Raw genomic sequence first — 57671 nt, 5'->3', positions numbered from 1 at the left:
CCTTCGCAGTGACGAGAAGGATAACGGCTACGCCCGCCCATTGCCGCTTATTCCAATTGTGGATATGAATAAAATGGAAGTTTTGCGGGTGGAAGAATACGAGTATACCCAAATTCCGATGCAAGAAGCCAATTATACGCTGGACCGAGTGGGTCCGCTTCGAACGGGCATCAAACCGGTTGAAATTACGCAACCGGAAGGGCCAAGCTTTACGATAAACGGTCATGAAGTAGAGTGGCAGAACTGGAAGTTCCGCATCGGCTTTAACGCGAGAGAAGGGTTGACGATCCATACGGTCACCTATAAGGATCTAGGCCGCGAGCGTCCGGTCATGTACCGCGGAGCCCTCTCCGAAATGGTCGTTCCTTACGGCGATCCGGGTCCGATCCAGAACCGTAAAAACGCCTTTGACAGCGGTGAATACGGTATCGGCCAGCTTGCCAACAGCTTGGAGTTGGGCTGCGATTGCGTCGGTTATATCAAGTATTTCGATGGCGTCATGTCCAATAGCAAGGGCGAGTTGATGACGATTAAAAATGCAATATGTATGCATGAGGAAGACTTCGGTATTCTCTGGAAACATACCGACTGGCGGACCAACGATGTCGAAGTGAGACGTTCCCGCAGGCTGGTTGTCTCGTCGATCTCCACGGTTGCCAACTATGAGTACGGCTTCTTCTGGTATTTCTATCAGGACGGCAATATTCAATTCGAGGTCAAGCTGACGGGTATTCTATCGACGGCAGGCCTGCATCCGGGAGAAACGCCGAAATACGGAAATCTGGTAGGTCCGGATTTATATGCGCCGAATCATCAGCACTTCTTTAATGTCCGCATGGACATGCAAATCGACGGCAGCGAGAACTCCGTATATGAAGTGAATGTGGTTCCGGAGGAGCTTGGAGAAGACAATCCGCGCGAGAATGCATTTTATGCGAAGTCGACACTGCTGGAAACGGAAAAACAGGCAACGCGGGATCTCAAATTGGAAACGAGCCGTTATTGGAAAGTTGTCAATGACAATGTAAAGAACGATCTGGGTCAATCGGTCGGCTATAAAATCGTGACAGGCGAGAATTGTTTCCCGTTCGCTTCCGAGAACTCGAGCCTGATGAAGCGAGCGGGCTTCATTAAGCATCATCTATGGGTTACGCCGCACAACGAAGATGAGATGTACGCAGCCGGCAACTATCCGAATCAGCATATTGGCGGAGACGGGTTGTCTGCATGGGTAGAACAGGATCGTCCCGTTAAGAACACGGACATCGTTGTATGGTATACGATGGGCCATACTCACGTTCCCCGTCCGGAGGATTGGCCGGTCATGCCTGCTGCCTATATCGGATTCATGCTTAAACCGGTAAGTTTCTTTAATCAAAGTCCGGCGATCAACCTGCCGCCGATGCCCAAGAAAAACCATTGCAGCAGCGCGGTGAAGGAGAACGGCTGCCAAAGTTGAGGAGTGAGACCGATGCTGCACAGAATCCGGTATATGGGCAGGGAAACGAAATATTCAGCTTTGTCTGTGTTATCGCTTCTAGCCGTAATCGCTTTGCATCTTGTTCATTGGCTGTCAGCCCCCATGCTGATGGGGGCGGCCGCGGAAATGCACGCTCATCACCATGAAATGGGTGGAAGCGGCTCAAATCCAATGCAGTGGCTCATGTTGGCGCTATTTATCATCAATTTAATCAGTATGTATTTTGCTGTAAGGCAGCTCGCATTAGCGTGGAAAAAACGAAGAGACAGAACGCATCACACGTATATGTGCAGCGCAGTTTCAATCGGAGTTTTAAGTTTGGGAATCTATACCGCCTTCATTCTATGAATAATCATTCTGTTGAAAAAATGTACATTAACGGATATTGGGTACTCAGTTCCGACGGTCAAACGCGAACGGTACTGAATCCAGCGACAAGCGAAGTCATTGCAATCGTAACCGAGGGGTCGGCGGTAGAAGCGAAACAAGCGATTCGCGCGGCCCGGCACGCTTTCGACCGGGGAGGATGGCCGGAAACTCCGGCAAGGGAACGGGCGAATCTGCTGGGCAAGCTGGCCGACCGATTGGAAGAGCGGGCGGAGGAGTTCGCGCGACTGGAGACGCTTAACAACGGCAAGCCGTTGCGGGAAGCGCAGTACGACATCCAGGATGCAGTTAACCAACTCCGTTATTATGCGGGGCTTGCGACCAAGCCGCACGGACAAACCTACGAAGTTCCCGATTCCATTCAAGCGATGGTCGTCCGGGAGCCGGTCGGGGTCGTCGGGCAAATTATCCCGTGGAACTATCCGCTCGTTATGGCCACCCAGAAGATCGCGCCGGCTATGGCTGCAGGCTGTACGGTGATCATCAAGCCGGCCGAACAGACGCCGCTAACCTTAATCCGCCTATTCGAAATCATTGACGAGATCGGATTTCCACCCGGCGTTCTGAATTTGGTGCTCGGTGCTGGAGACCCGGTCGGCTCGGAATTGGCCGCCAACCCGCTCGTGGACAAAGTCGCTTTTACAGGCGGAACCGAGACCGGCATCAAGATCATGAAGTCCGCGGCTGAGACGATTAAGAAAGTTGGACTGGAGCTCGGGGGCAAATCTCCGAATATCGTATTTGCCGACGCGGATTTCGAGACGGCGGTTGATTATGCGCTGTTCGGGATATTCGCGAACCAAGGACAGGTGTGCTCAGCCGGCTCCCGTCTGCTGCTCGAAGCGTCTCTGTATGATCGCTTTGTTCCCGAACTGGTCCGAAGGGCCGGGCAAATCCGTATCGGTCCCGGATTGGACGCCGACACCGAGATGGGTCCGCTCATTTCCGAACGGCAAATGAACCGCGTGCTCGACTATATAGAGATCGGCCGGAAGGAAGGTGCTGCTCTGCTCTGCGGCGGAGAGCGGCTTACGGCCGGCGGGCTCGGCAGAGGTTATTTCGTGGCGCCGACGATTTTCACCGATACGAGACCGGATATGCGTATCGTACAGGAGGAAATATTCGGCCCTGTGCTGGTTATCCAGACTTTCCGAACGGAAGAGGAAGCTCTCGAGTTGGCTAACGGGACCAAGTATGGTCTCGCGGGTGCTGTATTCACGCAGAATGTGGCCAAGGCCCACCGCGTGATCCGCAAGCTTCGTGCCGGGATCACGTGGATCAATACGTATCATCCGACATTTAACGAAGCTCCGTGGGGCGGTTACAAGCAGAGCGGAAACGGCCGCGAGCTCGGCACCTTCGGGCTGGAGGAATATTTGGAAGTGAAGCAGATCAACATTAGCCTGGACGTGAAACCTTCGGGCTGGTTTTCAAACGGGTGACCTTGGTCCATCTTTGGAAAAAGCCTGAAATGCCGAATGTTTCGGCACTTCAGGCTTTTCTTATTGAACAATTAGAAACCTACTCATCTGATCGCACGCTACAAACGTTTATCGCCGTCCTGAGGACGGCGAAGCGGTTTACTTGAACTGTCAGGAAGTATACAACTTAGGAAACCTTTGATTTATCGCACATCTTAGCTGAAATACAAGGAATTGTTGGTTGATCAAGTTCAATCGAGTGGGAACTCTAGGCGATTTGGATCAATCCAAATTGTTGGACATTAGTGTGTTTTCTACCGCTAATTTCATCCAAAACCAGTTGTTGGTGCTAATTAATGGCAAAAGTACATTTAATTTGGTCTCTTAAAGCCCAAGACAGCCTGATGGTATCAGATTAGAGGCAGATTTAGAGCTAATCCTTAGAAAACGGTAAAATCTCATAGATTAGCGGTAGATATGCAACTAAATGTCAGCCACTTAGATCAAACGACCGCAACAGGCGGAGTGTAGCCGGTTTACATGTTACGTCAGAGTTCCCCGGGCTTCACTCCGCCTGTGCAACAGGTGCGTATATTTCTCCGCCGGTTCTCTCTGTCCGTCTGGCATTTTCAACGACATCCAACTTCTTTTGGAGCTCGGGGAACAACTTCAAGCTTTCTTCGAAGCAATGTTTTTCGTGACGGATCGTGTAGGCGATAAATCCAATAAACAACGCGACCGCTAAAATGAGGACAACCCATACCCCTAAAGAATTCGGACCGAACGTAAAATAGGCTTCTACACCTTCCCAGCTTTTGATCGGGCTTGTATTCATTTCGCATTCTCCTCTTTTAATTAAGATTTAACAGACTTTGGCCGCAGTGGCTGACCGAGACCGGACGGAATGCTTTCCGGTGTCGGCGGAATGCCTTCCGGATAAGGGGAGGCCGGCATTTCCACGATATCAAGGCCTAACACCTCGACCTCTGGCGGAATGCGCAGCGCATTCGCCTTCTTCAACACCCACGATACGGCATAACCGGGAACGATGCCGAGCAGCACCATGACTAGGGCGCCAACGACTTGACCAAGTAAAGAAATTTCGGGTCCCGAAACGTTCGGATAGCCTGATGCAAACAAACCTACAGCAATTACTCCCCATACTCCGACAAAGCCGTGCAGTGCAATCGCTCCAACCGGATCGTCGATTTTGCCGCGATCCAGAAGCTTCCCGATAAAGGGAGCAAGGAGGCCGCCAATCGCTCCAATCAGGAAGGCTAGCCCCGGGTGATACAAATCCAAGCCCGCTCCAACGGAAATGAACCCGGCCAAACCACCGGACATACTCCACATCGGATCGCTCTTCGAACTTAAATAGCAGCCGATAATCCCTCCTGCAAAGCCCATCAGCGCGTTGAAAGCGAAAGCGGAAAGCGTTGCCGGCGTCCCATAAATGGTCATCCAGTCGCTTCCGACATTGAATATTAGACAGCCGCCCAGAAATCCAAAGAATCCGATGTAGATCAGCATCAAGCCTAAAAACACATTCGGCAGGTTATGACCGGCAATCGTAATCGAACGCTGTTTAACATATTTACCGATCCTTGGCCCTAAGTTTATCAGGACACCCAATGCGAAAAATCCGGCAATCGTATGAACGACGCCTGAAGCGGCGACATCATGGTAGCCAAGCTTTGTCAGCATCCAGCCCTGACCGTGCCAGCCCCATGCAGCTCCCAAAATCCATATGAAGGAACCGAGCACCGTAGCCAAAATAAGAAATGCGCTCATACGAATCCGTTCAATGACTGCGCCGGATAGAATGGAGGCCGTTGTGGCGGCGAAGAGGGCAAAGGCGGCCCAGAAAACACCGCTTGCGTGATCCGCGAGGTTAGGTCCCATATTCGCGCTCCACGGCAGGGCGCCAAGTGCAAAGCCGTCGTTCAATCTTGGAATAAATCCGTCGGGGAAGGCGTTGTAAATCCACCAGCCTACGAAGAAGAAGGAGGGTATGACGACCGCAAGAGTTAATAAATTTTTCATCGCTGATGCCATAACATTCTTGACTCTTGAAATGCCCATCTCATAAAACAGAAATCCAGCATGAATGGCAAACATGAGTGCGACGCACCACCAGTAGAACACTTCTACATTCATTAATCCGTGCAGATCAAAAGACTTCTGTAGCTCCTCCATCCCATCCATCCTCTTCTGTGTAATGTATTCTACCGAGATACTAACATATAATTTCTATTCTATATATGTATTTCTCTCACATATCGGGAAAACCATTATTTTATTGCAGAAGTATTCGAAAATCCCGATATTCGGGAGGGTTAGGTTCCATCGTTGCTCTCCGCATGTAATGATGAAGTCATATTAAATAACATAAAACTGAAGTGCATGAGGAGGATTACACAATGGCGATGAAAGTAGTCAACAAAGCGATTACAATGGATTTTCCCTCAATGGGCGTTCCGGACACAAAGGCGTTTTTGGGAGATGTTCTCAGTTCGAGCAATCCTGAAAAAACAATTACGAGCGGATTTTTCCGTTTGGAGAAGTCCAAGCCTCTTGTGTACGCGTATACCTACGATGAAATGAAAATCATTGTAGAAGGTGAAATGTCGATTTCGGATGAAACGGGGAATACCGTCAAAGTAGTGCCGGGCGACGTGCTCTTCTTTGAAAAAGGCAGTCAAATTACGTTCGACACTCCGGATTACGGGATCGGGTTTTTCTGTGGATTGCGTAAAGTAGGAGAAGCTTGATCATGGGAATCGAGTCGGCCCCCCTGCTGGAACGCTTTCCGTTTCCTTTTCAAGGTGACTCATACCGCTATTCTAATAACTCAACGGCTTTGGTTCCGCCAGTCTGTACGGATATTACACCCGAATATTATGAAGAAATCGAGGAGAAACGAAGGCTGCTCGAGCTCTATCCGGAACGCACGTTTCAGGCACTGCCGCACACGATGGAGGCCCAATGGGAAATCATGGCCATGCTGATGAACGAACTGGCAATGGTTCACAGCAATTATTTTACTCTGGACAAAACAGGGAATCGATGGACATTTTACAACCGATTGTTAGACGAAGAATGTACATTTGTATTCGGCGATTGTTCTACCCTTCCATATGAACCGCTTAAGTTCATCGGCCGCCATGTTCAGGAGGATTTAATCTATCTACAGCAAAGAGACGGAGATCTATATATGGATGCGGGTCAGTTGTGCTTTCCGGCTAATTGGTCGCTTGCTTTCGATCTTGGCATGACGTATTTGCAGTTCCATTCGCCGGTACCCATTTACTCGGACAGCGGGCTCGCCGAGAAGGTTCGCGGGTTTCTGCTGCGCATGGAAGCCGGCAAGCCTTGGACGCGGCTGAACTGGACCCTTAACGTAGGGCCGAGATTGGATACGTCGACTGAAGCTTTCGATGAGTGGGGTGCTGGTAAGTTTGGGTTAAATTTGGACAATGTAGGCCAGATCATGCATTTTCGCACCGAAGATCAGCGGCTGTTCCGAATACCCGGGAGCAACGGAATTTTATTCAGCATTCATACGCATCTGCTGCCGTTTAATCAGTTGATTGACAACAAGGTTTGGGCGAACCGCTTTTGTAAGGTGTTGGAGGATCTACCGGATCCGATAGCCGAATATAAAGGATTTATTTCCTATAAGCCCTTATTGATCGAATATTTGAGACGGTATAGTTGACAAGACCCGGCGGCGATGGGGGGAGTGGGATTGGAAGAAATAAAATGCGAGATATTGCAGGGTGAGGTTCTATCTAAATCTTATGGGGTGTTCACCGCCGAGGTTCTGGAAGGAAGTATCTCTTCCGTGGCCGGAATGATAATGACTGGCTTCCGGATGAATGATAAACGGTTTAATTTGCCGGTATCTTTCTTCAAGTGGGATGCAGGCCTCGCGGAACAAATAAAACTCTACTTCGATTTGCGATTAACTTCTGAAGGCGACAGGCAAATCATTGCGAATACGAAATTCGGCACAATTCGTATGCAGGCGCCTGATAGGGCCGTATCGCTGCATGGAAACAAACACCTTCTGTTTATCGATAGCTCCGGCATTCTGCAGGCTTTCCCTGTCTTGCTGGCGCTGGCCGAATTAGGGGGACAGTTGCAGCTTTACAGCATGAATCAAAGCGATAATACGGCATCTGAAGCGTTAAGGGCTTATGCCAAGCGTATGGATATTTCGCTTCAAACGATACGCGGGGACTGGGAGAAAAAAGTGGCCCGAATCGCAGAGTCTCAAACCGTAGGAACCCGGATTATGACCTTCTGTGATTGGTCTATTTACAAGCGCGTGAAGCGGATCGCCCGTCAAGCGGGGTACTCGAATGAAGAGATTCAAGGATATGGTTTTGGAGAGAAGGAAGAGAGCGTCTTTTGTGCCCGCTGCTACAGAATGCAGCTGAAGCCGAATGAGAGTGAAATGACCTGCGTGCAATGCGGAGCCGCGCTTATCGTCTCCGATCATTATTCTCCAAGACTTGAGGCGTTCATAGGTTATATCCATGTCACTGGGTAAGGAGTGTTGTTTTCGTGTTTAACTCCAAAATCAAAGTAAGGATTGCTGAAGTGGCGGAAGAGACGCCGCTCGTGAAAAGCTTCAAGCTTGTTCCGATCGAGAGGGAGCTCCCGCGTTTTTCGGCAGGCGCGCATATTACGACTTATTTGCCAACTAACAATCAATGGCTTGAACGGCATTATTCTCTCGCAGGCAAGCCTAGAAATACGGACTCATATTTGATCGCTGTAAGACTAAGCGAAGCTTCAAGAGGGGGATCGGAATTTTGGCATGCCAAAGTGAAGGTCGGAGACGAGATAGAAATCAGCCATCCCAAAAATCATTTACCTTTAAGTTTTGAAGCGAAGCATCACATTTTTATTGCGGCCGGTATTGGCATTACCCCATTCATGGCTATGATGGCCGAAATGAAAGCGGCCGGCAAATCATTCGAGCTTCATTATGCGGCTGCTTCAATCGAGTATTGTCCGTTTTATTCCTTTATTCAATCCCATTACGGCAAGCGGGCGCATTTTTACTTCTCCAGTGATCGTCAAAGAATGTCAACGCTGCTCATGTGGAATCAACCGATAGGATCGCATGTTTATTTATGCGGCCCGGAAGGAATGATTGATCAATTTAAGAATTCGGCTCAAAGCTATGGGTACCCGGACGCGAGCATTCACTTCGAGCTCTTTACACCTCCGAATCTGGGTCCGTCTCATCCGTTCAACGTTATGCTAACGAAAAGCAAGGTGTCGATTCAAGTGCCTGAGGATCGCAGTCTGCTTGACGTTTTATTGGAAAGAGGGATTGAAGCTCCGTATTCTTGCCGAATAGGCGGTTGCGGGAGCTGTGAGGTGGAAGTGGAGGAAGGGGAAGTGGATCATCGAGACTTCTTCCTTACCGACCAGGACAAGAAAAATCGAAATGTCATGATGACTTGTGTATCCAGAGCGAAATCCAAACAAGTTTCGATTGATTTGTGAATTTATTCCCGTATTAGTTCGTGTTAAATATTATTACATATCATGTAGCTCTATTATGAAATAAAGGCAGACAATCACCCGAATGGATGATCATTTGAGGGATTTTTCGTTTGTGCAACGAATATTTTCTCACTATTCGGGAAAATCAACTTGTTGAGAAGAAAAAACATGTTATATTTATGTTAAAAAAGCTACAATAATGAGGTGGATCACATGTGCGGTGTCATATCGAAGGCTGTCCATATATTGGATATTCTTGTCCCTCAAGGAAGTGAGAAGGAGATGAGTGTCACCGAAATCAGCAGAGAGCTTGATATGCCTGTCCAAAGTGCCCATCGGATTTTAAGTTCATTGTCAAAGCATGGATTCGTTGCTCAAAATAATAAGAATAAAAAGTATAAGCTCGGTTTGTCGGTTATGAAGTACGGTTTCTTGATGTGGGACAGTCTCATGCTTCGTTCCGTCTCAAAGCCATTCATGGAGGAGCTTTCCCAAAAAACAAACGAAACTGTTTTTTTAGCCACGAGGGAAAACGAGGAAGGGGTGTATATCGATTGTATCGACTCTCCTCAAATTCTTAAAATATCGGAACCGATAGGCCTGAGGCTGCCGCTGTTCGTTGGAGCTTCTAACCGCGTCATTTTGGCATTTCTGCCTCAAAAAGAACGAGATAAAATATTATCGAACGTGGATTGGACTTCCATTCCTTCACTGAAGCCGCTGACGCGCGAATATATAGAGGGCGAAATTAAAAGCATTCGCGAACGGGGCTACGCCATGACATCCGGAGAAGCGACCGATGGAACAACGGGGATCGGGGCGCCGGTATTCTCTTATGAAAACACGGTTATCGGTTCAATCAACTGTGCAGGTCCTTCGTTCCGGTTTACCCCTCAAAATATCGATAAATACAGCTTTTATGTCAAAAAATATGCCGAGCTCATTTCGAAAGAGCTTGGCTATCGAAATCATTTCCGACTTAAAAGTTAAGCCGGATTTTGTGGTTATCCATTTTCCTGTTGCGCTCTCTGACATTATTGTGGCACACTATCGATATCACGCAATAACCGAGTGGCAAAGAATGCCCCGCTTCCTTTCTAAATCAGAAAGGAGTCGGGGTTTTGTGTTTTTTAAAACAAATATGGAGAGGCGAGTGATCAGGCAATGGGTTTTGAGATCGAACACGATAAATGGATAGGTGGTCATCTTAAGCGAAGGAGAGGGGAACGTCTAGATGCTCTGAAACGCGGCCATGGGTTCGGTAATCGACTATTCGTTGAACAAATTTGGTGGCAGCTTGTCGGGCATTTCCATGGATTGCATCCTGAATATGAAGTGAAGGACTGGCGAGGGAGATCCTACTTTGTCGATTTTATGTGGATTGTTGGAGCTGTACGTATTGTATTTGAGATCATGGACTTTGGCTCTCACGGCACGGATCGAACCAAGTATCGGATGGATTTGAACCGGGGACTTTTTCTTCAAGCTCAAGACTGTACGGTCTTCTACATCTCTTTGGATGAGTTAAAAGAGAACCCCTCGTTTATTCTCTCCGCATTGCGGAACATCTTGTTCCCTTATCTGTCTGCTGAGAGTGGAACCAAAAGAATGGTGGAGAAACGCTATTCAAAGATTGAACGAGACTTGATGCGAGCGGCCATTCGCCATAATCGAGCCATTCGCCCATCCGAGGCTGCAAGGGAGTTGGAACTGCATATTATGACTGTCATCAAGTACTGCCGGATGCTGGTCGATAAAGGGAAATTTCGGGCTGTGGCCAGCGGAGTGTCCCGGCGAGTCAACTACTATGAATATGTGGGTTCTATCCAAAGTCCGGATTTGGTTTGAGTACTGTTTCTGTTTCGATGCTTGGAATTATATATGAAAAATCATATAGAAAATTCCCTGGGCTGGCTAAGGTGAAAAATCTATGTGAAAAATCGTATATAATTTGTCTTTTTGCATGAATCCCGCCAATTATGTTCGAAAAATCGTATATATCAACGGACAGTTCAACGGACGGTTCAACGGACAGTTCGACGGACAGTTAAATGGATTTACTTCTTACTCTCCCACGAACTTCCCTCCTCGGCCCAAACAGCAAAAAGGACACAACCAGTTTCTCGGTCGTGCCCTTTTTTGTGCTTCCGTTAAATTGGACTTCGAGGGCTTAGTTTCCTATTATTACCGTTTGGCATGAGTTGTGTTAAGTATCATAACAAATATACAGCACAATTGTTCAATACCTTACATAAACGCTCTCGAATTACACCCTCTTTTGACTGTTTTATTAAATTATTTATTTCTGTGTAATATAAGTTGACACCTAAGAACGACGCGTGCTAAAATTCGATCAAAGATAGTTAATTAAACAGTTAATAATATTTAACTAACTGTTTAATAGTCTGATTAAAACCGTGCAGTTGCAACACAGGCGGTTCTTAAAAAACCAACAAAAGTGGTGATGCTGATTGCCAGACATCAAGGTAGAAAAAGTATTCAAACGCTTTGTACGACGTGAACAGATGACGGATGCGTTGCGTGACGTAAACCTAGAGTTTAAGCAAGGAACTTTCGTTAGCCTGATCGGCCCAAGCGGCTGTGGCAAATCAACGCTGCTTCGGATTATTGGTGGCTTAATAGAAGCTTCGGAAGGAACGGTTTCGGTTGGCGGACAAACGCCGCAGCAGGCGCAAGCCGATAAGCAATTCGGCTTCGTACCGCAATCGCCCGCTTTATTTCCTTGGAGGACCGTGCTGGAAAATATGAACCTGCCATTTGAGGTTAACCGCAAGGCCGGCATAAACCTTAGTGATCGGGAAGATCCGGTGGAGCTGCTTAGGTCAGTTGGTCTTGGCGACTTCGTTAATGCTTATGGGAAGGAATTGTCGGGCGGCATGCAGCAGCGTGTCGGTATTGCGAGAGCCTTCGGCTCCGGCGCTCCAATACTGCTCATGGACGAGCCATTCTCCGCATTAGATGAAATTACGCGTGAGATGATCGGTTATCAGCTGCTGAAAATTTGGGAAACACATCAGAAGACCGTTATATTCGTAACGCACAGCTTGCGTGAAGCCGTGCTGCTATCGGACAAAGTCGTTGTCATGTCGAGCCGGCCAGGACGCATATCGCAAGTTATTGATATTCATTTGCCTCGTCCGCGTACTCCCGACATTGAAGACAGTGACGAGTTTCATCATTACGTTAGTTTAATTAGAGGGCAATTACGTGAAAGGTGGGGATGAGCATATGATGCGCCAGACGATATTGGAAAGCGATAATGAAGCTGCCATGGCAACAGCTGTTGAAACCGTGAAGTTAATAAACCCGGTTCAATCAGCCGGTCCCAGAGGAAGGGGATTCAAGACTTGGTTCGCGAAATTATCCTTTTTCCCGCCGTTGCTTGCCTTTATTGGGCTGTTCCTCCTATGGGAGCTAGGCGTTCGACTGTTCAACGTTAACCCGTTGGTGCTGCCGACTCCTTCCTCCGTACTTGTGGAGCTAGTCAGTGAGTTCACATTCTACCTGCCGCACGCATGGGTAACGATGTATGAAGCAGTCATCGGATTTCTCATGGGCACACTAATTGCTATTATTGGCGGCATACTCATGGCTCATTCGCGGCTGCTGGAGCGCACACTGCTCCCGATCGCAATTCTGGCCAACGTTACCCCGGTAGTTGCGATTGCACCTCTATTAATGATTTGGTTCGGTTTTGGGGCTTTGCCCAAAATATTGATTTCCGCAATCATTACCTTCTTCCCCATGCTAGTGAACTCCATTACTGGATTCCGCTCCATCGACGAAAACAACTATGAATTTATGAGATCCCTTCATGCAAGCAAGCTCGAAATTTTCATGAAGCTTCGACTTCCGAACAGTCTGCCATACTTATTCTCTGCAGCCAGAACTTGCGTCAGCCTCAGCGTTATCGGTGCGGTTGTAGGCGAGTGGAGCGGAGCGACAGAGGGCCTTGGCAATCTGGTTATGCTAGCCGGCAACTACATGCAAATGGAGCGAATGTTTGCAGCCATCTTGATGCTGGCGATTATGGGGATCGCGCTGACGAATCTGGTTCGCTTGGTAGAAGGCAAAGTGCTCTCTTGGCATGTGTCTGAGCAGCGCAACGGCTAACTGAGCCGTTATCCCCGTTGTTTTCGAACAAAAAATAGATAGATGGGTGGAGGATGTACGATGATAACGAAAAAAACGAAGTCGTGGGTAGTATCCGTATTGTTGATGGGATGTTTAATGGTGGTAGCAGCGGGTTGCGGTAATAAAGCAGATCCGGCTGAAAGTAATAACGCAGCAGCGAAAGCAACCGCAAATGCAAACGCAAATACGCCTGCAGCATCGGAGTCGGGTACAGATTGGGCCGCACGTAAAGCGGAGAATGAAAAAGCGGGTAAAATTACGTATATCACCGGTTACTACTACGCGGCATCGGCGCCAGATATTGAAGCTGTTATGGCCGATGAACTGGGCTACTTCAAAGAGCTTGGATTAAATGTTGAAATTCAACCGGGACTTGATTCCGAAGGGATGAAGTTTCTAGCGGCAGGGCAAGCGCAAATAGCTAGTGCAGGTACACCTAGCTTAGTTATTCAATCCGTAGCAAACGGCGCAGACATTAGAGGGATTGCTACATTCAGCGCATCCGGTATTGGCGCAATTATGGTGATGGATGATTCACCAATCAAAGAGCCGAAAGATTTGGAAGGTAAAACGCTAGGTTACCACGGAGCGCTTCCTGCCAACTATGAAGCCATGTTCACGAATTCCGGCGTTGATGTGACGAAGATTAAAGGTGTTTCCGTCGGCTATGACCCAACTATTCTTAGCTCTGGTAAAGTAGACGCCTTGACGGTATACAAATCCAATGAGCCTTATATTATGGAGAAAATAGGACATAAAGTGCGCCTGATCGATCCAGGCCAATACGGTGCTGATACTTCATTTGGCGTTATTGCAGCAAACAGCGCTTTCGCGGAAAAACATCCTGAGGCGGTTAAAGATTTCCTTCGCGCCGTATCCAAAGCACATGAATATGCGTTGGCGAATCCGGATGAAGCGTTGAAAGTGTTGGAGAAACGTTCCCAATCTACTTATGACATTCAAGCTGAAACGAACCGTTGGTCCGTTGAAAGCAAAATTCTCACAGGCGCTAAAGTAGAAGGCCATGGCGTAGCTTGGCAAACAAGCGATCAATGGCAACGTGAGATTTCGATGCTGTTCGCTTCCAAAGTCATCAAGAAAACGCTCGAGGTTAACGATGTCATGGATAACCGTTTTATCGACTCCATCTATGATGGAGAGAAACTGATCTGGCCTCAATCCTAAATTAAATCATTGGAGTGAATAACTATGTCTACTATCGATTATAACAACGTTGATTTCGGTGTCTTTCTTCCGGTTACAAACGGCGGTTGGATTATTTCCGAGACATCACCAAGGATAGACGGAAGCTACCAACAGAATAGAACGGCAGCTATTATCGCTGAAGATACCGGCCTTGATTTCATTATGTCGATGGCCAAGTGGCGTGGATACGGCGGTACGACGAACCACTGGGGAACTTCGCTTGAGTCGATGACGCTGATGGCTGGCCTGGCGGAAGCAACCTCCCGCGTAAAAATCTATGCGACAGTACACACACTGCTGTACAATCCGGCAGTTGCAGCCAAAATGTTCGCGACGCTTGACCAAATCAGTAACGGCCGTGTCGGCATGAACGTCGTATCGGGCTCCTTCGCGAATGAATTTTCGCAAATGGACATGTGGCCTGACCATTTGGATCATGACCAACGCTATGATCTGGCGAAGGAATGGATTCAAACGGTGAAGAAGCTGTGGTCAGAAGATTCCGTAACCCATGAAGGCGAATACTTCAAGATGAACGATTGCATGTCCTATCCGAAGCCGCTGCAAAGTCCGCGTCCGGAAATCATCTGTGCCGGACAATCCGAGAAGGGGATGGGCTTTACGATTGATGAGGCCGACGCTTGCTTCATCGGAGGCCGTGACCTTGAGGAGCTGGCAGAAGTTAGCCGTCGTGCGAAAAGAATGGCAGCAGAACGGAACAAAACAGTTAAAACGTATGCCATGTTCTCGATCATTCCTGCAGTTACGGATGAGCTGGCTGAAGAGCGTATGCGTGTCTATCAGGAAGGAGCCGACTTCGGCGCTATCAAAGGCATGCTGAGAAGTTATGGCCTTGAGCCGGACGGTCGCGAGAACTCGATGGTTGCACGGGCGAAGAGTGCGTTTATGTGTGAAACGATTTCCGGAAGCCTCGAAACCATCGTCACACGGATCAAACACATTATTGAAGTGACGGGCATTGACGGCATGATGCTGACTTTTCCTGATTATGTAGACGACTTGCGCTTCTTCGGTGAAAAGGTGCTTCCTGCTCTTAGGGCATCCCATTAAGAGAGGGTCGGAACGACTATGATGAATCTGAGAGTGGATGTGCCCAAGCAGCAAACGGCCTTATTGATCGTTGATGTGCAGAATGATTTTTGCGCTGGAAACGGCAAAATGGCGGGATTCGGCATGGATATGACGGACGTGGACAAAGCGGTCGACCGGATTGAACATCTGGCCGCAGCGGCCCGTCAGACCGCCGTTCCTGTCATCTTCATCCGGCTGCTCACTGCTCCGGAGACCGATTCCAAAGCGATGCTCTCCTGGTACGCCAGGCAGGGAATCGATGCGTCAAGCGCGGCGGTATGCCGCGCAGGCACCTTCGGCGCAGAGGATTACCGTCTCCGTCTAGAGCCAGGGGATTATACAATCGGCAAGCAGCGCTACAGCGCTTTTGTCGGAACGAATATCGAGCTTATGTTAAATCGTTTGGGAGTTACTTCGTTGATTGTAACGGGAGTGACGACAGAATGCTGTGTCGAGTCGACGGTTCGCGACGGCTTCATGCGCGATTACGAAATGTTCGTCGTATCGGATGCATGCGCAGCTTATGAACCAGAGCTTCATGAAATTTCGTTGAAGCTGATGGCGTTGAATTTTGCAACGGTCGTTTCGGCTGATGATATACTTGCTAGCTGGAGCTCTTCGCAAAAATAAGGATGGTGAATGACGATGAGTAGGGTACCGGAAAGCATTGAGGGAATCTCCAGAACGGAGCTGCGCGAAGCTGCAGAGGCGATACGCGAAGCGGTGGACCGCGCGGAGCTGACTCATCTTATATTGGAGCTGGGCAATATTCGAAGCCTTGCAGGCTATGAGAAAGATGCAGGCAATTACGTCTATGAATGGATGAAACGTGAAGGACTTGTGCCGAAACGCGTGGGAATGATCGAGGATCGCTTCAGCGTTATTGGACGTCTCGGCGGCCAAGACACGAGCGCAGGACGCAATCTGCTGTTCACAAGTCATCTGGATACGGAGTCGCCGCAGTATAATTGGCGAGACAGCTGGAAGCATCGTCCGGGCTCTGTTGAACGACCGGAGTGGCTGGAAGCGCGTCTTACAGACGGCGTATTCTCCGGACGTCCCGTTGAGAACGATCGGGGACCGATGTCCTGTACGTTGATTGCCGCGAAGGCGCTCAAGAAAGCCGGTCTTTCGCTCTCCGGTCATCTTTATGTGACGGCTAGCCCGGGCGAGATTGGTCCAGAGCATGTGGAGGAATTTCAAGGCCCGACGTTTCATGGCAAAGAAATTGGGGCGCATTATATGATGACGCATGGCGGCGTAGCGCCGGATTTTGCTATCGCTGCAGAGGGAACGGATTTCGGCATTACTTGGATGTCCTGCGGACATGCCAGTTACCGCATCGATATTTATGGCGAGGACGTGTTTACTCCAGTACTGGAACATCCGCCTTTGCTGAAAGATCACCCGAGTCCGCTTGTGACTGTCGCGATCATGATCGCTGCGTTGCAGCGTTGGGCGGTGGAATATGAGCAGGTCAATACGTACCGATCACATGCTGGAACAGCTGTTCCAAAGGTGCAAATCAGCGCGATTCGCGGCGGTGATCCGCATATGATGGGCAGCGGCAGTGAGGTGTGCGCCATTTATCTGGAGGTTAATTTGACGCCTAAGCAGTCGATAGCCGATGTGCAGCGGCAGCTGGAAGCATTAATGAAAGCGGAAGGGCTTGAAGGACGAATCGAACCGATCGTCTACAGACAAGGCTTTGAAGCGGATAAGGATAAAATACGGGCACTCTATGAATCTATTCATTTAGCCAGCCATGCAACAGGCCGCGGAGAAACCGGACTTAGCCATCCGATCTATTCCAGCATGTGGCGTGATCATAATGTGTTCAATATGTTTAATATTCCTTCGGCCACTTACGGACCGGCCCGGTTCCAGCCGACGGTGGACGATATGGTTGACGCAGCTATCGTATACGCCTTAACCGCTTGGCAAATTTGCAACAGCCCGAAAGGGTAAGCTTCAATAATACGAGGGAGAGTGCCCATATGGATGCAACGGCATGGAGAAACACAATGGGGAAGTTTGCGACCGGCGTAACGATTATTACGACGCTAGATGAAGAAGGGCAGCCAGCGGGAATGACGGCAAATGCATTCACTTCGCTCTCCCTGAATCCGCCGATGGTGCTTATTTGTGTGGATGATCGGAGCGAAACTCTTGCGAAGCTTCTTGCTTCCAAGAAGTATTGCGTGAATGTGCTGTCAGACTCCCAAATGGAGCTGTCCAGAAGGTTTGCCAGTAAGGGAGGACCGGAGAAATTTGAGGATGTCGTTTATTTCATCGGACAATCCGGCGTTCCTGTGCTTGAGGGCTGTCTTGCCAGCGTAGAATGCACCGTTAAAGAAGTCGTACGCGGCGGAGACCATTTAATATTCATAGCTGAGGGTACGGGCATTCATGAAACGGAGGGTGTAACAGAGCCGCTTCTTTTCTATAGAGGAAAATACGAGAAATTGAATATAATAGGAGCATGACGACATTGAAAATAATAGCGTTAGCAGGAAATCCGAAGGCAAAATCGAAAACTTACACCATCGCCGAAGAAGTTGCGAGACAAGTTTCCTGTTTTCTGGAAAAGGATGAGACAGCTTTTGATGGTACTGTTATCGACTTGGCGGACTATACAGCGGCGCTCGTGCAATGGGGGCATCCGGATTTGCAGCAGCTTCTTGAGACGATCGCCAGCTCCGATGTCATTATTGTTGCGAGCCCTACTTATAAAGCTACCTATACAGGACTTCTGAAATTGTTTATCGATTCGCTTCCACCGAATGCGCTGGACGGCAAATTCGCCGTTCCGGTCATGGTTGGCGGCGCTCCTAACCACAGCTTGGCTGTTGATGCCTATTTACGGCCCTTGCTGATCGAGGTTGGTGCGACTTGTCCAACGAAGGGGTTGTATGTACTCGATTCGCAGATGGAACAATTGCCGGAAGTGATTGCGAAATGGATGAAGGAGTCGAAATTCGGATTATCCCGTATGGTGTGAAGCCGAAATGGAGGAACAATTGTTGGAAACAAATGGAACGGAAGAAGTGAAGGTGACGGTTCAGGAACGCATCTTGATGGCTGCCGAAGAAGCGTTCGCGACGAGGAGCTTTGCAGGAACGCGAATTAGCGAAATCGCAGTGAAGGCGGAAGTAAACCAGGCGCTGATCCATTATTATTTTGATTCGAAAGAAAGGCTGTACCAGGAAGTGTTGACGGTTCTATTCAAGCAATGGGAGGAGCATGTCCAAAAGTGGTCCTGGGAAGCGCTTGATCCGGAATCTATCATCCGGGAATATATTCGAACTCACTATAAACTGAAATGCAAATTTCCTAACTTGTACAAAATCTTTCACTGGGAAACGCTGGAGGGCGGCGAGCTCTTCAATAAATATGCATCCTCAACATGGACGCAGGATTTTCTGGAGAAGGCGCAGCTGTTCAATAAGTGGAAAGAAGCGGGTATTATCAATCCGCAGCTCAATGTGAATGTGCTTTTGTTTTCCTTATGGGGCATCATGAATCAGTTTTACTACCGGGAACAAGACGATTTGCAATCGATTACCGGGTTGAAGGGCAGCACAGAGGAGTTGCATTCAGCAGTTGTCGAGCAGATGATCGAGTTTACGATGAATGGCATTCTGGCAGGAGGCAAGCTCGAAATTGGCGGGCGCAGGCAGGAAGAGACGGAAGCCGATCGTATGGCAGTGACTGTTCTCATACCAAGCGGACAAGGTTATCGCGATCACGAGGATACCTCCAAACTGCTTGGCTGTCTGGAATCGCTGACCGGCGTAACGGTGAACGTAATTGAAGAAGAAGAGCAACTTAAGGTGCTGCCTGGAACCAGTAGAATGTTCTTTGTATTCGCATCCACAAAATATGGAGAGATGCCGTCATGGATCGTACGGCTGCTGCAAACGCTGGAGCACGATGGTTCGCCTGTGGCAGATCGGTTCGCCGCGGTGTGGACTATTCGGGACAATCCGGCGGCTGAGGGTGTTCAGCGTATGCTGGAGGATGCCTTTAACCGTGCAGGTGCTATTTCCGTACCCCGTATTCCCGGCCAATCTCCCCGAGACTACATTAAACGTTGTGCTAAGCTGATGGGAATGTGACGGAGTAGCAGTGCAGCAGAAAAATAGGTGATAGAACCATGGAAACGGAATCGGGTAAAATGCCGAAATCCCGTTTGAATTGGTTAATGGCGGCGCTGTTGTTAAGTATTTTTTTGACGCAGCTTGACCAAACAATCGTGTCCATAGCACTGCCGACTATTGTCGCCAAGTTGAACGGGTTCGACCAGATGAGTTGGGTTTTTACTGTATACATGCTTGCTTCGACGGTGGTCATGCCGATTGCGGGAAAACTGTCCGATATTTATGGGAGAAAACAATTTTACTTGTTTGGTTTAGTGTTGTTCGTTGCTGGCTCAGCCTTATGCGGCATGGCCGGCAGTATGATGCAACTCGTATTGTTTCGCGGTATTCAAGGCATCGGGGCGGGGTTTCTAACGCCGGTTACGTTTATACTGGTGGTCTCGATTACACCGAGGGAAAGAATGGGGATTTATAACACGCTGTATCTGAGTGTGTTTGCGCTTTCATCGGTCGTAGGACCGTCGTTAGGAGCGCTTATAACGGAATATTTCGACTGGCGCTGGAATTTTTACATTAATCTGCCTCTCGGTCTCTTTATTTTCTTGATAGCGAACAAGCTGTTAGTGAAATCCACGGTTGGCGAACAACGTCCCTCTATTGATGTTGCGGGAGCTCTGTTGCTTGCCGGCGTTACATTATCAATCCTGCTGGGGCTGAAAATGGGTGGTGTCGATTATGCCTGGTTTTCCTGGCAAATCGTAGGACTGCTTGTGCTGGGTGCCGCCTTACTGGCTATATTCTTGATTGTGGAGACGAGGGTCAAAGAACCTATTCTCCCTCTGGCATTGCTGCGCAGCAAAGTGATTTCCGGCACGCTTGCAGCGACCTTTCTACAAGGGATCATGATGTTCGGAGCACTCTTGTATATTCCGCTGTTTGTACAGGGCAGCCTTGGCGGCGATGTCGGCGATGCCGGCAATGCACTAACTCCATTAATGCTCGCGGTAATGGTGGGAGCATCAGTCGGAACCCTACTTATTAAGAGAATGAGCTGGCGCTCGAATATTTTACTATCCATGATATTGACTGGAACGGGGCTTGCAGCGATGATCGCTATGCCGCTGGACGTCAATGTATGGCTGATGAGACTTATTATGGTTCTCATCGGCATGGGAATCGGCATTATGATGATGGTCGGACAACTGGCCGTCAGCATGAGTGCGGAGGAGAGATTCAAAGGCGTGGCGACGTCGACGGTCGGATTCACGCGTTCCGTCGGCGGTGTGTTCGGAACGGCGGTCTTGTCTGCCATTATTAACAACAGACTCGCTTCCAAGATTGCCGAACAAGCGGACAAACTGAATCTGTCGACGGACGGTGTTCAGGAGCTTGCTGATCCGCGTGCATTGCTGAACGCGGATTCGAGGCTTCCGTCAGCGACAACAGCGGTGTTGCGTGAAGTGTTTGGAGATGCCGTGCAGTACGGCTTCTGGTTTCTGCTCGCCGCGGCTGCCGTGGGAGTTGTTGCGGCTGTATGGACCGGTTCGGAACGGTATCATTCCGAGCTGGAGGGCAAACAGGCAAAGGTAGAAACAAAGCCGCATATGATGTGAAGAATGATAGGAAGAGCTGATTCTGCAGCCGTTAATGAGCTGTGGGACGGCTCTTTTTTTTCTGCGACGGCATAATCTTCTAACAGTATTTCCCTATTGGTAGCCGATCTTAAGCGAGAAAAACCATTTGCTATCAGAATTGTGAAAGATGTATTGATATTCGCTGAGAGACAATGGACTGTATGTCAATCACCCTCGTACGGGACGAAACTAATAGTCGTCTCACCATAGTCGCAAAAAGCAACAATGAGAGCGCCTTAATCAAGAAACGTCCCACCATTGTCGCAAAAAGCAACAATGAGAGCGCCTTAATCAAGAAACGTCCCACCATTGTCGCAAAAAGCAACAATGAGAGCGCCTAATCAAGAAACGTCCCATCATTGTCGCAAAAAGCAACAATGAGAGCGCCTTAATCAAGAAACGTCCCACCATTGTCGCAAAAAGCAACAATGAGAGCGCCTAATCAAGAAACGTCCCATCATTGTCGCAAAAAGCAACAATGAGAGCGCCTGTAAATGGTGAACTCCGTAAAGCACGCTATAGCTCGTGTACTTCATAAAGCACGCTATAGCTCACCTAGAATAGCGAGAAAGTTATGTTCGATGATTGTGCCGTCGTAGTTTTTTTGTGCAAAAGCAGGTAATTAATCGCGTACTAGCGAAGACAGAAGGAGAATCACATTAAAACCAAATTTTCGACAAAATTGATAAATTATTAGAAACTATTATCCATAGAGGAGATGACTCATTTTGACCAAAGAATTTACCAAATCCGGTTCTCCAATATATCGATACGAAGAAAAAGAAGCGGGATGGAGGCCGCCAGTATACGGTGATGAAGGCTGGAACGAGAAAATCGAAGAGCATATGGAGAGATACTACGGAACGGTGGATTCTGTTTTTCACGAAGTCATTTCCGATTTAATCCATGTTGATGTACATCATATTAAACCGACAGAACGTCATCCCTACAACATCTTGTTCACAACGGGAATGAGCTTTCTTCCTATGAATACCCCGGAGGGAAGAGAGGATTATCGGTACGCGGAGTTAATGGTTTGTTTGCCTCCCAACTGGCCAATATCGGACGAAGCATACAAGGTTCATGATAATTATTGGCCTGTCTACTGGCTGAAGATGCTGGCGAGATTACCTCATGAACACCATTCCTGGTTGGGTGAAGGTCACACCATTCCGAATGGAGATCCAGCTGAGCCTTTATCCAATGCAACTACAATGAATGGTATTATTCTCCTTCCTCCTATTAGAGTGAGCCAAGATTTCCATACTTTGAAAATAGACGATGCCCATAGTGTCCATTTCTACTGCCTTGTTCCGCTCTTCGACGAGGAAATGAGCTTAAAGTTAAATGAAGGCTACGATGCACTTACAGATAAGTTTGATAAGTATCACATTAACGAGCTGATAGATCTGAAAAGAAAGAACACCTGTAAACGCTCGTTCTTCTCCAGGTGGAAAAGTTAATCTTATTAGAAGAGGTGCATCATCATAGACCAGAATCCAGCAGATTATTCTCCTTCAACGACAATGGGTTCGATAACCTCGACGTATGGGCCTTCTATTTTCTTCAGGCGATGGGCTGCAACGGTTATTGATTCTATCATCTTAATGGGTCTCATTGGATTGATTGCAGTTAGTGAGGATATGGGAGACGATTATTTAGCGCTTGCGATGTTAGGTTGGGTTATAGGCTTCTTTTCCTACTATCTGCTGCTTGAAGGCTTGACCGGATATACGCTGGGGAAATTCGTCCTTCGCATTCAAGCGGTGAATGAGACGGGTGGGGTGCCCGGCTTCGTCAAGTCGTTAATACGTTCGGCATTACGGGTGGTGGATACGAATCCGCTATTAATGGGAGGGCTTCCCGCAGGAATATTTGTATTGGTTACAAAGAAAAAGCAGCGGATTGGCGATATGGCGGCGAAAACATACGTCGTTAAGGTTCGAGATCTAAATACCACTAGCAGACGCAAAACGATTATTCTGGCGGTCGTATTTTCTCTCCTTGCTTGCGTGTCGGTCGTTTCCGCTGTGTTAGGCATATCCTCGCTTATAGAAGATAGTAAAAAGAGTGAAATATATTTAAGCAAAGACAAGCAGTTCCAACTTACTGTCCCGTCTAGATGGAGCAAGGATTCAGATCTTCATCAAGAGGCGGATATTTCCATATCGAATAGGTATGCAGAAAAATATTTTATTGTACTATCGGAACCTAAACAGGGTTTTGACAAGGAAACAACTCTTGCGGATTACGAGAAAATTATCGAGGAAAATTTCACAGCGGAAATGCCTAATAAGGAATTTGTCATTGATCCTTATAACAGGGTGATTAACGGTAATTCTGCTATCCAATTTTCAATTAATACTACAGTGGATGAAATTCCGGTTACGTACCTGATTACGGTAGTTGAAACCCCATCACACTTTCACCAGCTAGTTGCATGGACACTTGAAGAAAAGTACTCTAGTTTGCAAGTAGAGCTGGATAATATCGTTGCAAGTTTTCAAGAAGCGGTGGATCGTGCAGGTTATAATGATGTTCGAAGCGTAAGTGTATGATAATGTAGGGAGCATACGGGGTCGTAAGGGCAATAGCGAAGAGGCCGGGGAAATTCCCCGGCCTCTTCATTTTACACCCGTCCTTGATCTGCGCGAAACTAAGGCTACTGTTTTTTTCTAGACTTGTTAAGCTTCATGAAAGTAAGCAGAGCAGCAATCATCATGGCAACGAAAGCAATGTTACCGGCTGTCTCTTGCGAAGCTCCTAGCAGGAGACATACTGTTGTTGTCAAGGATTTAACCAGGAAGGCGACAGCAAGGATCAGCAAAGGCCGGGCGAAATTAAATTTACGCATGAAATAAATCCTCCATATACGATCACTAAAGATAAATTATCTTTAAGATGAGTCTATCATATATAATCTTGTATCATTTCATTTTTAAAAAAAGAATTGACGGTCCTTAGTATTCCTCTGATGTTCCAGTGATTTAACTAACAGCCATTTTTGCAGCCCAGCCGAAGAAGATATGGCAAGCTCGCCAAACTTTTCAGCTTCCACTGATTCTTTCCGAATAAAAGCAGCTTCCGCCATAAGAGCATATTTCATACCTGCATGTTTTACTTGATTCTTATTTTTTTTGAATAATTCCCAGCGCCCCTGTAACAAGGCAAGTAAGGCAAGATTATGATTGCGAATATTATGATTCTTAATTTTTAGTATGGTTTCTTCTGCTTCTTCCAAGTTCTTTTTTTCTAACTGTATAGATGCATGAATAGCTATCTTGGTTTGATTATAAACACTGCCTAATTTCTTCATGTACCGTTCCGCGTCGTCATATTTCTTTTCTACTATTGCGATTAACAATAAATAATAAGAATGTTTATTTTTTTTATTAATAAATTTATCGACTACATTTACGTTCTTGGTAAAAAACATAATATAGAAATAGTAGCTATAATAAAAAATCATAGAGATTACAAAAATGATAATAAACACTGTAAATAAGCTAAGTTCGATATCAAGATAAACTAAGGAAGTTCCAATTATCAGTCCTAAAACAAACAAAATGACGATTTTCAATGCTGACATAAAACACCTCTATATAATGAATATTCTCACGCTAGCTTGGTCGTAGGCAAACTAATAATAACAGAAGCAACCCTATTAGGAAAATGCTTAGCACTAACTGCACTTTCCGAATAATTTTCGGTCGAATCGACAATCATAAGGGTCATGTTCTCTCCTCATACCGCTTGCACATCTATCCCCCGAATTTCTAATTTCCCAATCTCTTCGTCATACATAAAAAACCATAAAGAAAGCGCTGTACAAGATTAAAACGGTCATATATAATCATAAAGCAGAGAAAATGAGCATATAATTGAAGAAAATATGTTATTTCGGTCATAAATGAGCGCATGTGCTGATATAAGCTCTGAAGTAAGGAGGAAGATTTCCATATTATTTGAAGAAGAACGCAAACGACAGATTTCCGACTATGTCCGGGAGAAGGGGCGGGCTTCGGTTCAGGAGCTAGCGAATCACTTTCAGGTGTCGGAATCGACAGTGCGCAGAGACCTGAGAGATCTTGAAGAGCAGGAGCTGCTGCGGCGGACACATGGCGGTGCTGTAGCGGTTATGCCAGATGATAACAGCGAGCCCTCCTTCGTAGAGAAGGAAGACCGCTTTCAGCAGCAGAAGATGGATATCGCTCGGGAAGCACTGTCACTCATTCACGAAGGTGATTCGATTATGCTCGATTCCGGTACAACGACCTATTATCTGGCGAAGCTGATTAGAAACTTTCAGAGACTGACAGTCGTTACCAACTCGGTCATGGTCGCGCAGGAGCTGGCGAATGAGAAGAATATTGAGCTGCTGCTTACCGGAGGCACCCTTCGCCCGGAGACTCTTGCAATGGTTGGGCCATTCGCGGAACGCGCCATCGCTTCGGTTCATGTAGATAAACTTTTCCTGGCAACTAACGGGTTTGATTTGGAAGCGGGATTAACGACTCCCAATCTGATTGAAGCCGCAACCAAGCAACTAATGATTAACTCGGCTAATCAAGTTATTCTACTCGCTGATCATAGCAAGTTCGGATGGGTATCCTTTTCCCGATTTGGCAATCCTGAAGATATCACTACACTAATTACCGATTTCATTTCTCCAGAAGCTGTGCAAGCTTTCGAAGAAGCCGGAATTGTCGTGACCTTAGCCGGTCAAGGAGGTGCTGCTCAATGAAGACTGATGCTCCAGTCATTACCGTAACGCTTAATCCGGCGCTGGATAAAACGGTCACCGTCGAGCAGTTTGAATACGGCGGCTTGAACCGCATTAAGGAACAGCGAACTGACGCCGGAGGCAAAGGGATTAATGTCGCCAAGGTGCTGCGGCATTTCGAGGTTAATGTTAATGCCTTAGGCTTCGCGGCAGGTTATCAAGGGAAGATCATTAAAGACAAGCTAGAGGAGCTGGGCATTCGCTCAACCTTGCTTGAAGTCCCTGGTGAAACTAGAGTTAACTTGAAAATGGTTGATGAATCGACCAGACGGACTACGGAGCTCAATGAGCCCGGCTTCATGGTAAACGAGGCGCTGCTGGAGCAGTTCAAGAATGCTTTCAGATCTCATGCTGCCGAGGCTTCCATCATTGTTCTGGGGGGCAGTATTCCGCCCGGCACACCTTCCAATTACTATCGTACTCTCATTGAGAATGCAAAGGAACAAGGTATTCGAACGATTCTTGATGCGGATGGCGAGGCTCTGGCCCATGGTATTGAGGCGATCCCCTTCGCCATTAAGCCAAACATTCATGAGCTTGAAGCTCTCCTTGAAGATAAGTTTGACAGTACGGAACGCTTGATTGCTGCATCCAGAACGTTAATCGATCGTGGCATTGAATATGTACTTGTCTCGATGGGAGCGGAAGGATCTCTTCTTGTAAGCAAGCATGAGGCGGTGAAGGCGAGTCCTTTTCCCATTACGCCTATTAGTACTGTCGGCGCAGGCGATTCCATGGTTGCTGCAATGGTTTATAGCTTTCTGGATGGCAAATCCATTGAAGATACGGCTAGGTGGACCTCTGCCGCAGGGACGATTACAGCCTCTAAGCCAGGAACGCAGGTTTGTACGCTGCAAGAGGTTCAACAATCGATACATTTGGTTACTCTTACTTATTATTAACAAAGATTCTCAATCCATTAATGGAGGTTATGCTCAATGAAAAAAATTCTTGCTGTGACCGCTTGTCCAACCGGTGTCGCTCACACGTATATGGCAGCCGAGTCTTTAATTAAAGCGGCTAAGGAAAAAGGTATCCCGCTGAAAGTGGAAACCAGAGGCGCCATTGGCGTTGAGAACGAATTTACCGACCAGGAAATTGCCGAAGCGCACGCTATTATTGTCGCTGCAGATACGGATGTGCTCGAATCGCGTTTTGCGGGCAAACCCGTGGTAAAGGTAGGTGTTGCCCAAGCGATTAAAAATCCCGTTGGGTTGCTGGATGAAGCTATAGCGAAGCAAGCGGCAGCTCCCGGTGATTATGCGAAGCAGGTCGAGAAATCAAAGTCGGAGCGCAGCGCTGCCCGAAGCGGACCGTACAAGCATCTGATGACGGGCGTTTCGCATATGCTTCCGTTAGTCGTAGCTGGAGGCTTGCTTATTGCCCTGTCATTCGTATTCGGCATTGAAGCGTTTAAGATAGAAGGCACGTTCGCTGCTGCACTCATGCAAATCGGCGGAGGTTCGGCGTTTGCCTTAATGGTTCCCGTTCTTGCCGGGTTTATTGCATTCTCTATTGCCGAGAAGCCAGGTCTTGCACCTGGTCTGATTGGCGGGATGCTCGCATCGTCAACAGGCGCAGGTTTCCTCGGCGGTATTCTTGCGGGCTTCCTGGCAGGTTATACGGCACTTTTATTGAAGAAATATATTAAGCTTCCTCGCACGCTGGAAGGGCTGAAACCGATTCTGCTCATTCCGTTGATCGCTTCCGCGATTACGGGTCTGCTGATGATTTATGTCATTGGGGAACCGGTTAAAGCGGTGATGGATGGCCTTACGAATTGGCTGACTGCATTGGAAACTACGAACGCCATTCTGCTCGGACTGATTCTAGGTGCGATGATGGCATTCGATATGGGCGGACCTGTGAATAAAGCTGCATATACTTTCTCAGTCGGCTTGCTTGCAAGCGATGTGTTTGGTCCGATGGCAGCCGTTATGGCTGCAGGTATGACGCCGCCTCTTGGCCTATGGCTTGCAACACTGCTGGCGAGAAACAAGTTCACTAAGGAAGAGAGGGATGCAGGAAAGGCTGCTTCAGTATTAGGCATCTCGTTTATTACAGAAGGCGCTATTCCGTTTGCTGCAGGCGATCCCTTCCGTGTCATACCTTCTATTATGGTGGGCTCGGCTGTAACAGGTGCATTGTCGATGGCTGTTGGAGCCACTCTTCGCGCTCCGCATGGAGGGATCTTCGTACTCCCGATTCCAAACGCGGTTGGCCATGTAGGGCTATATGCGTTGGCGATCGTGGCCGGTACAATTGTAACGGCGGTTATGCTGAGCTTACTGAAAAAGCCGATTGATCAAAAGCCGATTAAATAGGAGGAACGTAAAATGAATATTAACTCCCTGCTCGATGACCAATCGATTTTTATCCCTTTGGCTTCGAATGATAAGAATACAATTATTTCCGATATGATCGATGGTCTTGTATCGTCCGGCTCTGTTACGGACAAGGAAGCTTATATGAACGCCGTACTTACTCGCGAGAGCACAGGCTCGACAGGTATCGGATTCAGCGTGGCAATCCCTCATGGCAAATCACCTGGGGTTGTTAAGCCGGGGCTTGCTTTCGCCAAGCTGTCGACGCAGGCGGATTGGCAATCACTCGACGGCGAGCCGGTTAAGGTTGTATTCATGATCGCTGTGCCGGAAGCAGCCGCTGGCAACGAGCACCTGCAAATCTTGATTGCATTATCCCGCAAGCTGATTGACTCTGATTTCCGCGAGCAGCTAATGGCGGTTGAGCAGCCCGAAGAACTGAAGAGCTTACTTGCCAAGATCTAATAGAAAAGGAGTGAACAAATATGTATTCCAGAACGGTAACAATACAGAACGCAGCTGGATTTCATATCCGGCCTGCGCAGATATTTTCCGCGAAGGCGGCACAGTTCGAATCTACGATTCTGATTAAGCCGGAAGGCACCACAACTGTGGCGGATGCCAAAAGCATCCTGAACCTCATGACACTCGGTCTGGACAAGGGTTCTGTTTTTGTGATTGAAGCGAATGGCTCGGATGAGATGGAAGCAGTCGCGCAGCTGTCCGAAATGGTTGAGAACGGCTTCGGAGAAGCGTAAAAATGTCTTGTAGTAGGTGTATAGCAAGGAGGAACGGAGGGTGGCAACAGATATGCTGGAGCAGCGATTACAAGGACTAGGCGTTTCTGAGGGAATCCGAATCGGGAAAGCTTTTGTCTATAAGCCGTTGAGGCTGGAGGATATTCAGGAGAGCAAGAGCGAGCTGCCTGAGCAGGAGCTGGCTCGCTTGGAGCAGGCCAAGGAGCAATGTATCGAGGAGCTCGGTTTACTGATCGAGCGAGCAAAGCAGACTTTGGGCGAAGAGAAGGCTATGATCTTGAAGGGGCAGATCAGCTTCTTGAACGATCCCACCTTCTATCCTCCGATGCAGAAGCTCATACGGGAAGAGCAGTTGTCGGCTGAAACCGCCGTACGCCGTACGGTAAATCAGGTTGCCGGGCTTTTCGAAGCCATGGCAAGCGAATATATGCGCGAGAGGGCGGCAGATATTCGCGATGTCGGCAGCAGGCTGGTGACGCATCTTGTCGGACATCAGGGGGCGCGGCTGAACGATATTCGGGAAGAAGTCATTATTGTGGCCGACGATTTGACACCTTCGGATACGGTGCAGCTAGACAAGCAATATGTACTCGGATTCGTCACGCGAATCGGAGGCAAAACTTCTCACACGGCGATTCTTGCTAATTCGCTGGGTATTGCGGCCATTCTCGGAATGGGCTCGGCAATAGAGACGATTTCACATGGCGAGGAGCTGATTATCAATGGCTCCACAGGTGAATGTGTGCTGTATCCAGAGGCAAAGACGAAAGAGCAATTCGCGATGAAGCTTGCTGCCGAGAAGCTAGAGCAGGAAAACCTGAAGGCTTATTCGGAGCTTGCCGCAGTAACTAAGGATGGCTTCTCCTTGGAAATTGCGGCGAATATCGGAACGCCCCAGGAAGCGATTGGTCTGATAGATAGAGGTGCGGAAGCTATCGGCTTGTACCGGACGGAGTTTCTGTTCATGAGCGCCTCCCAAATGCCATCCGAGGACATGCAGTTCGAAGCCTATCGCCAAGCCGCGGAAGCTATGGAGGGACGCCCTGTCGTTATCCGTACATTGGATATCGGCGGAGATAAAGAGCTGCCGTATCTGGATCTGCCGGAGGAAATGAATCCCTTTCTGGGCTATCGTGCGATTCGGCTATGTCTCGATCGCAAGGAATTGTTTCTCACCCAACTGCGGGCAATTATCCGTGCCGGCGCATATGGAAACGTGAAGATTATGTTTCCGATGATTTCCGGGATGGAAGAGTGGCGCCAAGCCAAAGCGTTGTATGAGGAAGCTCGGCGGCAATTAGTTGGCGAAGGCGCAACCGTTGGTGAATCGATGGAGATAGGCATTATGATTGAGATTCCTTCAGCTGCGCTTATGGCGGATCGCCTCGCCAGGGAGGTTGATTTCTTCAGTATAGGCACTAACGATTTGGTGCAGTATACCATTGCCGTGGACCGAATGAACGAGAAGGTTGCGTATTTGTACGATTACTTCCATCCTGCGGTCATTCATCTCATTAAGACGGTTATCGACGCCTCGAACAAGCATGGAAAGTGGACCGGCATGTGCGGAAGCATGGCGGGGGACCCGCTGGCTGCCCCGCTGCTCGTCGGACTCGGTCTGCACGAATGGAGCATGTCCCCTTCGGCGATCCAGCGAATCAAGCAGATCGTCAGGGAACTCGACCGCAGCGATTGCGAGCAGTTAACCGCAAAGCTGCTCGAACTGGATACGCCGACTGAGGTTCGTGCCGAGCTTGAGCATTATAGAGGTTAATCATTTCCCCTTTCCATAGGTAAAGATTGCAGCTGTTACAGGGATTTCCCTGTGATGGCTGTTTATTATTTTGCACCTGATCGTATAAAGTTCGAGGACCCCGGCAACGATAAGGCAATGCCAAATGCGAAGAGGTGAATTTAGTGATGCCGGTGATGCCATATACCTGCCATTATTGCGACAAAGAATCGGATAACGCGAAAACGATAACCCTGTATAACGAAGAAGGACTCGAAGATCAGCTGAAAATTCTTTGCGATTCCTGTTATGCAGACTGGCTGCTTTCCTTAAACGGATAACTGACCCTGTAAACCTAAACCCCAATTGACTACCTAGTCACAACCCAACCGCCTATATGCAGCCACCCTCCCGACTAACCTAAATCCGTCACAAAATAGCTTTAGGTTCAGAATCGAGACTGTCGATTAACAGTTCATAACTTCGGAAATCTGCGGGAGACCACAAAATGTATGCGAAAAATCATACAAAATGAGCGACACACACATCGAATCAGTCGATTCTATACGAAATTTCATACAAAAAATGTGATTTGAGCCCGGATTCTGTAAATGTATGCGAAAAATCATATACATTCTCTGCATGTGTACGTTCACGTTAAAACTGTCCACAATTAATCGATAGCCTCGAATTTGAACCTAAACCCCCGAATCGACCACCAAATCGTCGCCCAAGGTAGCTGTAGGTTCAGAACCTCGAATTGCGCCATTTGGATACTGTAGCATTAGTTTCTACGACTATCGGTGCCCGGATGCGCAGTTTGGATGCTGTAGCTGTAAGTTTCTACGACTATCGATGCCCGGGTGCCCTCCATGTGGTTTCCCAGATAAGAACGACCTTGGTCATTGCGCATCGGCTGTCCTCCGTTATGCAGGCCAATCGAATCCTTGTCATGCGTGACGGAGGAAATGTGGAAGAAGGGAACCATAAGCAGCTGCTTGATTGCATGGTTATTATGAAGAGTTTAACCTATACGCAAAAGGCCGAATCGAGCTCGGAGGAGGATCAGGTGTAAGTTTCAAGACTTTCTCGTCTCCACCACAATAAGAAACCCGACTCCTTAGGTCGGGTTTCTTATTGTGGTTTTCCATATAATGCTCACCTCATCCGTTGAAGTTGGGATATTTGGTATATCATTTCGTGTCAGCGACTCGAGATGGGGGCAGATATTTTAAGGGAAATTTTCTTGTATCTTCTTGTTTTGTATATGACAATATAGAGAGATCACACTCCCAGGGGGTTACCATGAGAATTCGCGTTATGGTTAAGCAGATCGGCAAAAGGAAGCCAATCATCGGCGAGCAACACCTGCAGCTCTATCAGTCGACAGCAACACTGCAAGAGCTGATAGAGCAAATTGTTACCATTAACGTTGAACAATACAATAACCGGACTGTGGATGAGCTTATGGTTGCGGCGTTATCGGAACAAGAAATCCAAGACAAGGCTGACCATGGCAAGGTCGGCTTTAATGTGCGGTATAATCCCAACCAACAGGACCTTAATAAAGCACTTGAGAACGCGAGTCTCAGCTTTCAGGATGGCTTGTATAAAGTATTCATTAATGATATAGAAATCGAGCAATGGCAGCAGGAAATCAGCATTAACGAAGACGATAGTATTTTATTCCTCAGATTAACGATGCTGGCAGGACGAATGTGGTAGAGAGGGGACTCATTTATGAACGAGATTTCCAAGGAACGGCAACAAGTGAAGGAGCAGTATTATGCTCGGCTACTCAAGGAAACTTCCCAGTTAAACAAAAATCAGAGAAACATCGCTGCACTAATCCTGCAAGAAGCAACAAATCCATATCGCAGCTACGATCTACCGAGAAAAATCGAAAAGTTACTGTGGCGTCCGGAAACCAAACATATTAAAGATATTTTTGCAGGGGACGAATATCGGATTTTGGAGTTTCTGCTGGGTATGGATCATGCGGCGATTTTCAAAAAAAGTTGGGACCGCTCCACGGATTATCCATTCAGTCAAGGGTATTTACGTCGTTCTTACCGCACTAATGAAGATAGCAGCGTACATCTGAACCACAATATTAACCGTCTATTTGCAGCACTTGAATTTGTCGCTCAAGGCTTCACATGGCAACCTGACATCCTCTTTTCTGAAGCTGCCAATTACTCCTATCTTCACGATTATCTAGCTTATGAGCTGGATCAAGGTAATCCCCAATTGTTAACGCGGCTGCAAGAGGTTATCTACGGTGACAACAGTAACGGGATTCTTACGCGCAATATGATTAAGGGAATGTTGATGAGTCGTGAGCCGGAAGCCCATCGTCTCATTGGGGAGCTTCTCATAGCAGCCAAGCTGCAGGAAGGTCTTCGTCAGACAATTGCTGAAAGTATGGATGAGACAAGCAGGGAAGGCTTCATTTATATCCTGAAAATTATCATAGACAAGGAATTGTGGAGGTTCTCCTCCATTGTGAGGGCTTTCGATGTGTGGACGGGCTTGCCGATCGAAGCGCTGAAGCCTGCTGTCGTGAAGAAGTGTATGGTTGCTGCTTATGACTGCCTGATGAACGTAGATACTCGCAATGAATATCTTGGAAGTGAAGACAGCCAGCTGCTATATATCGCGTTATGGTCTACTGCCTTTAATGAATTGGTGCGAACCAAAGAAATAATCATCGCGCTTGCGCAAACCGGCCCTAATTACCGTAAAGTCGTAGCGCTGCAGTTCCTGACCCAGTGTCAGGCTCCTGAATTCCAGCATGAAGCGGCGGTTCGTTTCATGGACGAGCCGGAGCTCGAGGCAGCGGCTTGGGCGATCCCCAATCTCTATCCTCAGATAGAAACCTATCATTTAAGGCATGAGGAGACGAGTCAGATCATCGGCCGTCAAGCTTCGGCGGATGATTGGAGATTATTCAATCAGCTTCGCGATGTTCTTGATCGGATTCCCGGAAAGGAAATAATCATTAAAAGCAATGGTCTGTTCTCTGACGTTCAGTTGACAACGGATAGTGTTTGCGGACGGATGCTTGCAGTTGCCTATATGTGCGGAGATTTAGCTATGTACGACATTCTACTTGATTACCGGGAGAAAATGCAGCCAGACAAACGAGCCGCTCTCGTCAGATTAGGACTGATGGAGCCCGTCAACGAGAAGCAGCGCAGGATGCTGTTTTTGTTGCTTGGGGACAAAAGCTCAGATGTGCGTAGAGCAGCACAAGTAGTCGTTGATAAGCTGGAGCTCACTGCTGAGGAGTTTATAGCGGTTGAGGAGCTGCTGCAATTCAAGGCTGGAGATATTCGTAAAGCCGCGATCTATTTGTTGCTGAAGCAGACGCATGAGCCATTTCGGGCATCCATCGGCCGTCTGCTGACGGATAAGAAAGAGGACAAACGCCTTGGCGGACTGGACCTCGTGTTGCACCTTAGAGATGCGGATATGCCCGAGCTTTACGTGGATTGCGCAGCATTAGTAAAAGCCATGTTTGAATCGACAGCCCGCGAGAAGATTCTGATCGATCAGATCATTGGGGTGGACACGGAGCAATACGGCCCGGATAATGGCTATGGTCTTTACGATCCAGAACAGTCACTAGTTCTTTCAGAGCCCAAGCTGCCTTCTCGATCCTTCATCAGCCGTTTGTTTGGAAGCGACTCCTCTTCTTCACCATACGGCTTAGAGAGTATCCTAAGCTCTAGTCAGACGCAGCTGGAAAATATACTCGAGCAATGGAGCCGTCTGATCGATCAGCATAAGGATTACGAATATGAAACAGAGCAATACGACGGCAGTCGCAATAAGCGGGTCCTGGGTACACAGGAGTGGGGGCTTGCTCCTCTATCTTATAAGGGCAGGGGGGCGGCTCGGGCTCGGGAGACGCTCGATAATTATCCGCTTACCGAGGTTTGGCGTACAATGGCCCGTGAACAGAAGCTGGATGCACCTCGAATTCTCGAGCTGCTCTATTACTTCAAGGCATACGAGGATTATGGCCTGTCCTTGAAGAAGTACCTGACGCAATTTCCCATTCCAACGGTTAAACGGTGGTTCGACCCATCCGTGATTGATAAATTCGGACGGTTTGCAGACGATTTAAAGTATCGAAGAATGCTTCGGAATTTGCTTGAGGTTCTGCTCGATGAGTGCGATCCGGAGGAAAGCTTCGCCTACATTAACCAAGCGGTGCTCGAGATTTACGATAGCCTAAAGCCGGCACTTGAGAAGCATAGTAAGCTGCTTAATAAGCAAGAGGCGGAGCTTCCGGATTTCAACTATAGCTATCATTACAACGATAAGATCCTATTTTCCGATATGGTGAACGTGCATGAAATCCGCTTTTGGATAGAAAAGATGAAAGCAGCTTATCAGACGAACGATCAATGCTTTGAAGCTGGCTTCGTTCAATTATATCGGTTCGCCCGGATAAATGAACGAGAAGCGAATGAGGTTATCGACTTACTTGGTTACGCACGGGCGTTGGAGTCAGGGGTAATCACAGCCAATGAAATGTATCGGGAGATCTTGGGCAGACCAGCGGGTGTCGCGCATCTTCGATCCATGGGTTACGATCAGGTTAAGAGGGAGCTTCCTTCCTATCCGAAAGGGCAGCGGCTCGTAGAAGAGGTCATCCATCGCGTTGTTGGAATCGAGCTGAAGCGCGGGGATAGTGACACACCGGTCAGCCGATTGGCTCAGCAGATCAAAAGTTATGAAGGAATGCGGTATATGGTCCAGTGTCTGCTGAGCTTGGGCAGCAAGGATTCGTTAGCCAGGGGTTATTTGTATTCATGGGCAGGAACGACGAAGAAGGAAATGATAAGCCATTTGCTCAAGAGCTGCCACCCAGCAGAAGGAGAAGACGCTAATACGCTGAGACAGCTGCTGCAAGCCCAACAGATAAGCGACAAAAGGCTGATCGATGTGGCCATGTATGCGCCGCAATGGGTCAGTATCATAGAAGAGTACTTGAGCTGGCCGGGATTGTCTTCTGTCTGCTGGTATTTCCACGCTCATGTAAGCGAAATGTTCTCGAATGAGAAGGAAACGATGGTTGCACGCTATTCGCCAATCCCGCCGATAGATTTGAATGAAGGAGCCTTTGATATCAGCTGGTTTCTAGAAGCCTACAATATGATCGGGGAAGAAAGGTTTAAGCTCGTCTACGAGAGCGCCAAGTATATATCGGATGGGGCAAACCACAGACGCGCGCAATTGTTCTCCGACGCCGTGCTCGGGCGGCTTGAAGTGGAGGAGATCGAACGGGAATTGTCGACCAAGCGCAACAAGAATCACGTACTTTGCTACGGACTGATCCCCTTGTCTCAGGAAAATAGGAGTGAAGCTCTTATCCATCGTTATGAGATAATACAGAGGTTCGCCAAAGAAAGCAAGCAATTCGGAGCGCAAAGAAGAGACAGCGAGTCCAAAGCCGTCCGGCTGGCACTGGATAATTTGGCTCGTAATGCCGGATTCTCAGATGTTACCCGTATGAGCTGGAAGGTCGAGGCGGACCAATTCAGACAGATCGCTTCTCATCTTGAACCTGTGACTATAGATCAGTGGCAAATCAATCTATCCATAGATGAATGGGGCAAGGCCTCCTTGAACGTCGCCAAAGACGGGAAACCGGTTAAAAGCATACCGGACAAGCTGAAGAAGAATGAAATTGTGCTTCAGCTTAAGGGGTACCAGAACCTATTAAGAGATCAGTATCGACGTTCACGTGATGCATTAGAGAAGGCAATGGTCATGGAGGAGCCCTTCACCATCGAAGAGCTGCGTTCCATGCAGGAGAACAAAGTGATCGCCCCCTTGATCGGCTCTCTCGTATTCAAGTCCGGCGATACGCTGGGATACTTCGAACAAGGAGGATTCAAGGCTCCGGGTGGGCAGACCGTCTCTCAGGCAAGAGAGGCAGAAATTCTGATTGCTCACCCTGTACATCTCTTTCAGAGCGGACACTGGGCAGCATATCAGAGAGATTTGATTACTCGGAAGGTGGTACAGCCGTTCAAGCAAGTGTTTCGTGAGCTCTATCGTCCGAATGAGGATGAACAGTTGGAGGGGATGTCCTCTAGCAGATATGCGGGGCATCAGATTCAGCCTCGCAAAGCGGCTGCTTTGTTTAAGTCGCGTCTATGGACAGTTAGCCATGAGGAAGGCTTGCAGAAGGTATTCCATAAGCAGGATATCATCGCTACGATGTATGCTTTGGCGGATTGGTTCTCGCCAGCCGAGGTGGAGGCTCCGACCATTCAGACCGTGACTTTCTATAGCCGTCGGTCTGGCAAGTCCATTCATCTGACAGAAGTCCCTGCTGTTATATTCTCCGAGGTCATGCGCGACATCGATTTAGTAGTCAGCGTTGCTCATGTAGGCGGCGTTGATCCGGAAGCAAGCTTGTCGACCGTCGAAATGCGTGCGGCACTCGTACGTGAGCTTCTCCCTCTCCTGAAGCTAGGCAACGTGGAGATTAAAGGCTCTCACGCATACATCGCAGGCTCGTTGGGCGAGTACACCGTACATCTCGGCAGCGGGGTTGTGCACCGCATGGCTGCGGGAGCGCTTCATATTATCCCAGTGCACTCTCAGCATCGAGGGAGAATATTCCTGCCGTTCGTCGATGAGGATCCACGAACAGCGGAAATTATCTCGAAGGTGCTTCTGCTTGCGGAAGACCATAAATTGAAGGATCCTACTATTTTGGTTCAGATAAAAGGTTGAAAGGGCTGTTCTACGAAAGGACGTGGCGAGAAAAGAACTGGCTCGGTGAAGTGTTGACTTAATTAAGGGAGAGGTACTTTTTGGAGCTTGATCCGGCGCTTTAGAGATATACACAAGTATGTTTTAACTCTCAACTCCATAACGAGCCAAAGCTTTGCTAGAGGATTCCCGCATGCGCCGCTGTAAATTCCCGCTTTCTACAATCTTCACCCGAGTTCCAAGAAAGCGGATCTTGGACAACACAAACTCGCTCTCATCGCCTAGGAAGGTAACTCGAATTCGATAGATATCGGATTGCTCGTCGTAGCTCACTTGCTTCTCGAAGCATGCGAATGCGTAGAGGATACGCGACAGCTCAGGGTTATAAACTCTAACAACTTCGATAACCGCATGCTCTTTCCGCGATTCCAGGAGATCGGCGAGCTTGGCTTTCAAAGCCTCCGCCCGATCGATTGGAATTTCGACTGTTTCCACGGAGATTATATTGTGCAGTTTAGTAGACATCAGCATATGATGGCGGGTGTTATACCACAGCAAGTACCATTCCCGCTTGACCATCGAATACTCCAGCTTGTAGGGGAAGCCTGACTGATTCTCCTTTACCCCGCTATTCTTCACCCTGTAGGTTATGCGAACACTATCACTCTGCATCATAATATGACGCAGCTGCCGCAGGAGAGGATGGTACACTTGACGTTCTCGGCTTTTGGCCTTTTCTATAATGACAGCTTGAATATCCATTACGGATTCAGACTGCAGAACTTGCTGCAGCTTCTCCTTGGTTTCGATGCTAAAAGCATGGGCAGCCGTGGGATGCTCCAGCATCATTCTCAGCCAGCTCCGCTCTTGAGAGGTGAGGGCAAATGCACCGGTCTCTCCTAGTCGGGAGATGACCTGGTAATTAAATATCTTCTCGAATAGGTTCATAGTAGACATGAATCTCCTTCCATTCAGCGATAAACTCTCGTCTAAGCTGGATCGGCTCCAGTACCTCGCAGCTGGAGCCAAAGCTGCGCAGCCACGGCTTAATCTCCGACATTCCGTTGACACTAATTTCGTAGACAAACGACTCGTCGTTTTCCTCTGTAATCGTTCCCCACTGTCCTTGAAGCAGCACACGTTCCCGCACAAAATTAGCTTGCCATTTACCAGGGTTATAAAACCTCGCAACTACCTTCACGAGATTACCTGTATCTGTAACCCAGCTAAACTTCAGTTTATCCTCTACGTTCCTTAGCTTCTGTTCGAATTCCGCCTCGGGTACCGGATCGCCTTCTTCAATCTGCGTTAGCCCTTCCATTCGGAACTTCATCATACCCTGCCGGGAATTATAGCCGATTAGGTACCATCGTCCATATTGATGATCATAGACGACCCGAAGCGGCAGAACTGTCAACAATATGCCGTTAGTCTCACGTTCGAACAGGGGGTTCGTATTTTTGGAGGCATAACCCTTTCGTTTCTTAGGGGATAAGTACAGAAAGCGCAGCCTCCGGCGCTGCTTAACCGCATTAAACACGGTATATAAATGAGCTTCATCGAGAATTCGAGAGTGGTAGTGGTACTTATATAAGAAAGGCTCCATCCTGCTTAAATCCATACCGCGTTGCATTAATGAACGCTTCAGATTGTCCCGAAGCAAATAGCCTTGAACGGAAGGTACCTGCGTATTGGCCATGACATCAACAAAGTCGTATAAGTCTATGAGCTCTTCATCGGATAACTGTTCAATCCAAGCATTATGAACCGTGTAGCGGTAGGGGCGATTACCCGGCTCTTTGCGAATGACCCCGACTTCCTCCAAATACTTCAGATCGCTGCGGATCGTTTTCTCGTCGGGCAGGGGTTGATCGGACGGCAGGCTGCTGCAGCACACATCGATGAGCTCCATAGCGGTTAATGTCTGCTTTTGCAGTACAGTCAGAAGTAGGGAGAGTCGATAGCTTTCAGATTCCTTCAAGGATTTACCTCGGAAAAGAAACAGCAGCAATGGGTCTGCAGACTCGTAGTAATTATGCTGAAGAGCCTCTTCGAGAGCTTTCTCTTGACCCTCTGGAAGCCGGTTAGCCGTGGAGTTCAGGATCTCCTTCAAATATCGGAGCGTCTTATCGAACGTATGGACGGAGATTCCTAGACGCTGGGCAAATTGCTTGCGGTTATAGGCACCGCCGGACAGCACCAGCATGCGTAGAAACTGAATCTCTTTGTCGAAGCTTTCTCTAGCCATTTGCTCTACCCCTCCAAACCATGTTCCGTTCTTGCTTCCTCATTAAATGTCTATCAGTCTATTGTATCAAGGAAAAGAAGTGGGGAAAATGGGAATGTTTTTCTAAGTCGTCATACTTTCACCCTGTTCGTCGTTCCTCTAATAAGCGAAGATGAGAACAAGAAAAGCGACGCGCCAACGAGGCTGTTGAATAAGGAGGCTTCACCATGTCTGATATCCATACAACTATACTTAATGAACTGAACAATATTGAACATGAAGAAGCGGTTCAAATCCTATACGCTTGCGAATCCGGTAGTCGGGCATGGGGGTTTCCCTCTCAAGACAGCGATTACGATGTGCGCTTCATCTATATTCGCAAACCAGAATGGTATTTAACGATTTACGAGAAGCGGGATGTTATAGAGAGACCGATCAGCGACTTGCTGGATATCAACGGATGGGATCTGAGAAAAGCGTTGAACCTGTTCCGCAAGTCCAATCCACCTTTATTGGAATGGCTGCACTCCCCGCTAGGGTATTTGGAAAAACACACAGCCATTGAGCAAATTCGCAGTGTATCACCGCTGACCTTCTCGCCTAAATCCTGTATGTACCATTATCTCAATATGGCCAAAGGGAATTATCGCATGTACTTGCAAGGGGAGCGGGTAAGGATCAAGAAGTATTTCTACGTGCTGCGGCCGGTGCTGGCATGTGAGTGGATCGAGAAATATGAGACAATGCCTCCGGTTGAATTTGAAGTTCTGGTAAATGAATTTATTCCGGATGGAAGCGAGCTAAAGCAGATCGTGGAGTGCCTTCTAGCTCGGAAGAAGTCGGGTGAAGAGCTCGATTACGAGCCGAAGTTAAACCCGATTAACGAATACTTGGAAGAGAAGCTGGCTTATTACGAACAATCGGCTACATCCATGAAGGGTCAGAATCATCAGCTGGATCGCCAATTGGATCTACTGTTCCGCTCTACTTTACAAGAGGCTTGGAGTCAATAACCATAAGAATTCATGGGGTCTATGATCGGCACCATCCTGCGACCGTGGGGATTTCGGAATGATCCCGCAGTGCCGAAGCGTTCGCTTCCGGTATGCTGCAGCAGATGGGCGGCTTAGACCCACCATATACGAAGGTTCGACTCCTTCTGATCACCTTCCAAGTGATGCCGTGGTAGGCACTCGACTGTTAATCGAGCGAAAGAAAATCCAATTGCCGGAGCTAGAATCCTCAGTGATTGTCTTGAACCTTAAGTCAATCACACCCGAACCAAGCCCTGCGGTATGCAGATACCGACTGGAGATAACCATCATCCGCATGCAACCAAAGATGATGACCTGCCGATAAGCAAGGGGATCGGCAGCACCCATCCGCAGGTAGCATAACGGCAGCATAGTTGTTTCCCGTCTTAAGCGTACTTCCGCTTGCACTCGTGAGGAGGATTCTAGGGAAGGCAACCCATTACAGAAACCGAAATGAGGACATAACGATGAAAACGATCATTCATTCAGATGAAAGAGCATTGCTATTCAAGGATGGCAATTACATAAAGTGCTTAGCGCCAGGAACCTATCGGTTCTGGTCCTTCTCGGATTACAAAGTTATCACGCAAAATGTGAATAAACCCTTCTCCGTTCCGGATAGAGATATCAATCTTTTCCTGAAAGATGAGGAGTTATTGAAAGAGCTAACTGTGGTGGATGTGAAGGACTACGAGTATGTGCTTCATTTCGAGGATGGTAAAATTGCTCGTCTCCTGCCTACGGGCAAGTACGCATTCTGGAACGTCTGGAAGAAGCACGAGTTCATCCGGGTGGATGTGCGAAACCCAGAAATCCCGCCAGAGATTGATGTGTCTGTCTTGATCCGGTTGAATGTCGCATACCTGCAAGCTTATGAAGTGGCAAGCTATGAGACAGGCCTATTGTTCATCGACAACGTATACAGGAAGGCACTTAAGCCTGGCAAGTATTATTTCTGGAAGGGTCCTGTATCCGCTCAGGTGAAGACCGTGGATCTGAGACAGCTCCAGCTGGATATGACCGGACAGGAAATGATGACGGAGGACAAGGTAACGCTACGCTTGAACTTCGTCTGCCAATATCGAGTTACGGATCCGTTGAAGGTGCTGGAGATCAAATCCTTCGAGGACCAAGTGTACGTCATGCTGCAGCTCGTGCTGCGTGAATATGTAGGGACAATGAAGCTGGATGAGCTGCTCCGCACCAAGCAAGAAATCGGCCAATATGTACTCGGAAAGCTGAACAGTCAGAGTAACCAGCTTGGCGTGAACTTCCTATCTGCCGGGGTGAAGGATATCATTCTGCCAGGTGATGTGAAGGAGATTCTGAACACCGTCCTGATTGCGGAAAAGCAAGCTCAGGCCAACCTGATTACTCGCCGGGAGGAAACGGCTTCTACTCGCAGCTTGCTTAACACCGCGAAGCTGCTTGACGAGAACGAGACGCTGTATCGGTTGAAGGAGCTTGAATTCTTAGAGAAGATTTGTGATAAGATTGGGAATATCTCCTTGACAAACGGGGGTAATATGCTGGAGCAGCTGAATTCTCTTTTCACCGCCAAGGGAAAGTAAGGTCAAATTTTCACAACATTAATTGTTAATAAGGAGAAAAGTACTGTGGCTATCGTTCAAGTGAAATCAAGTAACCCGAAGCTGTCATTCTTGATTAAGAAAAATCCGAGCTCAGGAATGCTGCTTCGTTCGGTACGCAAAGGGATGGCCTATGGCTGGTATTCCGATGATGCCACATTCAATGTTTACTTCAAGGATGCGGATAATGAAATCTCCTACAAGCAGAATCAGAATGACAACTTTGAGTACCTGAATGTATCTCGCTATAACACGCCATTATTCCCGCTTAATGCTATTAATGAATTTTTCTCAGCCCCTCTTAAAGCATTGGATGATCGGGATCTCGAGGGGTATGAGCATTCTTTCCACATCAATATGATTCATATCGAGCTTACGCGGTACATCGATTTTTTCGAAAAGCATATGAAGGGTTTCTCGTTCGTAATCGAACATCAAGCGCACAAAAGTTACTCTCTGACGGTTTCGACGAACAAAAGCCTGCACCAGCTGCTGCATGTCGTGAGTGTATTGTGCTTGTTCTTGTCTATGTTCGGGGACGAATATATCGACATCTCAGATGATATCTTAGGCAAATATATTAAGAGCGTTAACGTGATTGACGCGCCATTCTACATTCGCAGCTTGTTCGTGAGAAATTTTCTGTCCTCCAAGGAACGCTTCAAGAAATACAAGACGGAGCTTGAGCAAACAAGCCGCTATGATATCCGATTCGACTTCGGGGGGACGGCACTTCAACGAAGGAATTTTATCGCCGGGAACCTTTCCTTCAATCAATCAATTCTCGATGTTGGCTGCGGGGAAGGCTATTATGCCCTCCCTTTCGCTAATAAGCTTGAGAGCAGCTATTATGCCATTGATATTAATGAAGAGCTGCTTGAGGTCGTCAAGAGTAAGGCTAAATCCAGAGAAGTCGATAACATCGTCACCTATCGTTCGATCGATGATTTCCTAGACGGATACAGCGGAGAGCAAGTCGATGTGATTCTGACTGAAGTGATAGAGCATATGAGTCAGGCAGAAGCCCAAGAGCTCATTCTACAGATTTGCAAGCACGTGGCTTTCGATCGCTTGATCATTACGACACCTAACGCAGATTTTAACCCCTACTATGAGCTTAACGGGTTTAGGCATGATGATCACAAGTGGGAGCTGGGCCAGAATGAGTTTCGACTGTGGTTCTCTCAGCTTATGGTGGAAACGAGCCTCCCCTTCGAATTCGCTAAAATCGGTGATGAGGTCAACAAAATACAAACAACGCAAGGTGTCATTGTGAGGGGAAAGGGGGAGTAGTGAGTGGAGATTCAAACTAAGGTCCACACCATCTTCTTGATGATCGGATCAACGGAATGCGGCAAAACAACCTTTGCACAGGAAGTGCTTATTCCGGGGCTTCGGTTCAAGGACGAGGGTAGAAACTTAAGCGCTAATGTACAGTATCTCTCCTCCGATAATATCCGCCAAGAGGTGCTTGGATACCCATACGATAAGTACGATCAAGTAATGCTGGAGGCGAGCTCACAGGCGTTCCATCTCTTGTTCGAGAAGCTGAAGATGGTGACCACATTCCCTGTCAACGCCGAATTCGTCATCGTAGATACAACCGGTTTAGCAGAGGATTTCCGAGATAAGGTTAGGGAGATTGCGCGCGATAACAACTATAACGTGGAAGTCATCTTATTCGATTACCGCAAACGCGAGGATTATTACGCATCGGAACGCTCCAAGAAGCTGATTACTAACCATATTAATCGATTGAAAAAAGACGTCCTCAGCTCATTGTCGCGGGAAGGCTATACGAAAATTCATAAGGTGCGCGCGAAGGACTTTTACTCGGTTGAAGCAGGGCAGGTGAATCCCGCATATCAAGTGGTCGTTCAGGACTGGGAGGAATATATGTCCTCGTTCCTGCCGCAGGATCAGAAGTATATTATCGTTGGCGATGTCCATGAATGTGTTCAGGAGCTTCAGAGTCTGCTCGGGAGCTATGGCTATATGCTGGAGAAGGGTAAGCTCATCGCAACAGAGAGAGTAAGGAACACAAAGGTGATTCTTGTCGGCGACTGGATTGATAAAGGGCAACAAACCAGCGCGATCATCGAGTTTCTGCATATGAATCAGGAGCACTTTATGCTTGTGACGGGCAATCATGAGAACTTCGTTGACAAGTATATGAAGGGAGAGATCAAAGGGGTTGAGCCCGAGCTCTTGCATACGTACTTCGATTCGACACAGGTGCTGCTAGGTGATGCAGGGCTTCTTGAGAAATTCGCTCATCTAGTGTCGGTATCGAAGCCTTTCTATCGGTTCAATGGTGTTAGTGGGCCATCCTTCTATGTAACCCATGCGCCTTGCCGTAATAAGTATATGGGTAAGCTGGATGCAAACTCGCTTCGTCATCAACGCAATTTCCGGATTGACCGTGATGCGCCGCTTGAGGAGCAGCTCCATTTCCTGAAGGAAGAGGCTGTGGGGAACCATCCTTATCATGTGTTTGGGCATGTAGCCGCGAAGAATGCATTCCGTATTCGGAATAAAATTCATCTCGACACGGGGTGCGCACACGGGAATGTGCTGACCAGTGTCCAAATGTCATTTAAACCCTTCTTCAAAAGTCACAAGTCTCAGCAAACGGCCATACAAGAAGAGCTGCCGACATTGTTTCGGGAAGAGAAGAAGGTATCGTTGCAGGAGCTTGACGATGAAGCAGTCCGCAGATTGCATTACTGCTCTCGGAACAAAATCAACTTCATTTCAGGGACGATGTCGCCAGCCGATAAAGATGAGGCTTCCGGGGAGCTGGAGTCGCTGAAGCGAGGCCTGCAATATTTTGCAGATCGCGGCGTGACAGAGGTCATGCTGCAGCCCAAGTACATGGGTTCCAGGTGTAATGTCTATTTACATCGGGATATTGACCAATGTTACGCGGTCAGCCGTAACGGTTATAGGGTTAAAGCGGTTGATTTAACCCCTATTTACGAGCAGCTGCTTTGGAAGTTCGGAGCGTATATGGCGGATAACGAGATCTCGATGTTGATACTTGATGGGGAGCTTCTGCCGTGGAGTGCGATGGGAGATGGATTGATCCAAAGACAGTTCAATCCAATTGAGAAGGCGCTGGAGACTGAGCTTGAATTTCTGCAGAGGAATGGGTTTGAGGAAGCATTCGGTAAGCTGTCGGAAGCCTACGAGGCAAGCGGATTCGAGAAGGATCAGTTCCATATGGCAAAGTCTATGTTAAGCGAAAAGCATGGCCCGACATTGTATCAGAATTACAAATCCATGAGGGAGATCAAGGAGATTTATGTGCCTCTAGCAGAACATACCAAAGAGTACAACGTCTATAAGAAACAGATGAAATTGTATGCCGGGGATGCGGAGCTAGAATATAAGCCTTTTGCGTTGCTGAAGGAGATACACGAGAATGGGGAAGAACGATTCCCTGATCGGAACACTTCTGACAGCTATCGCTTCCTGTCGGATGATGAATTCTTAATACTGGATTTGGCTGAACTTGAAAGCTATGAAAAGGCAGAAAGTTTCTTCTCCAAGTTGACGACTGAGAACCATATGGAAGGTGTAGTCATTAAGCCAGAGAAGCCAGAGAAGGCTGAGAACAAGGTTGTTCCTTACATGAAGGTCCGTAATACGAGCTACCTTTCGATTATCTATGGTTACGATTATCGGTTCCCACATAAGTATAACAAGCTCATGAAACAGAAGAACATTAGCTCAAAGCTTCGGACTTCTGCGAATGAGCATCGTCTAGGGACTCGGATGCTCTCAGTAAAGCTGGATGAGATCTCTCCGGTGAACAATGAATATAAGGAAATCGTTGCTAACCTGCTTTTCGAGGTCGCGAAAGAGAAAGAGATTGACCCGAGGTTGTAGATTGAAATGGTTAGGAGAATGGATTACACCATTCTCCTAACCATTTTCCTTCATAATTCATAATATGATATCGACGAATTGTGACTGAAACCCTTCTTACTTGAAATACGTAAAATATAATAAATAACATCAATCTCTGCTGGAAAATAACTGGGAAAGGAACCGACATATGAGAAAATTGATGTTACTATTATTAATGTTTGCATCCCTGATGTTGAGTGCATGTTCATTATTAGAAAAAGCAAATAGCTCATTAGAATATGTAAATCAAGCCACGGAGCATATAAATAATTTAAGTGATTTTGCAGAACAGGCACCGCGAATGATTCAAGATGCCTCTTTGAATTCAGAAGCTAAGCAGGAACTTGAAAATCGCTTAAATAGTTTGAAAAAGGATATAGAACATTTCAATCTAACCAAGGCCCCCTCGGTTGCAAAAGATATTCATCAGCAATTGGTGGAAAAAAATAAATTGCTGCTGCAAGAGATAAATCAAGTGGTGGACAATGGTCACCTGTCACTCGATAAAATTCAGAATTCACAATTACTCAATACAATTAATGATGTAACAAGTCTAATTAACCGTATAAATAGTTTAGGTTTGTAAGTACTTCACCTTTGGTGGAGTACTTTTTTTACCATTTAGGAAAGTATATGGGGCTACTCTATTTCAGAGATTAGTTTTATTTCTACAGCTAATTGATTCAAAAAACGATTGAAAGAGCAACCAGTAGCAAAAAGTGGATATACATCTATTAAGTAGATTACAGTTAATCGCCAACACAATCGTTCGTAGATTCGGTCCTAGAACGGGACAATAATATGAGACGACGAAAGCTTGTTTGCTTGCTGTTATGTGCTTCTCTTGTATAGGATATTCGAATTACTATAAAAGTGTTGAATTTAGTATATTTGTACCATATAATGAGATAAAATCGATATTTTTGTCATAATTTAGGTGAAAAAGGCAAAATTCCTGAAAAGGGATGACGCAAAGCCGTGGGTCTAAAGCTCTAATAGAGCTATGATTGCCAGGTTGCCCGAAGGTGAGTTCGCTTTTTTCAAAAAAACCTTTAAGCAGCTCGAAGCAAATCCCTCGCGGTTTTGCATCGGGCTGTTTTTTTCATTTTTATGAAGAGCATGTATCTCAGGAGGGTATCTATGAAAAAGCGTATTTTAGTCAGTTTTATGATATTGGTTATCTTTTTTGGATCCATGCAAACGTCCGTCTTCGCTATGGAGGGAAGCGGCGGCACGGCTCCGGGTTATGTTGACCCCTTGGAGATCTTGAAGCAGCTGCCGGGACAAGCCGATGGCTATCGTCCTCCGTTGCCTAACCCCTTGCAAAACGCGGTCCCTTCTCTGCCTTCGGGACTAAGCTCTGGAAAGCCGGCGGCTCCAGGAGCAGGTTCGTCAAGCGGAGCCCCAACTGGCCCAGCCGCAGGTCCTGAGTCCGAAGATCCGATGAACCACCCAGTGGACGTGGCCACCGGTCAATTGAAGCTGCAATCTACGGATATTCATCTGCCTGGCATCGGATTCGGATTCGACTTGGAGCGAACGTACGATAGTTCGGGCGGAGAACCAGGCGCTTTCGGGATCGGTTGGGACTACAACTGGAACTCTCTCCTGCGCATGTACGCCGATTATGCGATAGGCGAATTCCGCTATGATGAAACGGTTAACAGTTATACATTCATTAAAGATGATCCCGACGGATATATTCTGGAATACGACGGGGACGACAAAGTCAACTACGAGCTGCATAAGGGCCATTACGAGCCTATTGACGGGGAACAATTGGAACGAATCGGCGAGAATGAATACGTCGTCACCAAAAGCGGCGGGGCGAAAATTACATACAATGGCTATTTTGCGCCTTGGCGCAGCGTGCAGGATGTTAATGCAGGTAAGATGGTTAAGCTGCAGGACAGATACGGAAATACGATGTCCTTTACTTATAACGACGGGGGCAAGCTGACCGGCATTACGGATACAGCCAATCGCAGCATCCAAATCAAGTGGGAGGATGGCGTGATCTCGCAGATCATTGATCCGATGCTTAGTACGTTTACTTACAGCTACAACGCTTCCGGACGCCTTGCGAAAGTTGTGTCACCAGAAGGGAGAGCTGTCAGCTACGGATATGACGACAAGAACCGACTGTCCTCGATAACAAACGGCGAGGGTGCGGTCAAGACTTTCCGGTATGACGAAGAGAACAAAGTTAAGTCTATTTTGGACAGCAGCGGCTCGATTCAGCTTGCTTTTGCCTACAGTGAAGACAAGACCCTATTGACGGATGTGCTGGACAACAAGTGGGTATACGGCGTTGCAGACGGCAAAATCTCGAGCATGATCAATCCATTGAAAGAGACGGTTAGCTATCAATACGACGATAAAGGAAAGATTACGAGAATGGAGTCGATCCGCGGGATCGAAACGACCGAATATAACGCGAATGGCAATGTAACGAAAAAAAAGGAAGCCAGCGGTGCCGTGACGACATACGAATATGACGACCGATGGAAGCTGCCGAAGCGAATCGAGCATCCTGATGGTACGGAGACATCGTTCGTGTACGACAATGACGGAAATATCGAGAAGAAGACCAATCCCGATGGCGTTATAGCTCATTTTGACTACGATGATAAAGGGCAGCTCATTTCGATGACCAACGAAGCGGGCGGATTGATTCAATTTGCTTACGATGCGGAAGGCAATATTATTCGGAAGACTGATCCGCTCGATAATGTGACTACATACGGTTATGACCTCAACGGACGATTGGTGAAAGAAGCGTCTCCGGGCGGATTTCAAGCGGATATGACTTATGATGACGATGGAAATGCAACTCGCCTTGTTACGAACGATGACGTCGTAACGGAATATCAATATGACCGGAATGGCTTGCTCGTCTCGGAGAAGAATCCCCTTGGCATTGTTACAACCTATGAGAGAACAAAGGAAGGTAATTTGGTTCGCGCCAAGGATGGACTGGAAAGATCGGATTCCTACAGTTATGACCGGATGGGGCGGCTATCGAAAGTGACCGATCCGCTTGGCAGGGAAACGGCATTGACTCGTGATGCTCTTGGCAGAGTGACCAAGCTGGTTGATCCACTCGGAAGAACAACCGTTTATACATACGGCCCGTCCGGAGTGAACACCGTCGAGTCGCCGAACGGCAAGCTGGCGTATGAATACGATGCGGCCGGAAAGCTCTCCAAGGTCAAGGACGAACAGGGCCGCGAGACTACGCTGCTTTATGACAAAAGGGGCAGATTGCTGGAGGCGAATGATCCTCTGGGACGCACCAGACAGTATACCTATGACGGTTCGGGAAGAGTATTGACCGAACAACGTCCGGACGGTACCTTCATCTCGAACGAATATAATAGTCTAGGACTACTCAAGAAAACAGCGTTTCCAGATGGAACCGCCGTTCAGTACGCTTACGACAAGGCAAACCGGTTAATAAAAACCGTGAACCGCGATGGAAGTATTTCCGAAGTAAGCTATGGGGCTAACGGACAACCGACAAAAGTTATAAACGCACTTGGTCAAGCGATCACGTACGTTTACGACGGGTCCAATCGGGTACAACAGGTTATCGATCAAGCCAATAATGTATTGAAGTTGGCTTATAATAAATCAGGCTTGTTAACGTCGGTCACTGATCCGCTTGGAGGAATCATCTCTTATGAATACGATTCGGGCGGACAACTCGTTAAAGCAACAGATGCGTTAGGGCAGACGACGCAATTCGAATACGATTTTCTGGGGAGAATTGTCCGGACTGTCAATGCCGAAGGCAGAGAAACAAAGTGGACCTATGACGATCTAACGAACCAAACGATCGTTACCAATGCGGCGGGCGGAACGTACACCTATGAGTTCAATACGCGCAATCAAATTGAGAGAATGACTGATCCGCTTGAAAATAGCAGCACAATGGCTTATAACGAGCTGGGCCTGCCGACCCTGATCACAGACGCGATCGGCAATCAAATTACCTACAAATACGATGCTGTTGGCAGATTGCTGGAAACCACTGATCCGGAAGGTGCCAAGACATCTTATGTCTATAATGAGATGGATCAAGTAGTCAAAGTAACCAATGCCCTGAATCTAGCGACGGAATTGACTTATGATGTCATGGGAAATGTAAAGACGGCAACCGATTACAGGGATCGCAAGAGCGAGTTTTTCTACGATGCAATGGACCGCAGAACGGCAGTAGTCGACGCTTTGGGGTCTAGTTGGTCATGGGAATATAACGCTTTGGGCCAAGCCGTTAAAACAATCAACCCACTTGGCCATATGAAGGAGATGACGTATAACGCGCTCGGTCAAATGACCGAAGTCAAAGAAGCGGACGGCGCGGTCACGAAGCTGGAATACGATGCGATGGGTCGTATGGTCAATCAGACCAATGCGCTGGGACGTATGACCGGTTTCCAATATGATGCGAACGGTCAGGTCAAACGAATAACGGATGCTCTAGGCCAAGTCACCTCTTACGATTACAGTAAATCCGGCGAGATGATCCGTTATGTAAATGAGGCAGGCCACAGAACAACGTGGATCTACAATGAACTCGGTTTGCCGACCAAGATAACGGATGCGCTCGGCCAGGAAGAAACGTATGAATACGATAAGGCGGGAAGGCTGGTCAGCAGCGTCAACCCGCAAGGAGCTGCGACCAAATACCAGACCGATGCTCTTGGCCGAACCGTATCCGTAACGGATGCATTTCAGCAAACGACGGCATTCCGTTATGACGGAGCGGGACGCACTTTACAAATCACCGATGCATTGGGTGCATCCAAAAAATATACCTATGATGTATTGGGGCGATTGACTTCCGAAACGGATCGACGCGGTATGCGATCAGAAATCGTCTATGACGATAAACGTGGAATCCGGAAAATGACCGATGCGAGCGGAGCGTCGACAACCGTACATACAGATGCCCTGGATCGGATCGTGAAATCTACCGATCCGCTTGGACATGCTACGAAGTGGGTATATAACGCTCTGGGAAACCCGATTCAACAAATCGATGCAGGCGGGAATCTAACCTCATGGGAATACAACGCCAAACAACAAGTGGTTCGGATGACTGAGCCGAAAGGCGGCGTAACGAAGTTCGAATATGATGGGGTTGGGAATCCAACGAAAGAGACGAACGCCTTGAATGCAGTAACGGTTTATGAATACGATGCGCTTGATCGACTTGCTCAAGCGACATTGCCGAATGGCGGAACGATACGAAACACTTACAGCGCAGATGGATATTTAACGCAGCGTAAGGACGCCGAAGGCGGTGTGTGGAAGTGGAAATACGATCCCTTGGGCCGTGTCGTTTCGGAAACAAACCCTTTGGGTTATCGGATATCACGGGAGTATAACGCCATTGGCCTTACAACCATTGAACGGGATGAACTCGGAGCACAGACGCATTATGCGTACGATGCGCTCGGAAGCTTAATTCAGCAGAAGGACGCTCTGGGATCGATCTGGAGCTATGAATATGACGCTTTGGGGCAGCCTGTCAAAACCGTTGATCCTCACGGTTCGGCTTATGTCTATGAATACGATGAAGAAGGCAACGTTATTGCGATGGAAGATCCGCTTAAGCACAGGACCGAGTATGCTTATGATCAGGTCGGCCGCATGACCGAAATGAAAGACCCGGCGGGTTATTCCGCCCGCTGGGGATACAATGCCTCCGGCCTGCTTACCACCGTAACGGATGCGCTGGGGTCCGTAACGACATTCAATTATGACGGTTTAAATCGGCTTGTGAAACGGACAGCCCCGAGCGGTTCAGTGGAGCAATGGAAATATGACGCCAACGGCAATCTTGCCTTATTAGTCGATCCATTGGGACACCAAACGCAATACGACTACGACGCGCTGAATCAATTAGTTTCCACCACAGACGCGTTAAACGGGAAGACAACCTACACGTACGATGGCATGGGACAGCTCGCCAAATTGACGGATGCCAACGGGAATAGCCGCAGGTGGGCGTATAATCTGAACGGGCAGCCGCTTACAGAAATCAATGCCCTTGGCAATAAAACGCAGTACAGCTATGATGAGGCCGGACAGCTGACGGAAAAGCTTGATCCGAAGCAGCAGCCAACCCGTTATTCGTATACACCGCGTGGACAACTGTCTACAGTGGAATCCACAGATGATAAAGTCAAATATGGTTACGATCTGTTGGGCCGATTGTCCCAGGTAACCAATCGTTCTTCCGATGAGCAATTCGCTTATGACAAGCTCGGCAGGCTCGCTTCTCAAACCAATGCGTCGCTTGGCAAGTCGATCGAATACGATTACGATGCAAACGGAAATCTTACACAGCTAACCAATAGCGAAGATCGAGTTACTCATTATGAATATGACGTTCGTAACCAGATGATAGGCATGACGGACCCGGACGGAAATAGAAGCGCCTTTGAATACAATGCGCTGGGTTTGGAAACCAAACGTGACCTAGCTAACGGAAATCAAATCAATAACACGTACGACCAAGATGGACAGCTTGTTAAAGTGGACAACCGCAACGCTGCCGGTTCGACAATTTCGTCTTATGCCTATGAGTTCGATGCGTCGGGTAAACGGATTTCCGAGACGGAAGCCGACGGCTCCCGGATTGACTACGGCTACGACGTATTAAATCGTTTAACAGATGTAAGGCATGGCAGTACCGAAACCGCTTCGAGTGAGCCATATGCCAAAGTAGCCGGTTTGAATAACGATTATTTATACTCTCCCTATGCCCAAATCGCCGCAGCGGACAAAGAAAAGGGCAATGATAATGCCGGGAATAGTGGAGGCAATGGCGGCGGGAACAGTGGGAGCGCTGACGGTGGAAACGGCGAAGCTAACGCCGGTAGTGGAAGTAATTCAGGAGGAAATACAGGCAGCGGAGGCAACGCGGGAGGAAATGCAGGGGGAAATGCCGGAGGAAACGACAATGGAGGGGGCGGCGATTCCAGCAAAGGAAATTCCGGTTCCTCGGATGCAGACAAACCCGGTAACAGCGGTGGGAACCCGGGCAATCCCGATACGGGTAATCCCGGCAACAGCGGCGGCAATAGCGGCGGCTCCGATAACGGCAACGGAAACGGAAACAATGGTAATGGCAACAGTGGAAACAGTGGTAACGGTAATAGTAACAATGGAAACAATGGTAATGGTAAAGACAATGGCAAAGAAAACGGCAAAGAAAACGGCAAAGAAAACGGCAAAGAAAACGGCAAAGGAAACGAAAAGGGCAACGGAAAAGAGAATGGGAATAAGAAGAGCAGTGACCTCTCGTGCCCTCCGGGAATTGTCAAATCAGTTACGGTTGAAGACGAGGGTGTATTAGAGATTGCTGCTGAAGTCAACCCGTCTTCAAGCTCTAAGAAATTGCAGCCGGGCTATTTAATGGACCGTTATACTCACGCTTCATATTCGTATGATTCGGTTGGTAACAGGTTGTCCATGACGATTGACGGGACTGAGACCCATTACAGCTACAATGCGCTAAACCAATTACTGCAAGCCGGGGATACGGCTTACGAATACGACGATAACGGCAACCAAATCGCACAGATCGGTCCAGATAGCCGGATCGAATATGCTTACGACAACGCGAACCAACTCACGGATGTTGTATTTGGGGACGGCGGCTATGCCAAATATGCCTATGACGGTTTGGGCAGAAAAGTATCGCGTGAAGAGATGACGTTCCACCTATGGACGCCTGAAGGGCCGAAAGCGGGTGAAGAACAACCAAACAAGGGTAATGGTAATGGCAAGAGCAATGATAATGACAAAGGCAAATCCAACCATGCAAATAATGGCAATGCTTATGGTAAAGTGGATTGCAAAGGCGGCAACGGCAATAGTAATGGCAATAGTAATGATAAGGGCAGTGGAAACGGTAATGATAAGGGCAATGGCAGCGACAGTGAGAAGGGCAACGGAAATGGAACGCCGAATGAGAATGCGCTGACGAACGGCGAAGGCAACAAATACGGATTGTACAAGAAGCTTTCCGGGGATCCCAATTCCGGGGATTCTGATGCTTCGTCGGTACAAACCGATTTGGAGAAAACCGCCTACATGTACATGGGCTTGTCCAACGTCATCCATAAGGAATATAGCGACAAAGGATCCCCGTATGCAGAGTATTACTTGGGTCCGAACAGCGAGATCGTGTCCCGCAAGATGTTCGGACTACATGGGCTGATCAATCCGGGCAAGGAGCCACATCTGGATACAAACGGCGGCCTGATGTATTATTTATCTAACGGCAGGCATTCGGTCAGCGAGCTGACCGACCGTAACGGGGGCGTCATAGAGAGCTACCGCTACGATACATTCGGCGGTATCTTCAGCGGCATCACCGCGCCATATAATACCGCAGGTTATACCGGTCAGCATTATGACGACAAGACTGGCCTAATGGATTACGATGCACGCTGGTATGATACGACATCAGCGCGGTTCCTAACCGAAGATACATGGCCGGGGAAAGGGACGCAGCCGTGGACGCAGAATCGCTACGCCTACGTCGGCAACAATCCGGTCAACATGTGGGATCCAACAGGACACGTGCCGGATTGGGTGAGGAATAAGCAAGGCCATCAGGAAATTGAAGAATATCAGGATGAGGAAGTACATTATGTGTTTACCGATACGTGGACATTTAACAGTTATAGCTCGACCCTTTATGAACCGATTCGCATAAGCGAGGATAGACAAAAGAGACAGATCGTAGAGCAGTGGGAGCAAGCATTTACTGAAGAATGGAGTTATACCCACAGCTGGTCGGATTATTTCTATGGATTATCAGAATTTACTGGATCAAACCCGGTCACGTATAGCGATAATGGCGTCAATCCTTGGACCGTCACAATAACTGCTGGACAAATTTCCGTGCAAAATGCGGCAGTGATTCGTGGATATGGCGAACCGCCTGCGAATGCGAAGCCAATTATCCAGTTCACCTCAATAAAGGGTGAACAAACAACATCCGAAGTCCTGATCAGCCAGGAGCAGTTCGCATCATTTTCATCCACACAGCAACAAATCATCGGAGAATCGGTATTCTCATTTACACAAGGTATATTAGGTATGTCGGAACCGATTCTTGTCGCATCCTTGTCTGATGATATTTACGCTGCCGCTGTAGAGGGTGCGAAAATCACAAAACATTTTGCAATAGGAGCATGGAGAGGAATAAAGGGAAGCGTTCTGGAAACCTATGAATTAATCCGACATCCGATAAAAACAGCCGAAACCATTAAGGCTATGGCGACTTTGTTTGTAGCTTATCGAGTTACAGGCGATACGAAATATCTTTTGCCAATTGCAATTCCGCTTGGGGAAGCTATCTTGGATGAAGTCGATCGCTGGAACGGGGGCGATCGCTACGATAGAGCGGAGCAAATAGGCGAATATATCGGAGGTACTTTAGTTGCTGTCATCGGTACAAAAGGCATAGGGTTAGTACTGAAAGAGTTAACACTTACGAAAAAGTTAATAAACAATGAAGCGGATTTAGATGATGTCAACAAAATTCTTGATTCGACGGATTCTGAGGAGATACGAAAAAAAGTCGATGACATTTATATTGAGTCTGTAACTGATAAAATTTTATCTATAAAGAAAGGTGAACGACCTGATCCGGGAACCTATCTTTCTCAAAATTATATTACTTCTCACCTTACTCAATTTGATGGCGGTGTTACAAAAATATCTTCTTCTGTCCCAAATGGAGTGGTTGGACCTCCTGGAGGAACATTTGTGATGCCAAAATCGCTAGCTGACCAATTGATTACTCAGTCTGGTGGTAATATTGCTAAACTAGAAAAATATCTCAGTCTTGAACCCGGAACATTAGGCATTAATCCTGTAAGGATTGATATTTCATCACCAAGTGGACTAAGGATGCCAAGCGGTAATGAACTTGGAGCTAACTCTCAATGGGTACCAGGTGGTTACACAGGTGGCGGAATACCAGAAGCTACAATTGATCCTGTTTTACCAGGTAATTATACTGTAAATTCAATATTCAAATAGGGGGTAATGAAATTGGCTGAAAAAATTATTTTTTCGGATTATGGCATTGAGATTTTTGAACGAAGTGGAAAAATATACATCAGGTATGACGCAGGTGAATTAGTTGTTCAAATGCGAGAAATAGAAATAACCGAAGAGGAAGCTGTTAAAGCACAAATAAGTGCGAAGGATGCGTACGATGTAATTATTGCATGTGAAAATAGATCGTGATTTTTCAAAATAAACCTTGATGGCTTCATGCCATCAAGGTTTATTTTTGTGGGGGAGAGCTACCCAGTGCCCCAATGAACCCATCATTCAACCAATAATATCTGGTCGGAATATTTCTATGGATTAGCAGAACTTACTGGATCAAACCCGGTTACTTATAGCGATAATGGCGTCAATCCTTGGACCGTCACAATAACTGCTGGGCAAATTTCCGAGCAAAATGCGAATACGATTCGTGATGAATATGGCGAACCGCCTGCGAATGCGAGGCCAATTATCCAGTTCACCTCAATAAAGGGTGAACAAACAACATCCGAAGTCCTGATCAACGAAGCTCATTAGTAAGTGGGGGCAAACATCTATAAATAGAAACAGAAACATATCTAATATGGGTCAACATCTACCGATATTATGAATAATCCCCTAGTTTTACTTATGATCAATAGAGTTCATCAATTTATAGAGGTGAGTTAAATTTTACTTGCCTCTATATCTCATAGGAGACGCGTCTAATGAAAAATTATCAAAGAATTCCATTAATTGCAGGGTTGTTATTAATAATTATTTCTTCATATCCTTAATTTTTAAAGAGTCCAAAATTTATAAGGAAATTGAGAACCAATATGAAATAAATGAAATAATCAATGTAAATAATAAAGGTTTAGAAAATTCCAATACTCTTGATGAACCTGTAACTATCCTAGGCAATACAATCTCGATAAGTTTATTGAAAACAGGCAGGTTTACCTCAGAAACAGTTATGGGAACGAAAAAAGAAATTTATGATGTTTCTGTCACAATAAATAATAAAAAATATACTAATACAGAGGCATGGATAAGACCTAATCGGCAGGGGGATGTCAGATATCTATCTTGGCTACAAATACTAAATGTACTCGATAAAAAAAATGAAAATAGGGTTGTGGTTGCACAGAGAATATCTGGTGATTGGATAAAAGGTCAAAAGAAAAAAGAATTCGAAGAAGATCAAACATGGAGAATGATATATATATACCCTGACCAAAGTGTAAAGGAAGAGACTTTTAAGTATAACGAACGAGAGAATCATTTGTTAGGAGTTAGAATTATTCAAATTGCATCAATTTCGACATCATTTATTGGTTTTGAATCTAAAGCTTTAACATATTTTCCTTCAAATATTTACCCGGATGACGTAAAATTGTTTGTGTACCAAGATTTGGAGCCTTTTCAGGTAACAAAAAAGTAGGGTATTCTCGGGATTGCGACACCACCAAGAAGGAGCCCTACTCAATGACTAATATACCCGATAACAT

General features: G+C 47.4%; 46 protein-coding genes and 1 riboswitch (1 of these 47 running past the window's edge). Of the genes, 39 read left to right on the top strand and 7 right to left on the bottom strand.

Features of this window, described 5'->3' with window-relative positions:
- The 3 genes in view from ACESLK_RS08475 to ACESLK_RS08465 are tightly spaced (at most 20 nt apart) and all read left to right on the top strand, a layout consistent with a single transcriptional unit that may run on beyond the window.
- Positions 1–1459, top strand: partial view of a primary-amine oxidase gene (locus tag ACESLK_RS08475; RefSeq protein ID WP_373228826.1) — the 3' portion only. Its footprint begins 485 nt before the window's first position; only the last 1459 of its 1944 coding nucleotides appear in the window; its start codon lies beyond the left edge, outside the window; the stop codon is at positions 1457–1459.
- A gap of 12 nt (positions 1460–1471) precedes the next feature.
- On the top strand, positions 1472–1828 hold the full coding sequence (locus tag ACESLK_RS08470) for a hypothetical protein (RefSeq protein WP_373228825.1): 357 nt from the start codon (positions 1472–1474) through the stop codon (positions 1826–1828).
- A gap of 20 nt (positions 1829–1848) precedes the next feature.
- Positions 1849–3309 carry an aldehyde dehydrogenase family protein gene (locus ACESLK_RS08465; RefSeq protein WP_373228823.1) on the top strand — a complete coding sequence of 487 codons (1461 nt, stop codon included), beginning with the start codon at positions 1849–1851 and terminating at the stop codon, positions 3307–3309.
- 544 nt (positions 3310–3853) lie between these two features.
- Here the strand turns inward: ACESLK_RS08465 and ACESLK_RS08460 are convergent.
- Both ACESLK_RS08460 and ACESLK_RS08455 read right to left on the bottom strand, forming a co-directional pair.
- The gene (locus ACESLK_RS08460; RefSeq protein ID WP_373228822.1) at positions 3854–4123 is read right to left on the bottom strand and encodes a hypothetical protein; all 270 of its coding nucleotides are present in this window, start codon (positions 4121–4123) and stop codon (positions 3854–3856) included.
- A gap of 20 nt (positions 4124–4143) precedes the next feature.
- Positions 4144–5484 (bottom strand): ammonium transporter, encoded by a 1341-nt coding sequence (locus tag ACESLK_RS08455; RefSeq protein WP_373228821.1) that lies wholly within the window; start codon positions 5482–5484, stop codon positions 4144–4146.
- A gap of 224 nt (positions 5485–5708) precedes the next feature.
- Here ACESLK_RS08455 and ACESLK_RS08450 point away from each other — a divergent pair, with 224 nt between their 5' ends.
- The 18 genes from ACESLK_RS08450 (at position 5709) to ACESLK_RS08365 (ending at position 23556) form a co-directional block, all read left to right on the top strand.
- A complete protein-coding gene (locus ACESLK_RS08450) occupies positions 5709–6059 on the top strand; it encodes a cupin domain-containing protein (RefSeq protein ID WP_373228820.1) in 351 nt (116 codons plus the stop codon).
- Positions 6060–6061: 2 nt separating this feature from the next.
- Positions 6062–7006, top strand: a complete 945-nt coding sequence (locus ACESLK_RS08445; protein WP_373228817.1) for a heme-dependent oxidative N-demethylase family protein — start codon at positions 6062–6064, stop codon at positions 7004–7006.
- A gap of 30 nt (positions 7007–7036) precedes the next feature.
- Positions 7037–7843 (top strand): dimethylamine monooxygenase subunit DmmA family protein, encoded by an 807-nt coding sequence (locus ACESLK_RS08440; protein WP_373228815.1) that lies wholly within the window; start codon positions 7037–7039, stop codon positions 7841–7843.
- Positions 7844–7857: 14 nt separating this feature from the next.
- A complete protein-coding gene (locus ACESLK_RS08435; RefSeq protein ID WP_373228814.1) occupies positions 7858–8811 on the top strand; it encodes a PDR/VanB family oxidoreductase in 954 nt (317 codons plus the stop codon).
- Between the two features lie 213 nt (positions 8812–9024).
- Complete coding sequence (locus tag ACESLK_RS08430) at positions 9025–9801, top strand: IclR family transcriptional regulator (RefSeq protein ID WP_373228813.1); 777 nt, start codon at positions 9025–9027, stop codon at positions 9799–9801.
- 174 nt (positions 9802–9975) lie between these two features.
- Positions 9976–10659, top strand: a complete 684-nt coding sequence (locus ACESLK_RS08425; protein ID WP_373228812.1) for a hypothetical protein — start codon at positions 9976–9978, stop codon at positions 10657–10659.
- Between the two features lie 623 nt (positions 10660–11282).
- On the top strand, positions 11283–12056 hold the full coding sequence (locus tag ACESLK_RS08420) for an ABC transporter ATP-binding protein (RefSeq protein WP_373228809.1): 774 nt from the start codon (positions 11283–11285) through the stop codon (positions 12054–12056).
- A complete protein-coding gene (locus tag ACESLK_RS08415; RefSeq protein WP_373228808.1) occupies positions 12040–12945 on the top strand; it encodes an ABC transporter permease in 906 nt (301 codons plus the stop codon). Before ACESLK_RS08420 ends, ACESLK_RS08415 begins: the two co-directional genes overlap by 17 nt.
- A 60-nt stretch (positions 12946–13005) precedes the next feature.
- A complete protein-coding gene (locus ACESLK_RS08410) occupies positions 13006–14151 on the top strand; it encodes an ABC transporter substrate-binding protein (protein ID WP_373228807.1) in 1146 nt (381 codons plus the stop codon).
- A gap of 24 nt (positions 14152–14175) precedes the next feature.
- Positions 14176–15243, top strand: a complete 1068-nt coding sequence (locus ACESLK_RS08405) for an LLM class flavin-dependent oxidoreductase (RefSeq protein ID WP_373228805.1) — start codon at positions 14176–14178, stop codon at positions 15241–15243.
- A gap of 18 nt (positions 15244–15261) precedes the next feature.
- Positions 15262–15894 carry a cysteine hydrolase family protein gene (locus ACESLK_RS08400; protein ID WP_373228804.1) on the top strand — a complete coding sequence of 211 codons (633 nt, stop codon included), beginning with the start codon at positions 15262–15264 and terminating at the stop codon, positions 15892–15894.
- A gap of 15 nt (positions 15895–15909) precedes the next feature.
- Positions 15910–17232, top strand: a complete 1323-nt coding sequence (locus tag ACESLK_RS08395) for a zinc-binding metallopeptidase family protein (protein WP_373228803.1) — start codon at positions 15910–15912, stop codon at positions 17230–17232.
- Between the two features lie 29 nt (positions 17233–17261).
- Complete coding sequence (locus tag ACESLK_RS08390; RefSeq protein WP_373228802.1) at positions 17262–17750, top strand: flavin reductase family protein; 489 nt, start codon at positions 17262–17264, stop codon at positions 17748–17750.
- Between the two features lie 5 nt (positions 17751–17755).
- Positions 17756–18265: an NAD(P)H-dependent oxidoreductase gene (locus ACESLK_RS08385; RefSeq protein ID WP_373228801.1), complete on the top strand. Its 510-nt coding sequence runs from the start codon at positions 17756–17758 to the stop codon at positions 18263–18265.
- A 22-nt stretch (positions 18266–18287) separates the two neighbouring features.
- Positions 18288–19382: a TetR/AcrR family transcriptional regulator gene (locus ACESLK_RS08380; RefSeq protein WP_373228800.1), complete on the top strand. Its 1095-nt coding sequence runs from the start codon at positions 18288–18290 to the stop codon at positions 19380–19382.
- 38 nt (positions 19383–19420) lie between these two features.
- On the top strand, positions 19421–20977 hold the full coding sequence (locus ACESLK_RS08375) for a DHA2 family efflux MFS transporter permease subunit (protein WP_373228799.1): 1557 nt from the start codon (positions 19421–19423) through the stop codon (positions 20975–20977).
- Between the two features lie 749 nt (positions 20978–21726).
- On the top strand, positions 21727–22461 hold the full coding sequence (locus tag ACESLK_RS08370) for a suppressor of fused domain protein (RefSeq protein WP_373228798.1): 735 nt from the start codon (positions 21727–21729) through the stop codon (positions 22459–22461).
- A gap of 63 nt (positions 22462–22524) precedes the next feature.
- On the top strand, positions 22525–23556 hold the full coding sequence (locus ACESLK_RS08365; protein WP_373228797.1) for an RDD family protein: 1032 nt from the start codon (positions 22525–22527) through the stop codon (positions 23554–23556).
- Positions 23557–23660: 104 nt separating this feature from the next.
- Here the strand turns inward: ACESLK_RS08365 and ACESLK_RS08360 are convergent, their stop codons facing one another.
- Both ACESLK_RS08360 and ACESLK_RS08355 read right to left on the bottom strand, forming a co-directional pair.
- A complete protein-coding gene (locus ACESLK_RS08360; RefSeq protein ID WP_373228796.1) occupies positions 23661–23852 on the bottom strand; it encodes a hypothetical protein in 192 nt (63 codons plus the stop codon).
- 84 nt (positions 23853–23936) lie between these two features.
- Positions 23937–24587, bottom strand: coding sequence for a hypothetical protein (locus tag ACESLK_RS08355; RefSeq protein ID WP_373228795.1), 651 nt, complete (start codon positions 24585–24587; stop codon positions 23937–23939).
- 321 nt (positions 24588–24908) lie between these two features.
- Between ACESLK_RS08355 and ACESLK_RS08350 the strand changes: the two genes are divergently transcribed.
- The 10 genes from ACESLK_RS08350 to ACESLK_RS08305 all read left to right on the top strand — a co-directional run bounded on the left by ACESLK_RS08350 (position 24909) and on the right by ACESLK_RS08305 (position 37354).
- Positions 24909–25742, top strand: a complete 834-nt coding sequence (locus tag ACESLK_RS08350; RefSeq protein ID WP_373228794.1) for a DeoR/GlpR family DNA-binding transcription regulator — start codon at positions 24909–24911, stop codon at positions 25740–25742.
- Entirely contained in the window at positions 25739–26683 is a 945-nt protein-coding gene (gene pfkB, locus ACESLK_RS08345; RefSeq protein WP_373228793.1) for a 1-phosphofructokinase, read from the top strand. The genes ACESLK_RS08350 and pfkB overlap by 4 nt, the downstream gene beginning before the upstream one ends.
- A gap of 36 nt (positions 26684–26719) precedes the next feature.
- Positions 26720–28105 carry a fructose-specific PTS transporter subunit EIIC gene (locus ACESLK_RS08340; protein ID WP_373228792.1) on the top strand — a complete coding sequence of 462 codons (1386 nt, stop codon included), beginning with the start codon at positions 26720–26722 and terminating at the stop codon, positions 28103–28105.
- 12 nt (positions 28106–28117) lie between these two features.
- Complete coding sequence (locus ACESLK_RS08335) at positions 28118–28570, top strand: PTS sugar transporter subunit IIA (protein ID WP_373228790.1); 453 nt, start codon at positions 28118–28120, stop codon at positions 28568–28570.
- A 20-nt stretch (positions 28571–28590) separates the two neighbouring features.
- Positions 28591–28863, top strand: a complete 273-nt coding sequence (locus tag ACESLK_RS08330) for an HPr family phosphocarrier protein (protein ID WP_373228788.1) — start codon at positions 28591–28593, stop codon at positions 28861–28863.
- A gap of 40 nt (positions 28864–28903) precedes the next feature.
- Positions 28904–30637 carry a phosphoenolpyruvate--protein phosphotransferase gene (gene ptsP / locus ACESLK_RS08325; protein ID WP_373228787.1) on the top strand — a complete coding sequence of 578 codons (1734 nt, stop codon included), beginning with the start codon at positions 28904–28906 and terminating at the stop codon, positions 30635–30637.
- A 146-nt stretch (positions 30638–30783) separates the two neighbouring features.
- Entirely contained in the window at positions 30784–30936 is a 153-nt protein-coding gene (locus tag ACESLK_RS08320) for a hypothetical protein (RefSeq protein WP_373228785.1), read from the top strand.
- A gap of 470 nt (positions 30937–31406) precedes the next feature.
- Positions 31407–31670 (top strand): hypothetical protein, encoded by a 264-nt coding sequence (locus ACESLK_RS08315; RefSeq protein ID WP_373228784.1) that lies wholly within the window; start codon positions 31407–31409, stop codon positions 31668–31670.
- Between the two features lie 230 nt (positions 31671–31900).
- Complete coding sequence (locus ACESLK_RS08310; RefSeq protein ID WP_373228782.1) at positions 31901–32320, top strand: hypothetical protein; 420 nt, start codon at positions 31901–31903, stop codon at positions 32318–32320.
- 15 nt (positions 32321–32335) lie between these two features.
- Positions 32336–37354 carry a DUF4132 domain-containing protein gene (locus tag ACESLK_RS08305; protein WP_373228780.1) on the top strand — a complete coding sequence of 1673 codons (5019 nt, stop codon included), beginning with the start codon at positions 32336–32338 and terminating at the stop codon, positions 37352–37354.
- A gap of 123 nt (positions 37355–37477) precedes the next feature.
- Here ACESLK_RS08305 and ACESLK_RS08300 read toward each other — a convergent pair whose 3' ends face one another.
- Together ACESLK_RS08300 and ACESLK_RS08295 are read right to left on the bottom strand one after the other, a co-directional pair.
- Positions 37478–38290 (bottom strand): WYL domain-containing protein, encoded by an 813-nt coding sequence (locus ACESLK_RS08300; protein ID WP_373228779.1) that lies wholly within the window; start codon positions 38288–38290, stop codon positions 37478–37480.
- Positions 38256–39581 carry a helix-turn-helix transcriptional regulator gene (locus ACESLK_RS08295; RefSeq protein ID WP_373228778.1) on the bottom strand — a complete coding sequence of 442 codons (1326 nt, stop codon included), beginning with the start codon at positions 39579–39581 and terminating at the stop codon, positions 38256–38258. The genes ACESLK_RS08300 and ACESLK_RS08295 overlap by 35 nt, the downstream gene beginning before the upstream one ends.
- A gap of 206 nt (positions 39582–39787) precedes the next feature.
- Here ACESLK_RS08295 and ACESLK_RS08290 point away from each other — a divergent pair, with 206 nt between their 5' ends.
- Positions 39788–40573, top strand: a complete 786-nt coding sequence (locus tag ACESLK_RS08290; protein WP_373228777.1) for a nucleotidyltransferase domain-containing protein — start codon at positions 39788–39790, stop codon at positions 40571–40573.
- 150 nt (positions 40574–40723) lie between these two features.
- Here ACESLK_RS08290 and ACESLK_RS08285 read toward each other — a convergent pair whose 3' ends face one another.
- Positions 40724–41002: a hypothetical protein gene (locus ACESLK_RS08285; RefSeq protein ID WP_373228775.1), complete on the bottom strand. Its 279-nt coding sequence runs from the start codon at positions 41000–41002 to the stop codon at positions 40724–40726.
- A gap of 53 nt (positions 41003–41055) precedes the next feature.
- Between ACESLK_RS08285 and ACESLK_RS08280 the strand changes: the two genes are divergently transcribed.
- The 7 genes from ACESLK_RS08280 (at position 41056) to ACESLK_RS08250 (ending at position 57604) form a co-directional block, all read left to right on the top strand.
- Positions 41056–42165, top strand: coding sequence for a slipin family protein (locus ACESLK_RS08280; protein ID WP_373229004.1), 1110 nt, complete (start codon positions 41056–41058; stop codon positions 42163–42165).
- Between the two features lie 45 nt (positions 42166–42210).
- Complete coding sequence (locus tag ACESLK_RS08275) at positions 42211–43476, top strand: class I SAM-dependent methyltransferase (protein WP_373228773.1); 1266 nt, start codon at positions 42211–42213, stop codon at positions 43474–43476.
- Between the two features lie 3 nt (positions 43477–43479).
- Positions 43480–46074 carry a metallophosphoesterase gene (locus tag ACESLK_RS08270; protein WP_373228772.1) on the top strand — a complete coding sequence of 865 codons (2595 nt, stop codon included), beginning with the start codon at positions 43480–43482 and terminating at the stop codon, positions 46072–46074.
- Positions 46075–46243: 169 nt separating this feature from the next.
- Positions 46244–46681 carry a DUF6376 family protein gene (locus tag ACESLK_RS08265; RefSeq protein ID WP_373228770.1) on the top strand — a complete coding sequence of 146 codons (438 nt, stop codon included), beginning with the start codon at positions 46244–46246 and terminating at the stop codon, positions 46679–46681.
- A gap of 349 nt (positions 46682–47030) precedes the next feature.
- Positions 47031–47118, top strand: a riboswitch (cyclic di-GMP riboswitch).
- A gap of 117 nt (positions 47119–47235) precedes the next feature.
- Complete coding sequence (locus tag ACESLK_RS08260; RefSeq protein WP_373228768.1) at positions 47236–56166, top strand: RHS repeat-associated core domain-containing protein; 8931 nt, start codon at positions 47236–47238, stop codon at positions 56164–56166.
- A gap of 12 nt (positions 56167–56178) precedes the next feature.
- Positions 56179–56376, top strand: coding sequence for a hypothetical protein (locus ACESLK_RS08255; protein ID WP_373228766.1), 198 nt, complete (start codon positions 56179–56181; stop codon positions 56374–56376).
- Between the two features lie 481 nt (positions 56377–56857).
- Entirely contained in the window at positions 56858–57604 is a 747-nt protein-coding gene (locus ACESLK_RS08250; RefSeq protein WP_373228764.1) for a hypothetical protein, read from the top strand.
- Positions 57605–57671: the final 67 nt, after the last annotated feature.

The sequence above is a fragment of the Cohnella sp. genome, from assembly GCF_041640265.1.
Lineage (GTDB): Bacteria > Bacillota > Bacilli > Paenibacillales > Paenibacillaceae > Cohnella.
Note: the sequence above shows the minus strand (reverse complement) of the source record. Positions and strands in the feature narration are given on the sequence as shown.

Excerpts from the sequence above, each read along its gene's own strand:
- ACESLK_RS08470 (WP_373228825.1), top strand. The coding sequence starts at position 1,472 with ATGCTGCACAGAATCCGGTATATGGGCAGGGAAACGAAATATTCAGCT.
- ACESLK_RS08465 (WP_373228823.1), top strand. The coding sequence starts at position 1,849 with ATGTACATTAACGGATATTGGGTACTCAGTTCCGACGGTCAAACGCGA.
- ACESLK_RS08460 (WP_373228822.1), bottom strand. The coding sequence starts at position 4,123 with ATGAATACAAGCCCGATCAAAAGCTGGGAAGGTGTAGAAGCCTATTTT.
- ACESLK_RS08455 (WP_373228821.1), bottom strand. The coding sequence starts at position 5,484 with ATGGAGGAGCTACAGAAGTCTTTTGATCTGCACGGATTAATGAATGTA.
- ACESLK_RS08450 (WP_373228820.1), top strand. The coding sequence starts at position 5,709 with ATGGCGATGAAAGTAGTCAACAAAGCGATTACAATGGATTTTCCCTCA.
- ACESLK_RS08445 (WP_373228817.1), top strand. The coding sequence starts at position 6,062 with ATGGGAATCGAGTCGGCCCCCCTGCTGGAACGCTTTCCGTTTCCTTTT.
- ACESLK_RS08430 (WP_373228813.1), top strand. The coding sequence starts at position 9,025 with ATGTGCGGTGTCATATCGAAGGCTGTCCATATATTGGATATTCTTGTC.
- ACESLK_RS08425 (WP_373228812.1), top strand. The coding sequence starts at position 9,976 with ATGGGTTTTGAGATCGAACACGATAAATGGATAGGTGGTCATCTTAAG.
- ACESLK_RS08410 (WP_373228807.1), top strand. The coding sequence starts at position 13,006 with ATGATAACGAAAAAAACGAAGTCGTGGGTAGTATCCGTATTGTTGATG.
- ACESLK_RS08405 (WP_373228805.1), top strand. The coding sequence starts at position 14,176 with ATGTCTACTATCGATTATAACAACGTTGATTTCGGTGTCTTTCTTCCG.
- ACESLK_RS08400 (WP_373228804.1), top strand. The coding sequence starts at position 15,262 with ATGATGAATCTGAGAGTGGATGTGCCCAAGCAGCAAACGGCCTTATTG.
- ACESLK_RS08395 (WP_373228803.1), top strand. The coding sequence starts at position 15,910 with ATGAGTAGGGTACCGGAAAGCATTGAGGGAATCTCCAGAACGGAGCTG.
- ACESLK_RS08390 (WP_373228802.1), top strand. The coding sequence starts at position 17,262 with ATGGATGCAACGGCATGGAGAAACACAATGGGGAAGTTTGCGACCGGC.
- ACESLK_RS08375 (WP_373228799.1), top strand. The coding sequence starts at position 19,421 with ATGGAAACGGAATCGGGTAAAATGCCGAAATCCCGTTTGAATTGGTTA.
- ACESLK_RS08365 (WP_373228797.1), top strand. The coding sequence starts at position 22,525 with ATGGGTTCGATAACCTCGACGTATGGGCCTTCTATTTTCTTCAGGCGA.
- ACESLK_RS08360 (WP_373228796.1), bottom strand. The coding sequence starts at position 23,852 with ATGCGTAAATTTAATTTCGCCCGGCCTTTGCTGATCCTTGCTGTCGCC.
- ACESLK_RS08355 (WP_373228795.1), bottom strand. The coding sequence starts at position 24,587 with ATGTCAGCATTGAAAATCGTCATTTTGTTTGTTTTAGGACTGATAATT.
- ACESLK_RS08350 (WP_373228794.1), top strand. The coding sequence starts at position 24,909 with ATGAGCGCATGTGCTGATATAAGCTCTGAAGTAAGGAGGAAGATTTCC.
- pfkB (WP_373228793.1), top strand. The coding sequence starts at position 25,739 with ATGAAGACTGATGCTCCAGTCATTACCGTAACGCTTAATCCGGCGCTG.
- ACESLK_RS08340 (WP_373228792.1), top strand. The coding sequence starts at position 26,720 with ATGAAAAAAATTCTTGCTGTGACCGCTTGTCCAACCGGTGTCGCTCAC.
- ACESLK_RS08335 (WP_373228790.1), top strand. The coding sequence starts at position 28,118 with ATGAATATTAACTCCCTGCTCGATGACCAATCGATTTTTATCCCTTTG.
- ACESLK_RS08330 (WP_373228788.1), top strand. The coding sequence starts at position 28,591 with ATGTATTCCAGAACGGTAACAATACAGAACGCAGCTGGATTTCATATC.
- ACESLK_RS08320 (WP_373228785.1), top strand. The coding sequence starts at position 30,784 with ATGCCGGTGATGCCATATACCTGCCATTATTGCGACAAAGAATCGGAT.
- ACESLK_RS08315 (WP_373228784.1), top strand. The coding sequence starts at position 31,407 with ATGCGCAGTTTGGATGCTGTAGCTGTAAGTTTCTACGACTATCGATGC.
- ACESLK_RS08310 (WP_373228782.1), top strand. The coding sequence starts at position 31,901 with ATGAGAATTCGCGTTATGGTTAAGCAGATCGGCAAAAGGAAGCCAATC.
- ACESLK_RS08305 (WP_373228780.1), top strand. The coding sequence starts at position 32,336 with ATGAACGAGATTTCCAAGGAACGGCAACAAGTGAAGGAGCAGTATTAT.
- ACESLK_RS08300 (WP_373228779.1), bottom strand. The coding sequence starts at position 38,290 with ATGTCTACTATGAACCTATTCGAGAAGATATTTAATTACCAGGTCATC.
- ACESLK_RS08295 (WP_373228778.1), bottom strand. The coding sequence starts at position 39,581 with ATGGCTAGAGAAAGCTTCGACAAAGAGATTCAGTTTCTACGCATGCTG.
- ACESLK_RS08290 (WP_373228777.1), top strand. The coding sequence starts at position 39,788 with ATGTCTGATATCCATACAACTATACTTAATGAACTGAACAATATTGAA.
- ACESLK_RS08265 (WP_373228770.1), top strand. The coding sequence starts at position 46,244 with ATGAGAAAATTGATGTTACTATTATTAATGTTTGCATCCCTGATGTTG.
- ACESLK_RS08260 (WP_373228768.1), top strand. The coding sequence starts at position 47,236 with ATGAAAAAGCGTATTTTAGTCAGTTTTATGATATTGGTTATCTTTTTT.